This is a genomic window from Hymenobacter lapidiphilus (genome assembly GCF_013377885.1).
GTDB lineage: Bacteria > Bacteroidota > Bacteroidia > Cytophagales > Hymenobacteraceae > Hymenobacter > Hymenobacter lapidiphilus.
The window spans coordinates 1-57671 of the sequence record NZ_JABKAU010000022.1; the positions used below are offsets into that span (position 1 = coordinate 1).

General features: G+C 60.5%; 50 protein-coding genes (1 of these 50 running past the window's edge). 23 read left to right on the forward strand and 27 right to left on the reverse strand.

All coding sequences use genetic code 11. The features are described from left to right. Window positions 1-328: 328 nt before the first annotated feature. Complete coding sequence (locus HW554_RS12375; RefSeq protein WP_176908908.1) at window positions 329-1054, forward strand: carboxypeptidase-like regulatory domain-containing protein; 726 nt, start codon at window positions 329-331, stop codon at window positions 1052-1054. Window positions 1055-1287: 233 nt separating this feature from the next. On the opposite strand, the gene HW554_RS12380 is transcribed toward HW554_RS12375, so the two are convergent. After that, entirely contained in the window at window positions 1288-2766 is a 1479-nt protein-coding gene (locus tag HW554_RS12380; protein ID WP_176908909.1) for an APC family permease, read from the reverse strand. A 245-nt stretch (window positions 2767-3011) separates the two neighbouring features. Between HW554_RS12380 and HW554_RS12385 the strand changes: the two genes are divergently transcribed. Next, entirely contained in the window at window positions 3012-5777 is a 2766-nt protein-coding gene (locus HW554_RS12385; RefSeq protein ID WP_176908910.1) for a YncE family protein, read from the forward strand. A gap of 101 nt (window positions 5778-5878) precedes the next feature. Here the strand turns inward: HW554_RS12385 and corA are convergent, their stop codons facing one another. Beyond that, entirely contained in the window at window positions 5879-7120 is a 1242-nt protein-coding gene (gene corA / locus HW554_RS12390) for a magnesium/cobalt transporter CorA (protein ID WP_176908911.1), read from the reverse strand. Window positions 7121-7251: 131 nt separating this feature from the next. Between corA and HW554_RS12395 the strand changes: the two genes are divergently transcribed. The 3 genes from HW554_RS12395 (at window position 7252) to HW554_RS12405 (ending at window position 10545) form a co-directional block, all read left to right on the forward strand. Further along, the gene (locus HW554_RS12395; RefSeq protein ID WP_176908912.1) at window positions 7252-8271 is read left to right on the forward strand and encodes a GNAT family N-acetyltransferase; all 1020 of its coding nucleotides are present in this window, start codon (window positions 7252-7254) and stop codon (window positions 8269-8271) included. Beyond that, window positions 8271-9536 (forward strand): MATE family efflux transporter, encoded by a 1266-nt coding sequence (locus HW554_RS12400; protein ID WP_176908913.1) that lies wholly within the window; start codon window positions 8271-8273, stop codon window positions 9534-9536. Before HW554_RS12395 ends, HW554_RS12400 begins: the two co-directional genes overlap by 1 nt. A gap of 112 nt (window positions 9537-9648) precedes the next feature. Further along, window positions 9649-10545: a glycosyltransferase family 2 protein gene (locus HW554_RS12405; RefSeq protein WP_176908914.1), complete on the forward strand. Its 897-nt coding sequence runs from the start codon at window positions 9649-9651 to the stop codon at window positions 10543-10545. Window positions 10546-10607: 62 nt separating this feature from the next. Here the strand turns inward: HW554_RS12405 and HW554_RS12410 are convergent, their stop codons facing one another. Further along, window positions 10608-12278, reverse strand: coding sequence for an ArnT family glycosyltransferase (locus tag HW554_RS12410; protein ID WP_176908915.1), 1671 nt, complete (start codon window positions 12276-12278; stop codon window positions 10608-10610). A 75-nt stretch (window positions 12279-12353) separates the two neighbouring features. On the opposite strand from HW554_RS12410, the gene HW554_RS12415 reads away from it, so the two are divergent. Both HW554_RS12415 and HW554_RS12420 read left to right on the forward strand, forming a co-directional pair. Beyond that, window positions 12354-14009: a hypothetical protein gene (locus tag HW554_RS12415; protein WP_176908916.1), complete on the forward strand. Its 1656-nt coding sequence runs from the start codon at window positions 12354-12356 to the stop codon at window positions 14007-14009. 95 nt (window positions 14010-14104) lie between these two features. After that, window positions 14105-15085, forward strand: coding sequence for an acyl-ACP desaturase (locus HW554_RS12420; protein ID WP_176908917.1), 981 nt, complete (start codon window positions 14105-14107; stop codon window positions 15083-15085). Window positions 15086-15179: 94 nt separating this feature from the next. Here HW554_RS12420 and HW554_RS12425 read toward each other — a convergent pair whose 3' ends face one another. Further along, on the reverse strand, window positions 15180-15800 hold the full coding sequence (locus HW554_RS12425) for a hypothetical protein (protein WP_176908918.1): 621 nt from the start codon (window positions 15798-15800) through the stop codon (window positions 15180-15182). A gap of 185 nt (window positions 15801-15985) precedes the next feature. After that, the gene (locus HW554_RS12430; RefSeq protein ID WP_176908919.1) at window positions 15986-16267 is read right to left on the reverse strand and encodes a DUF427 domain-containing protein; all 282 of its coding nucleotides are present in this window, start codon (window positions 16265-16267) and stop codon (window positions 15986-15988) included. Window positions 16268-16392: 125 nt separating this feature from the next. Here HW554_RS12430 and HW554_RS12435 point away from each other — a divergent pair, with 125 nt between their 5' ends. From HW554_RS12435 to HW554_RS12445, 3 genes are all read left to right on the forward strand, one after another. Next, entirely contained in the window at window positions 16393-17382 is a 990-nt protein-coding gene (locus HW554_RS12435; protein ID WP_176908920.1) for a GNAT family N-acetyltransferase, read from the forward strand. 180 nt (window positions 17383-17562) lie between these two features. Then, window positions 17563-18672 (forward strand): vWA domain-containing protein, encoded by a 1110-nt coding sequence (locus HW554_RS12440; RefSeq protein WP_116939421.1) that lies wholly within the window; start codon window positions 17563-17565, stop codon window positions 18670-18672. Between the two features lie 129 nt (window positions 18673-18801). Then, complete coding sequence (locus HW554_RS12445; protein ID WP_176908921.1) at window positions 18802-20364, forward strand: sigma 54-interacting transcriptional regulator; 1563 nt, start codon at window positions 18802-18804, stop codon at window positions 20362-20364. A gap of 243 nt (window positions 20365-20607) precedes the next feature. Here the strand turns inward: HW554_RS12445 and HW554_RS12450 are convergent, their stop codons facing one another. Then, on the reverse strand, window positions 20608-20871 hold the full coding sequence (locus tag HW554_RS12450; RefSeq protein WP_176899186.1) for a hypothetical protein: 264 nt from the start codon (window positions 20869-20871) through the stop codon (window positions 20608-20610). A gap of 165 nt (window positions 20872-21036) precedes the next feature. Next, the gene (locus tag HW554_RS12455; RefSeq protein ID WP_176908922.1) at window positions 21037-21498 is read right to left on the reverse strand and encodes a peptidylprolyl isomerase; all 462 of its coding nucleotides are present in this window, start codon (window positions 21496-21498) and stop codon (window positions 21037-21039) included. Between the two features lie 204 nt (window positions 21499-21702). Here HW554_RS12455 and HW554_RS12460 point away from each other — a divergent pair, with 204 nt between their 5' ends. Continuing rightward, on the forward strand, window positions 21703-22350 hold the full coding sequence (locus tag HW554_RS12460) for a fasciclin domain-containing protein (RefSeq protein ID WP_176908923.1): 648 nt from the start codon (window positions 21703-21705) through the stop codon (window positions 22348-22350). A gap of 427 nt (window positions 22351-22777) precedes the next feature. Here HW554_RS12460 and HW554_RS12465 read toward each other — a convergent pair whose 3' ends face one another. Then, complete coding sequence (locus tag HW554_RS12465) at window positions 22778-24166, reverse strand: UDP-N-acetylmuramate--L-alanine ligase (RefSeq protein WP_176908924.1); 1389 nt, start codon at window positions 24164-24166, stop codon at window positions 22778-22780. A gap of 344 nt (window positions 24167-24510) precedes the next feature. Between HW554_RS12465 and dnaB the strand changes: the two genes are divergently transcribed. The 3 genes from dnaB (at window position 24511) to gyrB (ending at window position 30947) form a co-directional block, all read left to right on the forward strand. Next, a complete protein-coding gene (dnaB, locus tag HW554_RS12470; RefSeq protein WP_246285209.1) occupies window positions 24511-27153 on the forward strand; it encodes a replicative DNA helicase in 2643 nt (880 codons plus the stop codon). A 287-nt stretch (window positions 27154-27440) separates the two neighbouring features. Next, complete coding sequence (locus HW554_RS12475; protein WP_176908925.1) at window positions 27441-28796, forward strand: T9SS type A sorting domain-containing protein; 1356 nt, start codon at window positions 27441-27443, stop codon at window positions 28794-28796. A gap of 162 nt (window positions 28797-28958) precedes the next feature. Continuing rightward, a complete protein-coding gene (gene gyrB, locus HW554_RS12480; RefSeq protein ID WP_176908926.1) occupies window positions 28959-30947 on the forward strand; it encodes a DNA topoisomerase (ATP-hydrolyzing) subunit B in 1989 nt (662 codons plus the stop codon). 196 nt (window positions 30948-31143) lie between these two features. On the opposite strand, the gene rsgA is transcribed toward gyrB, so the two are convergent. The 6 genes from rsgA to HW554_RS12510 all read right to left on the reverse strand — a co-directional run bounded on the left by rsgA (window position 31144) and on the right by HW554_RS12510 (window position 37319). Then, entirely contained in the window at window positions 31144-32070 is a 927-nt protein-coding gene (rsgA, locus tag HW554_RS12485) for a ribosome small subunit-dependent GTPase A (RefSeq protein WP_176908927.1), read from the reverse strand. 189 nt (window positions 32071-32259) lie between these two features. After that, window positions 32260-33510 (reverse strand): 3-deoxy-D-manno-octulosonic acid transferase, encoded by a 1251-nt coding sequence (locus tag HW554_RS12490; protein ID WP_176908928.1) that lies wholly within the window; start codon window positions 33508-33510, stop codon window positions 32260-32262. Window positions 33511-33737: 227 nt separating this feature from the next. After that, window positions 33738-34376: a peroxiredoxin gene (locus HW554_RS12495; protein ID WP_176899196.1), complete on the reverse strand. Its 639-nt coding sequence runs from the start codon at window positions 34374-34376 to the stop codon at window positions 33738-33740. A gap of 135 nt (window positions 34377-34511) precedes the next feature. Continuing rightward, a complete protein-coding gene (locus HW554_RS12500) occupies window positions 34512-34994 on the reverse strand; it encodes a Fur family transcriptional regulator (RefSeq protein WP_176908929.1) in 483 nt (160 codons plus the stop codon). Between the two features lie 112 nt (window positions 34995-35106). Further along, window positions 35107-35886: an enoyl-CoA hydratase-related protein gene (locus HW554_RS12505; protein ID WP_176908930.1), complete on the reverse strand. Its 780-nt coding sequence runs from the start codon at window positions 35884-35886 to the stop codon at window positions 35107-35109. A 161-nt stretch (window positions 35887-36047) separates the two neighbouring features. Beyond that, window positions 36048-37319, reverse strand: a complete 1272-nt coding sequence (locus HW554_RS12510) for an aspartate kinase (RefSeq protein WP_176908931.1) — start codon at window positions 37317-37319, stop codon at window positions 36048-36050. A 148-nt stretch (window positions 37320-37467) separates the two neighbouring features. Between HW554_RS12510 and fbp the strand changes: the two genes are divergently transcribed. Next, entirely contained in the window at window positions 37468-38490 is a 1023-nt protein-coding gene (gene fbp / locus HW554_RS12515; RefSeq protein WP_176908932.1) for a class 1 fructose-bisphosphatase, read from the forward strand. A 70-nt stretch (window positions 38491-38560) separates the two neighbouring features. Here fbp and HW554_RS12520 read toward each other — a convergent pair whose 3' ends face one another. The 3 genes from HW554_RS12520 to yihA form a co-directional block, all read right to left on the reverse strand. Further along, window positions 38561-39193, reverse strand: coding sequence for a DUF5606 family protein (locus HW554_RS12520; protein ID WP_176908933.1), 633 nt, complete (start codon window positions 39191-39193; stop codon window positions 38561-38563). A gap of 66 nt (window positions 39194-39259) precedes the next feature. Next, window positions 39260-39658 carry an energy transducer TonB gene (locus HW554_RS12525; RefSeq protein ID WP_176908934.1) on the reverse strand — a complete coding sequence of 133 codons (399 nt, stop codon included), beginning with the start codon at window positions 39656-39658 and terminating at the stop codon, window positions 39260-39262. Between the two features lie 83 nt (window positions 39659-39741). After that, the gene (gene yihA / locus HW554_RS12530; protein ID WP_176908935.1) at window positions 39742-40362 is read right to left on the reverse strand and encodes a ribosome biogenesis GTP-binding protein YihA/YsxC; all 621 of its coding nucleotides are present in this window, start codon (window positions 40360-40362) and stop codon (window positions 39742-39744) included. Window positions 40363-40847: 485 nt separating this feature from the next. Between yihA and HW554_RS12535 the strand changes: the two genes are divergently transcribed. The 4 genes from HW554_RS12535 (at window position 40848) to HW554_RS12550 (ending at window position 45647) form a co-directional block, all read left to right on the forward strand. Continuing rightward, entirely contained in the window at window positions 40848-43079 is a 2232-nt protein-coding gene (locus HW554_RS12535; protein WP_246285210.1) for an OmpA family protein, read from the forward strand. A gap of 132 nt (window positions 43080-43211) precedes the next feature. After that, window positions 43212-43940: a bifunctional demethylmenaquinone methyltransferase/2-methoxy-6-polyprenyl-1,4-benzoquinol methylase UbiE gene (gene ubiE / locus HW554_RS12540; protein WP_176908936.1), complete on the forward strand. Its 729-nt coding sequence runs from the start codon at window positions 43212-43214 to the stop codon at window positions 43938-43940. Further along, a complete protein-coding gene (porT, locus tag HW554_RS12545; RefSeq protein ID WP_176908937.1) occupies window positions 43889-44716 on the forward strand; it encodes a type IX secretion/gliding motility protein PorT/SprT in 828 nt (275 codons plus the stop codon). The genes ubiE and porT overlap by 52 nt, the downstream gene beginning before the upstream one ends. A 184-nt stretch (window positions 44717-44900) precedes the next feature. Next, entirely contained in the window at window positions 44901-45647 is a 747-nt protein-coding gene (locus HW554_RS12550) for an SDR family NAD(P)-dependent oxidoreductase (RefSeq protein WP_176908938.1), read from the forward strand. 236 nt (window positions 45648-45883) lie between these two features. On the opposite strand, the gene HW554_RS12555 is transcribed toward HW554_RS12550, so the two are convergent. Both HW554_RS12555 and cdd read right to left on the reverse strand, forming a co-directional pair. Then, window positions 45884-46528, reverse strand: coding sequence for an alpha/beta hydrolase (locus tag HW554_RS12555; RefSeq protein WP_176908939.1), 645 nt, complete (start codon window positions 46526-46528; stop codon window positions 45884-45886). A gap of 141 nt (window positions 46529-46669) precedes the next feature. After that, the gene (gene cdd / locus HW554_RS12560) at window positions 46670-47164 is read right to left on the reverse strand and encodes a cytidine deaminase (RefSeq protein WP_176908940.1); all 495 of its coding nucleotides are present in this window, start codon (window positions 47162-47164) and stop codon (window positions 46670-46672) included. Window positions 47165-47326: 162 nt separating this feature from the next. On the opposite strand from cdd, the gene HW554_RS12565 reads away from it, so the two are divergent. Genes HW554_RS12565 through HW554_RS12575 form a run of 3 tightly spaced genes read left to right on the forward strand, consistent with a single transcriptional unit; the run spans window position 47327 to window position 50443 of the window. After that, the gene (locus tag HW554_RS12565; RefSeq protein WP_176908941.1) at window positions 47327-48691 is read left to right on the forward strand and encodes a saccharopine dehydrogenase family protein; all 1365 of its coding nucleotides are present in this window, start codon (window positions 47327-47329) and stop codon (window positions 48689-48691) included. 44 nt (window positions 48692-48735) lie between these two features. Then, complete coding sequence (locus tag HW554_RS12570) at window positions 48736-49683, forward strand: hypothetical protein (protein ID WP_176908942.1); 948 nt, start codon at window positions 48736-48738, stop codon at window positions 49681-49683. 58 nt (window positions 49684-49741) lie between these two features. Further along, window positions 49742-50443 (forward strand): ATP-binding cassette domain-containing protein, encoded by a 702-nt coding sequence (locus tag HW554_RS12575; RefSeq protein WP_176908943.1) that lies wholly within the window; start codon window positions 49742-49744, stop codon window positions 50441-50443. Between the two features lie 47 nt (window positions 50444-50490). On the opposite strand, the gene HW554_RS12580 is transcribed toward HW554_RS12575, so the two are convergent. The 7 genes from HW554_RS12580 to HW554_RS12610 form a co-directional block, all read right to left on the reverse strand. Next, a complete protein-coding gene (locus HW554_RS12580; protein ID WP_246285211.1) occupies window positions 50491-51213 on the reverse strand; it encodes a tRNA1(Val) (adenine(37)-N6)-methyltransferase in 723 nt (240 codons plus the stop codon). A gap of 166 nt (window positions 51214-51379) precedes the next feature. Further along, window positions 51380-51835, reverse strand: a complete 456-nt coding sequence (gene rnhA, locus HW554_RS12585; protein ID WP_176908944.1) for a ribonuclease HI — start codon at window positions 51833-51835, stop codon at window positions 51380-51382. Window positions 51836-52077: 242 nt separating this feature from the next. Beyond that, window positions 52078-53868 carry a chloride channel protein gene (locus HW554_RS12590; protein ID WP_176908945.1) on the reverse strand — a complete coding sequence of 597 codons (1791 nt, stop codon included), beginning with the start codon at window positions 53866-53868 and terminating at the stop codon, window positions 52078-52080. Between the two features lie 90 nt (window positions 53869-53958). Beyond that, window positions 53959-54783, reverse strand: coding sequence for a mechanosensitive ion channel family protein (locus tag HW554_RS12595; protein WP_176908946.1), 825 nt, complete (start codon window positions 54781-54783; stop codon window positions 53959-53961). 126 nt (window positions 54784-54909) lie between these two features. Further along, window positions 54910-55341 (reverse strand): hypothetical protein, encoded by a 432-nt coding sequence (locus tag HW554_RS12600; protein WP_176908947.1) that lies wholly within the window; start codon window positions 55339-55341, stop codon window positions 54910-54912. Continuing rightward, entirely contained in the window at window positions 55314-55634 is a 321-nt protein-coding gene (locus HW554_RS12605; RefSeq protein WP_176908948.1) for a hypothetical protein, read from the reverse strand. The genes HW554_RS12600 and HW554_RS12605 overlap by 28 nt, the downstream gene beginning before the upstream one ends. Before the next feature lie 116 nt (window positions 55635-55750). After that, entirely contained in the window at window positions 55751-56185 is a 435-nt protein-coding gene (locus HW554_RS12610; RefSeq protein ID WP_176908949.1) for a nucleoside deaminase, read from the reverse strand. 219 nt (window positions 56186-56404) lie between these two features. Between HW554_RS12610 and HW554_RS12615 the strand changes: the two genes are divergently transcribed. Continuing rightward, a complete protein-coding gene (locus HW554_RS12615) occupies window positions 56405-57157 on the forward strand; it encodes an energy transducer TonB (protein WP_176908950.1) in 753 nt (250 codons plus the stop codon). 182 nt (window positions 57158-57339) lie between these two features. On the opposite strand, the gene HW554_RS12620 is transcribed toward HW554_RS12615, so the two are convergent. Beyond that, window positions 57340-57671, reverse strand: partial view of a trypsin-like peptidase domain-containing protein gene (locus HW554_RS12620; RefSeq protein ID WP_176908951.1) — the final stretch only. The gene runs 1177 nt beyond the window's last position; the window shows 332 of its 1509 coding nt (coding positions 1178-1509); its start codon lies beyond the right edge, outside the window; its stop codon occupies window positions 57340-57342.

The following is a 57671-nucleotide window of genomic DNA, read 5'->3' on the forward strand; positions in this document are numbered from 1 at the left end:
AGCATAGCGCGAACCGCCAAAGCAGCGGCCTCGCAGGACGGCCGGCTACTCCTGATTATATCCTCGGATTCGGTTAGGTAAAGCCGGGCTCCTGCGGGGCCATTGCTTTTTTTGCCGTCGGGCTTACCTAAGGTCAATTGTGAATATTAGGTGGTAGACTCTTCTTTTCGGATAAAATTGCTTTTTAAACCGCAAAAAGGATTGAAAAAGACAGCGGTAATCCTATATCTTTAGGATCTGATAGTATAGGATTAAGATAATGCAGTAGCCATTGTTTTAATTCGTCAACTCATCCGACTTTCTTTTTTGCTTTTACTAAGCCGCGCCTATGGACTCTTCTACTCCCACCACTCCCGAAATCAAGCCTGAAAACGAGGATTTCTCGCCTGATATGACGCATGACGAGGAAGAACTCTCGTCGGGCAACAGCCGGCTGGCCCTGATTGCCGGCGGCATTGTGGCTGCCGTACTGGCGGGCTACCTGCTGCTGCCGGCTACTATAACCAACCCTGGAGGTACTCCCGAGCTGCCCACCCCAACTATGATGCTGGGAGAAGCTTCTATAACGGGTACGCGTACCCCCGACGAAACGGCCCCGGCCGATGTGGCTACCGACGCTGCGCCTGCTGAGACACCCAAGTCCGCCGCCGCGGCCCGCACTGCGGCCACTGCCCGCAATGCGGTAGCGGCCCCGGCCGCTGCCTCCAAGGTCGACGAGCCGGAAGAGGTGGCGCTGGCACCGGTTGTACCCGCCACTCCCATCGCTGTGGCCGAGCCTGCCGAACTGGCTCCAACCAGCCTGAAGCTGAACGGCCGGGTGCTCGACGAAAACGGCCGTCCGTTGGCCGGTGCCACCATTCTGCTTAAAGGCTCGAAGGTGGCTACCAGCACCGATGCCAACGGCAACTACGCGCTCGAAGTACCTGCTGGAACCGACAATACGCTGCTTTACGGCTACGGCGGCTACGAGGACCAGCTGCTCCGCTCGCGCAACACCAAAACCCAAAACGTTACGCTCGTGCCACGCGAAGACGTTAAGCGCCGCCGCCGGTAGAGGTAAGTCGTCCTGCCAGACAGCAAAAAAGCCTCTGATATCAGGGGCTTTTTTGCTGTCTGGCAGGACGACATTAATAGCGCGAAGCTCCAGCTTCGCGTGTTGTCGTTAACGGCCGCACCTTGCGTAATCGTTCAACGGCACCAGAAGCTGGAGCTTCGTACTACAGGTTTACGACCTGCTGTTGCGTCAGTTCTGTCTGAACAGCTTCAGCTGCCGCGTAACGGCTGGTATTAGCTATCCAGCTTCTTAAACCGGCTGCGGAACAGGTAGTACACTGGTACGCCGAGGGCCACCAGCAGCAGGCCACGCTGGGCGAATTTGGAGTTTTCGGGGTCGGTGAGCAGGATAAAGCAGAACGTGGAGGCCAGCACGATGTAGAGCAGCGGCACCACCGGGTAGCCCCAGGCGCGATAGGGGCGGGGCGCATCGGGGCGGGTGCGGCGCAGCACGAAAATGCCGATAATGGTGATGACGTAGAACAGAATCACCGAGAACATCACGTAGTTGAGCAGCTCGCCATACGAGCCCGACAAGCACAGCAGGCAGGCCCAGGCGCACTGGCCCCAGAGGGCTACACCTGGTACACCAGCCTTGTTCAGGCGGGCCATGCCCCGGAAAAACAGGCCGTCCTGGGCCATGGCGTAATAGGCCCGCCCGCCCGACAGCAGAATGCTGTTGTTGGCGCTGAACGTGCTGATCATAATCAGGACGGCCATTACGTAGGCGCCTGCCGGGCCCATAATGCTTTCGGCGGCGGCTGTGCCCACGCGGTCGTCGGTGGCGTACTGGATGCCGCGGCCCAGCACATCGGTGGCGGTTGGGTCGCCCTGCAGGGGCAGCACCAGCAGGTACACCACATTTATCAGCAGGTACAGGCCCGTTACGATGCCCGTGCCCAGGGCCATGCTTAGTACAATGGTGCGCTCGGGCTTCACGATTTCGTCGCCCGCGAAACCAATGTTGTTCCAGGCGTCGGAGCTGAACAACGAGCCCGTCATGGCCAGGCCAATGGCCGTAACTAGGGCGGCTACCGTGAGGGGCGTGCCCTGGCCGGCGGCATCGAAGCTCACGGCCTGCCACACGTTCTGGAAGTTCTGGCTCAGGGCTTCCTGCTTGATGCCCAGAAACAGACCCGACAGAATAAGCAGGCCCAGGGCTACGAGCTTGGTGCTGCCAAACACGTTGGAAATCCACTTGCCGGCCCGTACCCCGCGCGAGTTGATGTAGGTGAGAAATACCAGCATGGCAATGGCCACCAGCTGCACCATGCTGAATTTGAACGAGCCTCCTAACAGCGGCACATTCTGTATTTCGAACAGCACATTAGCTTCCGAAATTTGGGGAAACAGTACGCCGGCAAACCGGGCAAAAGCCACAGCTACGGCCGCAATTACGCCGGTCTGAATCACGAGAAACAGCGACCAGCCGTACAAAAAGGCCACCAGCTTGTTGTAGGCCTCGCGCAGGTACACGTACTGCCCGCCCACTTTGGGGAACATCGACGACAGCTCGCCATAGCTCACGGCGCCGGCCAGCGTAATCACGCCCGTCAGCAGCCACACTACCAGCAGCCAGCCCGTCGAGCCTACTTTGCGGCTGATATCGGAGGAAACGATGAAAATGCCGGAGCCAATCATGCTGCCGGAAACAATCATAACGGCATCAAACAGCGTAATGGCCCGCTGGAAATGGCCTTCTTTTTCGGACATCTGGTAAAGAAAAGAGGGAATGGGGCCGGAAGATAGCGGATGGGTGGTAAATGAGGAAATTCATCTGTTATCCTGAGCAGCGCGAAGTACTACATAAGGACTTTATGCCCCCCGAACAGGTTGTTCTGGCCCAGCAAGGTCCTTCATTGCGCCCAGGATGACAGCTGGTTTGAGAACCTGCCGCCCGCTCCGGCCCGATTGCCTATTTTTGCCCATCTAGCCCTTCCCGTTCCCGCTTTCCCCGCATGTCCAACCGCGTACTTGTCTGGCTTACCCTGCTGCTGCTGCTCACGGCGCTGGGCTCCTACGTGTACTACCGGCGCACCGTGGCCAGCACGCCCGTCGACCCCTGGGCCCTGGTGCCCGACGATGCCGTGCTGGTGGCCATGACGCGCGACCACCCCACGCTGGTGCGCCATCTCAAGGAAACCCGGGTCTGGGATAACCTGACGGCCGTGCGCTACTTTCAGCAGGTTGAGGAAAACCTGGTGCTGGTAGACAGCCTGGCCGGGGGGCGCGATGTGCTGCTCAACTTCCTGGGCCGCAAGCGGGTGCTTACTTCGGTACACGTAACCGCGCCCCGGCAGTTCGGGCTGCTGTTTCAGATTCCTATCGGCAGCGTGCGCGAATACCGGCAGGTGCGCGGGCTGCTGGAAGACCTGGGCCGCGCCCCCGATTTCAAGGTAACTACTCGTGAATACGAGGGTCAGGTACTCACCGACGTGCGCCGTCGCGTAGTTGCGGAAGGTGAAGAGGGTGGCGGCATAACGCTGCTTAATTATCGCAACCACCTCGTGTTCAGCAGTAATCCGCAGCTCGTGGAAGCCGTGGCCCGCCGCCTGGCCCGGCCCGACGCCCCCAGCGTAGCCGCCGAGTTTCAGAGCACTGATTACTTCCGGCTGCGCGATGTGGATGCCACGCTGCTGCTCAACCAGCGGCGGCTGCCGCAGCTGCTGGGCGTACTGTTTCGCTCCGAGCTGACGCCCGAAATGGCGGCCGTGGCCAGCCTGGCCCGCAACGAGCTGACCGAAATGCGGCTGGCCGGCAACAAGGTGGTTTTCCGGGGCTTCGCCAACCCCGAAATGGCTCAGGGCAGCCTGCACCAGCGCCTGCTGGGCCAGCCCGCCCAGCGCCTGCACATGGCTGAGGTGCTGCCGTTGCGGGCGGCGCTGGTTATCCATCTGGGCCTGGGGCCGGTAACGGCCCTGCGCGGCACCCGCGCCCGCGCGGCCCCCGACTCGCTGGGCTCGGGCGTGCCGCCGCTGCTCGACAGCCTGCGCGGGCAGTTGAGCCGCGAGGTGGCACTGTGCTACCTGAGCACCAACTCGGCGCGGGTTAGGCCGGGCAAGCTGGCACTGGCCTATACTGCCAATCCGGCCCGCGTAACCACGCTGCTGGGCCAGCTGCGGCGGGCGGTGGGGGCCCGCCCTTCGTTTGGTAAAGTGGGCAGCTACCAGCTGTACCAGGCTGGTGTGGCCGAACTGCCCCAGCAGCTGTTAGGCGACCTGTTCACGGGGTTTGGGGCGCGGCCGTTGGTGGCACAGGTGGGCAACTACGTGGTATTTGCCGACGATGAGCCCGCCCTGCGCCAGTACCTGGCCGATATGGGCGCGGGCGAAACCTGGAGCCGCTCGCCTACGCAGGTGGCCTTTTTGCAGGAAACCCAGCCGCTGGCCCGCCTGCGCGTGCTGATTGACACGCGCAACTGCTGGAACCTGCTGCTGCGGGGCCTGCAGGAACAGCGCCGCGCCGGGCTACTGCGCAATGAAACCCTGTTTAAGCGCTTTCCGCAGGTGTCGCTGCAATGGGTGCCGGCCGATAATGAGCAGGAGGAAGGCGCGCAGTACTTCACGCAGTTTCTGCTGCGCCACCCGGCCGAAGGTCCCGCCGAGGCCCGCCCCCAGAACTCCGACGGCACGGGCAGCGTCCTCGATTTTAAGGTGCCGCTGCGTAGCTCGCCCGAGGCCGTAGTAGTAGCCGGGGCGCAGCTGCCGGGCGTGTTAGTGCAAGATACGGCCCACGTGCTGCACTACATAACGCCCGAAAACGTGGTGGCCTGGTCCGACTCGCTGCCCGGGCCGCTGGTGGGCCCCACCGTGCGGCTGCCGGGGGCCACGGGCTTCCTGCTGGCCACGCCCCGGCAGCTGTTCCAGTTCAACAACAGCGGCCAGCCCCAGCCTAACTTCCCCCTCAACCTCCCCGATACGGTTCGTGCCACCGCGCTAAGCGTGTCGCCGACTATGCGCGAGGGTGCCGGGCGCCGGCTGCTGGTGGCCGGCAGCGGCAGCAACCTGTTTTTGTACGATACCCGGGGGCTCTCCTACGTCGGCTGGCAGCCCAAGCAGCTCGACTTTAGGCTGGCTGCCCCGCCGCAGTACCTGGTAGTAGATGGGCGTGATGTGGTGCTCGTGCTGCTCGAAAATGGCTATGTGTATGCCTTCGACCAGGCCGGCGGGGCCTACCCGGGCTTCCCGCTAAGCGTAGGCGCCCGGCTGGCCAGCGCCGCTTTCGTGGAAACTGGCCCCACCCTGCGCCGCACGCGCCTGACGGTGGTAAACCAGCACGGCGAGCGGGTGAGCTTCAATTTGAGCGGCGACGTGGTGGCCCGTCGCCGGGTGGCCACCTGGAGTCGCACCTCGCGCTTCCGCCTGATTGCCGACCAGCAGCAGGCGGGCTACGTGGTAAGCCGCGAAGATGGCGGCCGGCTCACGCTCTTCGATCCGGAGGGTAAGTCCCTGCTCAGCCAGTCGTTCCTGACTACGGCCCCGCGGTCGGTGCAGTATTTCAACTTCGGCCCCGGCCGTCAGGCCTACGTGCTCACCGAAACCGGCCCCGGCAAAGCCTACCTCTACGACGCCCGGTTCCGCCTCATCGGCGGCAAGCCCTTCGACAGCACCACGCCCCGCGTCGACCTCACCTACAACCCCGCCACCAGCACGTTCCATCTTTTCCGCGTGAACGGCAACGAGCTGCGCAGAACCGATATTAAGGTGAGTACAGAGAAGAGATGAAGTGAGAGGAAAGGCGTACACAACCAGAACGTCATGCTTCGGCTGCGCGGACACCAGATGAAGCATGACGTTCTGGTTGTTTCTGGTTCGCGTTCCTTTTCTCACTTATTTGTCAACCAACCTTTTCGGTAGAAATAAACGAGCTGGAAGATGACGATGATGGCCAGCAAGGCCAGCAGGATTGGGTAGCCCCAGGGGCTGTAGAGCTCGGGCATATTGAGCGGGTTGATGCTGCCATCAGGGGACTCGCGCTGGAAATTCATACCGTATAGGCCCACTACAAAGCTCAGTGGAATGAAAATGCTGCTGATGATGGTCAGTACCTTCATCACCTCGTTGGCCCGGTTGCTCTGGTCCGACATATACAGGTCGATGAGGCTGCTGACGGTTTCACGGTAGCTGTCGGCCAAGTCCAGGGCCTGAATGGCGTGGTCGTAGCAGTCTTTGAAGAATACCTTGATTTCTTCGGGCACCTCGTCGTCGGGCATGCGCAGCAGCTCGGCAATCTTCTCGCGCTCGGGATACACCAGGCGGCGAAAGCGCACGATGTCCTTTTTCACGTGCAGGATGCGGGCGAGCACTCGGCGGTCGGCGCGGCCCTGAAAAATACGTTCCTCCAGCGTTTCGAGGTAGTCGCCGATGGCCGCCATAGTGGGGTAGTAGTGGTCGAGCACCACATCGGTGAGGGCGTAGGCCAGGTACAGCGGCGGGCGGCGGCGCAGGCTGCTACGGCCCGTGCGCAGCCGCACGCGCACCGGCTCCAGGCAGTCGTCGTAGTCGTCTTGGAACGTGAGCACGTAGTTGGCCCCGGTGAAAATGGAGAGCTGGTCGTCTTCGATGGTGAGCAGGCGGGTAAACTCAGTCATGCGCGACACCAGAAACAGGCCGTCGTCGGTTTCCTCCACCTTGGCCCGCTGGTAGTCGCTGAGCACGTCCTCCATCTGCAGCGGATGAATGTTGAAATCCTGCTGCAGCCGCTCTATCAGGGCCAGATCATTGTAGCCGCGCACATCGAGCCAGTGCTTTTTATCCGGATGCTGCCCGAAAAAAGCGTACAGCTCGTCGTAGCTGGCGTATTCCTGCTCATGAAAAAAATCCTCGTCGTACGTGGTCAGCAGCAGGCGCGGGGGCATTGCGTCGGGCCGGATGGTGAGCGTGCCGGGACGCTGGCCGATGCGCTCCTCGCGCAATCGGCGGGCTGTTTCCAGCTCCACTATATCGGCCGCCGACATTTCCTGGTCGTCATCGTTATCATCATCATCATACGCATGGGCAGAGGGCGTGGCAAAAAGCGGCTTGGCGGGCAGGGGCGCGGTAGGCCGGGCAGTGGGCGGCGGGGTCATAGGGGAGCAGAAGTGCGGAACGGGAACAGTTTACGGGAATTTGCCGGAAAAGTGGGTGCGGCATTGGTCGCTGTCCGGCAGGTGCCCGGCGCAAATCGTTGTACTTTCGCCTCCTGATTCCGGTTTTGCCCTTGCCTTCGCCCTCCCTTCTTTCTGCTGCGGCCGCCCAGCTACTGCCACTGCCTGCCCTGGCCGGCGCGGGCTACACGCTGCGGCGGCTGCCGGGCCTCGCGCCTGCGCCGGTGCGGCCGCCAGCCTATGTGCCCTGGCTGTACCTGCGGCCCGCTCATCAGGCCCTGCAGCAGTGGACCGAAGGCGAGGTGCTGCACTTCTTTCTGGAAAACGATACCCACACGGTGGCCCAGCTGGCGGTGTACCTGAGCGCCGATGGCCGCGCCGCCCGCAGCCCCGGCCGGGCACCGTTTGGGGCCGTGCAAACTGCCCCCGACCTGCCCGAACCAGTGCTGCAGGCCTTTCTGGAAGCCGTGGAAACCAGCCTGCGTGCGCAGGGCGTGCGCCGGCTTACGCTACGTCCCCACGCCTTTGCCTACGAGCCCGCCGCCAGCGCCCGCCTCGCCACCGTGCTCGGCCGGCTGGGCTACCAGATCGGCCCCATCGAGATGAACAGCTACCTGCCCCTGAGCCGCGACTTTGAGGCCTGTCTGCATCCTTCGGAGCGGCGGCGGCTGCGCAAGTGCGAACGGCACGGACTACACTTCGAGCAGGAGCCGCCGCTGCTGCTGCCGCTGGCCTACGAGCTGATTGCCCGTAGCCGCCAGGAAAAAGGCAAGCCGCTGAACATGAGCCCGGAGCAGCTGCAGGCCCTATTTCGGGCACTGCCGGGGAAAGTGCTGCTGTTCTCGGTACGCGACGCGGCCGGCGAGTGGGCGGCCGTATCGGTGGTAATTGAAGTGCGCCCCGACGTGCTGTATCATTTTCTGCCCGCCAGCCCGCTGGCCTATAACCATCTCAGCCCCATGGTGATGCTCAATTCGGGCCTGCATGCCTTCGGCCGGGCCAGCAACATGCGCCTGCTCGATCTGGGTATTTCGGCCCTGCCCACCGGCGTCGATGAGTCGCTACTGCGCTTCAAGCGCCACCTCGGGGCGGTGTCGGGCATCAAGCTAACGTTTAGTAAGGAGCTGGGCTGATGAACGAACCCCGCCGCATACTTATCGGGCGCTTTGTGCGTGGGGCGGCGGGCTCGGGGGTGGCCGTGGTGGCCCGCACGGCGGGGGCGCTGGTGCTCAACAAGCTGCTGGCCGTATACGGCGGGCCGGGTGGCCTCACGCTGCTGGCCCATTTCCAGAACCTGATGGCCCTGTTCACCACGCTGCCCAACGATGGCACGCACGTGGGGGCGGTAAAATATCTGGCTCCGCTGCGACCCGGCTCGGGCCGCTACCGCGCCTGGCTGGGAGGCGCACTGCTGCTGAATATGCTGGCCGGCGCGCTAGCCCTGCTGGCATTGGTGCTGCTGCCTGGCCCGCTGGTAGGCGTGCTACAGTTGCTGCCGGGCCAAACCCTGCTGCTCGGCCTGGGGCTGCTGCTGCTGATTGGCTACGCCCTAGTGGTGGCCGTGCTACTGGCTGCCGGCCGCATCCGCACGTATGTGTGGCTGACGGTGGGGCTGAGCGCCGCCGGGCCGCTGGCCGTGGCGGCAGTGCTGCTGCGCGGTGGCCTGGTGCCCCAAGCGCTGCTGGCTTATCTGCTGGCCCAGGGTCTGTTGCTGTTTCCAGCTGCCTGGGTTGCTACCCGGGCGGGGCTGCTGCCCTGGCCACGCGGCCGCATCAGCCGGGGAGCTTTGCGGGGGCTGGGTAAATTTTTATTGATGGCCCTGAGCACGCTGCTATTTACCAAGGCCGTCAGCTTTGTGCTGCGCGAGGTGCTGGTGCAGCAGTTTGGGCTGGCGGCCACCGACTTGTGGCAGGCGGTGGCCAAGCTCTCCGACAATTACGGCATGGTGGTATCGTCGGTGCTGGGCACCGTGTACTACCCGCGGCTGGCTGCGCTGGGCGGCTCGCCCGCTGCGCAGGGTCGCTTCGTGCGGTTGGTGCTGCTGGTGCTGGCTCCGGCGCTGGCCCTAGGGTTGGGGCTGTTGTGGCTGCTGCGCGACTGGCTGCTGCCGCTGCTGTTCGAGCCGCGCTTTGCCGCCGCTGGCTACCTGCTCGGCCCCCAACTACTGGCCGACTGGCTGAAATTCCTGACTTGGACACTGCTGTTTCTGCTCACGGCCCGCGCCCAGGTGGGCCGCTACGTGGCGTTTCAGGCCGTTTCAACGGCTTTTTATGCCCTGTTGCTGGTGGTGCTGCTGCCCCGATTAGGGCTGCTGGCCGCCCCCTTGGCCCTGGCCACCGACTATGTCTTGCTGCTGCTCTGGAGCCTGTGGTATTTCCGGCGGGAGGTATTTTCTTAGAGCTTAGTTGATAGTGCTTCGTGCTTAGGCCGTTCACTATTTGGTAGTAAATGACTCAATCAGCAAGCCCAATCAACCAAGCACGAAGCTCCACCAACTAAGCTCTAAACAGATGCCCCTTGTTACCATTATTGCGCTGTGCTACAACCACGCCCGGTTTCTGGAGGCGGCGCTGGATTCCATTCTGGCCCAGACATATCCGCACCTGGAAGTTGTGCTGGTGGACGACGCCAGCACTGATGGCAGCGCCGATATTCTGCGGCGCTACGCCGCCCAAAACCCTGGCTGGCAACTGCTGCTGCTGCCCGAAAACCAGAACAACTGCCGCGCCTTCAACCGTGGGCTGGCGCTGAGTAAGGGCGAGTTCGTAATTGACTTTGCTACTGATGACGTGCTGCTACCCGAGCGGATAACCCGGCAGGTGGCGGCTTTCGAACAGGCCGGCCCGCGCTGCGGCGTGGTGTACACCGATGCCGAGCTGCTCGACGAGTCGGGCCGCTTCGTGCGCCACTACTACCGCCGCGACGCCCACGGCCGCCTGCACCCGCGCCCCGCCTCGGGCTTCGTATTTGCCGATGTGTTGGAACGCTACTTCATCAGTACGCCCACCATGCTCATGCGCCGCGCCACGCTCGACACGTTGGGCGGCTACGACGAAAGCCTGAGCTACGAAGACTTCGATTTCTGGGTGCGCGCCAGCCGCGACTGGGAGTTTCAGTTCCTGGACATAATCAGTACCCAGAAACATCTGCATCCGCGCTCCAAATCGGCCAAAAGCTACCGCCGCCACGACCCGCACCTGGCCTCTACCATCGTGGTGTGCCGCAAGGCCCTGGCCCTATGCCGGACACCCGAAGAGCGGGCCGCGTTGGTCGTGCGCGTGCGCTGGGAGCTGCGCCAGGCCCTGCGCCACCGCAGCCGCCCCGAAGCCCGCGCACTTTACCAGTTGCTGGGCGAGTTAGGGGCTGTCGGGGCTGTTGACTGGGGCCTGTTTAAGGTGCTGGGGTAACAGGGTCGGTTACTGAGAGAACGTCATTCAGAGCGGAGCGAAGAATGACGTTCTCTTGCAAATCACTTCCTCACCTCATATAGCTCCACCAGCCCGTCCTGCGCTACCAGGTGGCGGTTGGGGTACCAGCTGAGCACCGAGTCGGGTGAGTAGCGGATGAGTTTGCGCGTGAGCTCATCGTTGGCCATGGTGGCGCGGTTGAGCAGCAGCCAGGCCGGCTGCGCAGGGCTGATACGGATAGAGTCGCGGGCGAAATAGCGGCGGAAGCGCAGGCCTTCGGGCACCCGGAAGCCGTAGCTGAAAGCGTAATTATCGAACAGGAAATCATCGACCAACACCGTGCCCTGTACCGCCGGACCGGCTAACTGCTGCAGCACCCGCACCTGCGCTGTGTGGGCCGAAACCGGCGGCTTGCGCATGAAATACGTTGGTCGCACGGCCAGCGCCAGCGCCAGTACAGCTACCACCACGGCCGCCAATGCGGGCCGGCCGGGCCGTAGGGCCGCGGGCCAGCGGGGCAGCCAAGGGCTCAGCCCCACGGCCAGCAGCGCCAACCCCGGCAACAGGTACACTATGGCCACGGCCGTGCGCAGCCAGGCAGTAAGCAGCAGCAGCAAGATGCCCACCACCAGGGCCCGCAAACCAGCCCGGCGCACCAGTCGCTGCAGCCCGAAGCCGGCTGCCAGGGCCAGCGGCGGCAACAGTGGTGTAGTCATGCGCGGGAGCAGCGTAATGGGGTTGTAGCTGCTGAGAGAGGTGCTGCCGAGCCAGTAGAAAGCCAGCGTGCTGGCCGCCAGCGCCAGCCAGAACCGCCGGTCGGACGCTTCACTGGTGGCCTCGCCCGGGGCCGGGGTGCCGGCTGGCCGGCCCAATGCGGCGGCGGCCAGTGTAAGCATCAGTCCCAGCCCGATACCCACGAAAAAGCCCAGCGGCTGCCACGTAATGCGGCCCAGCAGCGCCGCCCGGTTGCCGGCCAGGTAGTTGCCCTCACTCAGAAACCGGTTGGTTTGCTCGATGAGGTGCACCCGGTACAGCGCATCATCGGTTACAACGTAGTAAAACGCGCCGTAGGCGGCCAGCAGCAGCGCACCCGCGGCTAAAGCAACAATCCAGAACCGGCCATGCTGCCGGCGCATGGCATCGAGAGCCAGCACGCCCACATAAAAAGGCAGGTAGTAGGCAATGGTTTCCTTGCTGAGCAGGGCCGCAAAGCTGAGCAGCGCAAACCCCAGGCCCCACCACCCGGCCCGGCGGCCCGGCTCGCGGCCCCGCAGCAGCGCCGCAGCCCCAGCCAGGCACCAGAACATGAGGATGTTGTCGGGGTAGAGGTAGTTGGTTAGGTTGAGCGTGAAGTAATGCAGGCCCAGCAGCAGCATGGCCGCCGCGGCTACTACCGGCTCGCGCCGGCCGTACAGCACATAAATCAGCCCCGCGCACCCCAGCGTGGCCAGCAGCGGCCAAAGGGTGGCGCTGATGATATTGACCCCAAACAGCGCGAAGAAAACCGCCACCGGCCCAAAAATCAGCCACCGCTCGTGCAGTGGGTCATGTAGCAGCTCCTGCGGGTCGGGCCCCAGCTCCAGGGTGCCGTGCAGCAGCTGGTAGGCATGCTGGGCGTAGTAATAATCGTCTACGCCGTAAATCCCTTCGTGGGTCAGCAGGAAATAGGCCCCGGTAAATAGCCCGACGAAAAGCAGCGTCCAGCGGGGCAACGAGTCAGGCAGTCGGTTCACTGCCGCAAGGTAGGAGTGATTGGGAGAAAGGCCGCGTCCGCCACGTATTAGCCATTGTACCGCTACCTTGCGCCCATGCGTCGTCGGCTCTGGATTCTGTTGCTGCCTCTGGGGTTGCTGCTGCTCAGTGGCGGGCTGTTGGGCACGTACTTCGAAACCAACGACGACCTGGCTATTCTGGGAATGGTGTGCGGCGCAACAACGGCTGTTCCGCAAACCAATCTGTACCTCTACTTTCACGGGTACGCAGCGCTTTGGACCAAGCTCTATGCTGCTTGGCCGCTGGTGCCTTGGTATGGCCTTACGCTTTACGGGCTGCTTTATGTAGCTACCGTGCTGGTAGGGGCGGTACTGGAGCCACTGCTGCGGCCGCATTTGCGACCCTGGCCACGGGCCTTGGTGCTGGGGTTGCTATTCGGGCTGGCCTGGCTGGAGCACGGGTTTTGGTTCAATTACACCCGCGTGCCGCTGCTGCTGGCTGGGGCTACCCTGCTCTACACGGCCACCCGCTATCCGGTGCGAGGCTGGCGGGCCATGGTGCCGGGCCTGCTGCTGGTGGGGGCCGCCGCCGGCATCCGGCCCGGTGGGGCGCTGCTGGGCCTGGTGGCGGCAGCTCCGGCGGCCTGGTGGCTGGTAGGCCGGCCGGCGCTGGGCGTGCTGGCCGGCCAGTTCCTGCTGGTGGGGGCGCTGGCCCTGGTGGTGGGCCAGAATGAAAAGGCCGCCACCTACCGCCGTTTCGATACGCGGGTAGCCTCTTTCAACGATTACCGCCTAACCACCGCACCGCCCGCCACCCGCGTGCCCAACCCCACCGACCGCCTCGCCCTGGCTGCCGCCCGCAACTGGATGTACTCCGACTCCACACTTACCGGCGAAGCCTTTTTCGAGCGGCTGGTGCAGGCCCGGCCCGCCGAGTTTCTGCGCCACACGGCCCCGGCCAAGCTTGGCCGCACCCTGAGCGGGCTGGCGCGCGACTACTTTCCGGTGCTGCTATTACTGGGGCTTTTGGGGCTGTTAGTGGGCCGCCGCCGGCCGGTGGGTCAGCGGTTGTTCTGGCTTGTGCAGGCCGGCTTTGTGGGGCTGCTGTTGGGGCTGGGCACGCTTCTGAAGCTGCCGCCCCGCGCCGCCCTGCCACTCCTGGATTTTTGGCTGCTGGCCAATCTGGTGTTTGTAGTGCGCCGGGGCCTGCTGCCGCGCCGGCCGCTGGTGGGTGGCACAGGCCACTACCTGGCAGGGCTGGCGCTGCTGCTGGCGACCGGCGCCTACGCTTACAAAACCACTCATCGGCGCTACATACTGAAACAGGAGCGGGCTGTCAACGAGTGGCAGCAGCGTAGGCTGCTGGCTTCGGCCGGCAAAAGCACCGTGCTGGTTACCGATGGCCTGGTTGCTACATATAAGTCGAACTCGCCCTTCGCGCCGGTGCCCTGGCCGGCGAAGCCGAAGCAGGTGCTCCTGCTCACTGGCTGGCCCAGCTATAGCCCCGCGCAGCCGCAGCTGCTGGCGGCCCTTACCGGCACCCGGGCCTTTGGCCCGGCTGTGGCCCGGCTTGCCACGCGGGCCGATGTAGCCTGGCTACTGACGCCCGGCGGGGCCCGGCTGGTGAATGCCCGGCTGGCTGTCAGCGGGTCGGACTGCCGGTTGAGACCGGTTGCCAACCGGTTGCCGGTGCCAGCAGTAAGGCGCTATAAACCAAGCTGTATGGGTCTAAACCCCGCAGTGAGGCCATAATTTTGTATAGCCCGTAAGGAAGGTATTTAACAGCTGGGGTGTAGTAAGTATATATCTTTAGCTTTTTACCGTACTCTCTCACTCTCCCATTCGCCATGATTACTGCCTCCGTTACCACCCGTAGTGAAGTACTCCAGAGTATGGAGGGTTTCCTGAAAGAAAATATGGGCACGTTTCTCAAGAGCGTGGAAACCAGCTGGCAGCCCGCCGACTTTCTGCCCGATTCGCGTCAGGATACCTTCTTCGACGAGGTGAAGCTGTTGCGCGAGCGGGCCCAGGGGCTCAGCTACGACCTGTTGGCCGTACTCATCGGTGACACCATTACCGAAGAGGCCCTTCCCAACTACGAAGCTTGGTTTCATCAGCTCGATGACCTCAACCGCGACCCCAACAACGGCTGGGCCCAGTGGATTCGTGGCTGGACGTCGGAGGAAAACCGCCACGGCGACCTGCTCAACCGCTACCTCTACCTCACGGGCCGCGTAAATATGCGCGAGTTCGAAATCAGCACCCATTACCTCATCAACGACGGTTTCGACCTGGGTACTGCCCACGACCCTTACCGCGCCTTCGTGTACACGTCGTACCAGGAAATGGCCACCAACATCTCGCACCGCCGGGTAGGCCAGCTGGCCCGCACCGCCGGCGACGACCAGCTTTCTAGGCTCTGCGGCATGATTGCGGGCGACGAAAACCGCCACGCCCGCGTGTACAAAACCTTCGTCGAGAAGATTTTTGAAGTCGACCCATCCGAAATGATGCTGGCCTTCGAGGATATGATGCGCAAGAAGATTGTGATGCCGGCTCACTACATGCGCGAGTTGGGCGTAGAGATGGGCAAAACCTTCGGCCACTTCACTGATGCCGCCCAGCGCTTGGGTGTGTACACCAGCCACGACTACACCGAAATTCTCGATACGCTTATCCAGGAGTGGAAAATCGAAGCCATGACCGGCTTAAATCCAGCCGCTGAAAAAGCCCGCGACTATGTAGTGGCACTGCCCAACCGCCTGCGTCGCGTGGCCGACCGTATGCCCATCCCGCGCCTGGAGTACAAGTTCAAGTGGATTGAGTAGCCACCGTAACTTATAAGGTGCAACAACATAAAAAGCCCCCGCCGTAACCACGGCGGGGGCTCTTTCTGTATTTCTAAGCTCTAAGCTCTAAGCTCTAGCGGTCCATCGACTGGCCCATTACCAGCTTACCAGTGCCATCGAGGGTATACTCTACGGTACGGCTACCGGTTGAGGCAGAGCCATCGGCGGGCGTGATAGGGAAAGTGCGCATGAGCTTATTACCGTTGATCTGGTAGGTATCCTGGCCCATGTAGCCCGAACCAGGCTCGCCAGCAGGCGTGCCGGGCATCGAGATAGGAGCGTAGCCCCGCTCAGTGAACTCGAAGCCGTAGAGGCCGCCGTTTGCTTTCTTGTTATCGGTCATCACGTACAGCTCGGGCTTGCCGTTGCCGTTCATATCGGCCGCCATTACACTCGTAACTGCCCCCATCACCGACGTGCGGATAGGATCGGTAGTGAGCGAAGAGCCACGGTAGGAGCGGATGCTGATGACGCGTGAAGCCTCCGAACCGAAAGTTTTCACCTGGAAGCGGTACTCCCCCTGCGTTACATCCTGGCTGAAGGTAACGTCGCCTTCATCGATGGCAGGCGTGGAGGGCAGGGGGCTCGACGACGACTCGGTAGTGGCTACCTGGCGCGTAGAATCGCAGGCCGACAGGGCAGAAGAGGCAACGCCAGATGCCAGCAGCAAATAGGAAAGAGAAGAAATACGCATGAGTAAAAAATTAGGGAAGATGCAAGTATGGCCCCGGCATTTGCCGGAACGGAGGGCTATCCGGGAGAGGATTTTGACCGTTTAAACGCAATGTACAAAGATTGAGTTGTATTTTTCTGATTGTTTGGTAGTCTGGCAACCCGTATATTCTGCTCCGACAGTCGTCCGGGCAGTTCGGCATCGGTTTAGGCCTCCACCCGCACGCCCTTCCAGAAGGCTACGTGCCCCCGGATATGGTTGGCTGCTTCCTTGGGCTCCGGATAGAACCAGGAAGCATCTTTGTTCAGCTCACCGTTCACCCGCAAAGAGTAGTAGCTGGCCCGACCTTTCCAGGGGCAGCTGGTATGGGCAATACTGTCTTCGAAATACTCCTGCTTAATGGAGTCGATGGGGAAATAGTGGTTGTTTTCCACTACTACCGTGTCATTGCTCTCAGCAATGACGGTATTGTTCCAGATGGCTTTCATATGGTAAAAGTTGAGGGACAGAAGCGTGAAACTACGACCTGCGGAAGCTGAGCCGCAGTGTCGATATTGCTAAACGTGCATCTTTGCCGGATGTTTAGCTGCTGCTGAAACCCGTTCTTCCTGCTATGTTCCGCTACGTCGGCCCCGAGAGTCTTAACCGTGCCCAGTGGGATGCGCTGATTACCGATGCCCCCAACGGCCTGATCTACGCCCTGTCGTGGTACCTCGATATCGTGGCGCCGGGCTGGGCAGCGCTGGTAAAGCTCGATACGCAGGGCCGCTACGTGGCCGGCCTGCCGCTGCCGGTACAGCGCCGCTTTGGTTTCCGCTACCTGAAACAGCCGCTGTTCGCGCAGCAGCTTGGCTTGTTTAGCCGGGAGGCCCCCACGCCCGCCGACTGGGCCGAAATCGGCACCCTGCTGCACCGCGAGTTCCGCTTCATCACCCGCTACTCCTTTAACACCGACAATACGCCGCTGCTCGCCGCCGCCTTGCCTGGTTTCGAAACGGCTACGTTTCACACCTATTACCTACCCCTGCACCCCGCGCACGGCCAACTGGTGGCCGGTTACAAGCCCAACCGGCGCTGGCGGCTCAATCAGGCCCGCCGCCGTGGTCTGCACCTCGAACCCAGCACCGACCTCGATCAGCTGGTGCGGATATTTGATGAAAACACGGCCCCTCTTATATATGGTGTCATCGGCGAGGAATACGAATACCGACTGCTGCGGGCCCTTCATACCCAGGCCAGCCAGAAAGGATTAGCCCAGATGTGGCAGGCCCGCACCACAGCTGGCGAAGTAGTAGCCATGCTGATGCTTTTTGAATTCAATGGCCGTCTCACCTATATTTTCAACGCCTCCACCGAAGCGGGCAAGGCAGCAGGGGCAATTTCGCTGCTCCTCGACGAGGTTTTCCGCCGGTATGCCGGCCGGCCGCTATGCTTCGACTTTGAGGCGCCCGAAGTAAGTTCAATTGCGCATTTCTACGGTAGCTTCGGCTCGGTGGAAACCCCGTTTCTGAGCATTAGTCTCAACCGGCTGCCCTGGCCCGTGCGCCAGCTGAAAGTGGCCCGCACAGCGCTGGTGCGCGCCTGGCAGCGGGGGCGGAGGTAGGTAGGGAGGGAGTCAGTTGTTGGTTGTCAGTTGTCAGGAAGAACGTCATTCAGAGCGCAGCGAAGAATGACGTTCTTCCTGACAACTGACAACTGACCTTTTCAAGAAACATTCCGCCCGCGGGCCGTGTTGGGCCTAGTGCGGCTAAGTTCTGCCGCCACCTCTCCCTACTACTTTTCTATGTCCGCAGGCTTCCGATTCCGGGATTACGTGCCCGAAGAAACGACCGATAAGGGCTTCGATTCCCTGTTCAAAATATTCATGCAGCTCGTTACCATCACCAGCGGTGACGTGGGCGAGGCGCTTTCCTGGCTCAACGAGCTCGACAAGCAGTACGGCCTGACCGACGACGGCTACGGCATGGGCAACTTCATCGAAGACCTCAAAAAGAAGGGCTACATCGATGAAAATGCCCAGGAGCCCGGTTCGTTTGAGATTACGGCCAAAAGCGAGCAAAAAATCCGTAAGTCGGCGCTGGAGGAAATCTTCGGCAAGCTCAAGAAATCGGGCACTGGCAACCACCGTACGCCCCACACTGGCCAAGGCGACGAGCAGAGCACCGACATGCGCGAATTCCGGTTCGGCGACTCGCTCGACCAGATTTCCATGACCGAGAGCATCCGTAACGCCCAGCTCAACCATGGCATTGGCAGCGGCGACGATTTTATGCTGACCGAGGGCGACCTGGAAGTGCGCGAAAACGAGCACAAAACCCAGACCAGCACGGTGCTCATGATCGACATTTCGCACTCGATGATTCTGTATGGCGAGGACCGCATCACGCCCGCCAAAAAGGTGGCCATGGCCCTGGCCGAGCTGGTGAAGCAGAAGTACCCGAAGGATTTCCTCGACGTCATCGTGTTCGGCAACGATGCCTGGCAGATTGAGGTGAAGGAGCTGCCCTATTTGCAGGTTGGTCCCTACCACACTAACACGGTGGCCGGTCTGGAGCTGGCCCTCGACCTGCTGCGCAAGCGAAAAACGTCGAACAAGCAGATTTTCATGATTACCGACGGCAAGCCCACCTGCCTGAAAGAAGCTGGCGGCTACTACAAAAACTCGTTCGGCCTCGACCGTAAAGTCATCAACAAAACCCTGAACCTGGCCGCTGCCGCCCGCCGCCTCAAAGTGCCCATCACCACCTTCATGATTGCCGACGACCCGTATTTGAAGCGCTTCGTGGAGGAGTTCACCGAAGTCAACCAGGGCAAGGCGTATTACTCCAGCCTCAAGGGCCTAGGCCACCTGATTTTCGAAGACTACAAGAAAAACCGCCGCAAAAGCCTGTAACCGCACTGTCATCCTGAGCAGAGCGAAGGACCTTATCACGTCATAACGATTCGTTCGAACGTAATAAGGTCCTTCGCTCTGCTCAGGATGACAAAACGCAAACTCGCACATCCCACTACTTCCCTATATATGCCCGCTTACGATTCGCTTTCCGCTGACCAACTCCAGAAGATAACCACCCTCGGGGCCCTCAAAAAATCCGGCTATCAGCCCCGCTCTGTGAAGACAGAGCTGCGCGACAACCTCATCAAGAAGCTGCAAAGCGGCGAAGACGTGTTTCCCGGCATCTTCGGCTACGAAGAAACGGTGATTCCAGAGCTGCAGCGCGCTATTCTGGCCGGCCACCACATCAACCTGCTGGGCTTGCGCGGCCAGGCCAAAACCCGCATTGCCCGCTTGCTCATCGGCCTGCTCGATGAGTATGTGCCGATGGTGGAAGGCTCCGAGCTCAACGACGACCCGCTGCAGCCGTTGAGCGTGTTCGCCAAAAACCTGCTAGCCGAGCACGGCGACAACACCCCCGTGGCGTGGCTGCCCCGCGCCGACCGCTACACCGAGAAGCTGGCCACGCCCGACGTATCGGTGGCCGACCTTATCGGCGACGCCGACCCTATCAAGGCGGCCACCCTCAAGCTGCCGTATTCCGATGAGCGCGTAATTCACTTCGGGCTGATTCCGCGGGCGCACCGCGGCATCTTTGTCATCAACGAGCTGCCCGATTTGCAGGCCCGCATTCAGGTGTCGCTATTCAATATTCTGCAGGAAGGTGACATTCAGATTCGGGGTTTCAAGGTGCGGCTGCCGCTGGATCTGCAGTTCGTGTTCACGGCCAACCCCGAGGACTACACCAACCGCGGCTCCATCGTTACGCCCCTCAAGGACCGCATCGACGCCCAGATCATCACCCACTACCCGAAATCCATCGAAATCGGTAAGCGCATCACCCAGCAGGAAGCCCGCATCAAGCCGGCGCAGCGGGGTATGGTAACGCTCAACGACATCGTATCAGACCTGGTGGAGCAGGTGGCCATTGAGGCCCGTGGCTCCGAGTTCGTGGATGCCAAGAGTGGCGTGTCGGCCCGCCTCACCATCTCGGCTTTCGAGCAGGTGGTGGCCGGAGCCGAGCGCCGGGCGCTGGTAAACGGCGAAAAGAACACCTACGTACGCGTGAGCGACTTTATTACCGCTGTGCCGGCCGTTACGGGCAAGGTAGAGCTGGTGTACGAGGGCGAGCAGGAGGGAGCCGGTATCGTGGCCGAGAAGCTCATGGGCAAAGCCATTCGCACGCTGTTTCTCAACTACTTCCCCGACCCCGACAAGGCCAAGAAGCTCAAAGGCCGCCCCTCGCCCTACAAAACGGTGCAGGAGTGGTTCGGCGCCGGCCACACCGTCGACCTGCTCCACGACCTGAGCACGAAGGACTACCGCACCGCCCTCGACCAGGTGCCCGGCCTGCGCGACATCGTAACCGAGCTGCACCCCAACGAGGACGCCGAAGCCACTTATTTCCTGATGGAGTTCCTGCTCCACGGCCTGAGCGAGTACAGCCTGATTTCGCGCAACCGCCTCACCGCTGGTGCCCAGTTCAAGGACCTGCTCTCGTCGATGTTCACCATGCCCTCCTTCGGCGAAGATGACGACGAAGACGACGAGGACGAAGAGGAAAAGCCCCAGCGCGGCCGCCGCCGCTAACCGCTGCCGAGGTAATTGACAAACGCCCCACGCACTAATTGGTACGTGGGGCGTTTGTCGGTTATAGCGACGTCTCCTCGTTGAACGACTTAGCCGCGACGCTGGGAGGGCTTGTATCATTGGCTAACCAGCCATGTGAGGCATTCAACGGGGAGCCGTGAAGATGCGTATCTGAATTCCCAAGCGAAAGAAGGCCCGCCGGAGTAATCCAGCGGGCCTTCTTGTGTTCAGCAAACGCTGCAACTACAGCTTACGGGCCTTGAGCTCCTGCTCGGCGCTTTTGAGTTGATACTCCAGCGACTTTAGCTTGGCCTTTTCGGTTTCTACCAGCCGGTCCTGGTCGCTGATTTGGTTGCGCAGGTCGCTGATGCGCTGGGCCTGGGCCGCAATAACCGGGTTGCTCGAATCCATGTCGGACTTGAAGGCCGCGCATCCCGAGGTGCCCAGCAACAGGGCCGCACCCAAAACGAAAGACGGAAACAGGCGAGTATTAAACGAATTCTTCATGTGGCAAAGGATAGGGTAAGCGGCTGAAAACACAGCCGTACCCTGTTTTACGGGCCTTTTACTGTGGAGTTGTAGCCGGGCACTGCCCGGAGCGACTATTGACGACAAAAAAGCCTCCGTCGGCCGAAGCTGACGGAGGCTTTTTGCAGCGGTTGGGCGGCTGGCTTAGGCCTGCTCGCTCACCACAACCTTCTGGATTTCGTCATCGGCTTTTATCTGCTCGATGATGTCGAGGCCCTCCACTACTTTACCGAACACCGTGTGGTTGCGGTCGAGGTGGGCGGTGTTGTCGCGCGAGTGGACGATGAAGAACTGCGAGCCACCGGTGTTGCGGCCGGCGTGGGCCATGCTCAGGGCGCCGCGCTCGTGGTACTGGTGCTCACCGTTCAGCTCGCAGTCGATTTTGTAGCCAGGGCCGCCGGTTCCGGGCGTGCCTTTGGCGCCGTCGCGCGAGTTGGGGCAGCCGCCCTGAATCACGAAGTTGGGAATTACGCGGTGAAACTTGAGGCCGTCGTAGAAGCCTTTTTCGGCTAGGTCGGTGAAGTTCTTAACGGTTTTCGGTGCGTCCTGCTCGTAGAACTCAACCTTCATAATGCCCTTGCTGGTGTGGATTTCGGCAGTTTTCATGGAGTTGGCGATGGAAATGGGAAATGGAAATACTAAATGGAAATCTTACCCGCCTTACGCCCCCGGTCGGGGCGGGTTGCGGCGGTAGGCAAAGGTAGGAATTTAGCCGCCGGCCAAACATCCGGTTTCGCTGTTAGTTCGTAATCTTGCAAACGCCATCGGAAGGTGGCGGCAGTTCCTCTCTTTCCCTTTTTACCTCTTTTCATGCACAAGCTTCTGCGTTCTTCTACCCTGGCCCTGCTGGCCGCCGGCTCCCTCAGCTTTGGTCTGGCCAGCTGCGGCGACACTACCACGACCGAAACCACTACCGCTACGACCGACACGACCACCACTACCGTCGATTCGACGACGATGATGGCCGATGACGCGCGTATGGGCAAGCCCGAGGGCGTAATGGTAGATGGCGTAGCCATGCTGCCCAGCAATACCATCGTGCAGAATGCCGTAATGGCCACCAGCGTAAGCACCCTTGTGAAAGCCGTGCAGGCCGCTGGCCTCGATGGCACGCTTAGCGGCCCCGGTCCGTTCACCGTATTCGCCCCCACCAACGCCGCCTTCGATAAGTTGCCCAACGGTGCCTTGGCTGGCCTGCTGAAGCCCGAAAGCAAAGACAAGCTGGCGGCTGTACTCACCTACCACGTCATCCCCGGCCGTCTCGTAGCCCAGGATCTGAAGGATGGCCAGGAGCTGACCACCGTGAACGGTGAGAAGCTGAAGGTAATGGTGAAAGACGGCGTAGTAATGATTGGCAACGGCACAGACGCCCCCGCCACCGTACAGGTAGCCGACGTTATTTCGAGCAACGGTGTAACCCACGTTATCGACGGCGTTATCCTGCCCTTGGCTAAGTAATCAAAAGGCATTCCGCTTATCCCGGACGCTACCAAAAGCGCCGGCCACTTGTGTGGCCGGCGCTTTTTTGTTGGCAGGAACTGGAATCTGTGAGCATGTGTAGGAAGTGCCCGGAATTTGTTAGCCCGTCATGTTGAGCGGAGGCGAAGCATCTCTACTGCAATAGCATATGATTACTACTGCGGTAGAGGTGCTTCGCCTCCGCTCAGCATGACGGGTTTTTGATTTTCTGAATAGCTTCTGTACATGCGCTACTTGCCCGATGTAGGGGCGGGGCTTGTCCCCGGCCGCCGTCAGGACAGCACCGTGCCGATAGAACGAGGCCCGGCAATGCCTCGTTCTAACGGCACGGTGTAGGGGCGGGGACAAGCCCCTACACCGTGCCGTTAGATCTACGCCGCAACTTGGGTAAGCTAAAAACCCGTCCCTACAACACCACCTGTTCGGCCAACGCGGCCAGATCCAGCCCGTCGAAGGTGCCCGACGACATCATCAGCAGGTTGGCATCCTGCCAGTTCTGGGCGTGCAGGTACTTTGCCAGCTCTGCGCTGTCGGTGAACACGCGCAGGTCGGGACGCTGGAACGCAGCTTGTACCGCCTCGGGCGGCAGGGCCGGCAGGCGCTTGTGGGCTAGCACCTGCGGGTTGAAATACACCACGGCCACATCGGGCGCATCGAAGGTGTGAGCGTACTGGGGCAGAAACTCGGGGTTGAGCGAGCTGAACGTGTGCAGCTCCAGGCAGGCCACTAGCCGCCGCTTCGGGAACTGCTTCTTGAAGGCCGTGGCCGTGGCCTTGAGCTTGCTTGGGGCGTGAGCAAAATCCTTATACACCACCGAGCCTCCGCCCTCGCGTACCAGCTCAAGCCGCCGTGCCGCGCCCTTAAACGAGCCCAGCGCCTCATAAAACTCCTTGCCCTTGATGCCCAGCTGCTTGCACACTTCCTTGGCCGCCGAAATATTGCGCAAGTTGTGCTCCCCGAATATCTTCACCGGCACCTGCTCATCCTTTTTCGTCACCAGAAACGTCTGGCCGTCGCGCACCACGTTTTCGTGGGGCCCGTAGCCGATGTACTTCACATCGGGGTTGGTGGGCACGGTTACCAGCTGGGTCTGCTCGTCGTCTCGGTCATAAATCAGGACCCCGGCCTTGGGCGTCATCTCCGCGAAAATCCTGAACTGCTCGCGGTAAATTTCCTCAGTCGGAAACACGTTGATGTGGTCCCAGCTGATGCCCGAAATAACGCCGATGTGGTGCTGATACAGGTGAAACTTAGGCCGCCGGTCAATGGGGGAGGCCAGGTACTCGTCGCCTTCAATAAGGATGATGGGGGCGTCGTCGGTGAGCTGCACCATCAGCTCGAAGCCCTCCAATTGGGCTCCTACCGCATAGTCGAACTTGCGGCCGTGGTAGCGCAGCACGTGCAGAATAAGCGAGGTAATGCTGGTTTTGCCATGCGAGCCGCCAATTACGATGCGCTGCTTGTCCTTTGAGGCCTCATAGATGAACTCCGGGAACGAGTACACCCGCAGGCCCAGCTCCTGGGCCCGCAGCAGCTCGGGGTTGTCGGGCCGGGCGTGCATGCCCACAATCACGGCGTCGAGGTCGACCGTGATTTTTTCTGGAAACCAACCCTCGGCTTCGGGCAGCAGCCCGGCCGCCGCCAGCCGGCTCTTGGCGGGCTCAAAAATTTCGTCGTCGGAACCCGTTACGTGGGCCCCGCGCTGGTGGAGCGCCAGCGCCAGGTTGTGCATAATGCTGCCGCCGGTGGCAATCAGGTGCAGACGGTGGAGCGAAGAAGGAGCAGCAGAAGCCATAGGTATAGAAAAGTAGGGCCCAAAGGTAGTAGTTTGGGTTTGTTGAGGGTTGTTTGGCAAACGGATTGAGATGCTGTTATCCTGAGCGCAGCGAAGGACCTCATCCAGTAGGAACGAATTGCCCATACCGGATAAGGTCCTTCACTGCGCTCAGGATGACAGCATCTGGATTCAACCCCAGTTCCCCCTAAAAGAAACCTTTGTGGTTGCTTCCGGATTGTAAGGCCCAGCCGTTAGCTTTGTAGCCCTTTGGCCGAACAGCCGCGCCGCGCCGCGAAACCGGCTGCGAAAATACCCGTCGCGAAACTCGTTCGGTGTGCTTACCTTGTAGTGTATTTTTTTAGATGAACGACCGGATGGATGACCGCCTCAAGCAAGCAGGTTCGAGGGCTAAAGCGGCCTGGAACAGCCGCCCAGCGCACTTGCCGCAGGGCGGGCCGGCTGGTAAGCTGCCGCCCCAGGCGCTGGAGCTAGAGGCCGCCGTGCTGGGCGCGCTCATGCTCGAAAAGGATGCCCTGACCACCGTCATCGACATCCTCAAGCCCCAAAGCTTCTATAAAGACGGCCACCAGCGCATCTTCAAGGCTATTCTCAACCTGTTCGACAAGTCGGAGCCGATTGACATACTCACCGTCACGCACGAGCTGCGCGAGATGGGCGAGCTGGAGTCGGCTGGCGGCACGCATTACGTGGCCCAGCTCACGTTCAAGGTCAACTCGGCGGCCAACATCGAGTACCACTCCCGCATCATCACCGAAAACGCCATCAAGCGGGAGCTCATCAACATTGCCAGCACCATCCAGCGCGACGCCTTCGAGGATACCACCGACGTGTTCAACCTGCTCGACTCCACCGAGCAGGCCCTGTTCGAAGTGTCGGAGTCAAACATCCGCAAAAACTTCGACGACATGCGCAGCCTGATGGGTAAAGCCATCAAGGAGCTCGAAGAAAAGAAGGATCAAAAGGACGGCCTCACCGGCGTGCCCTCCGGCTTCTCGGCCCTGGATAGAGTAACCAGCGGCTGGCAAAACTCTGACCTGGTGATAATTGCCGCTCGGCCGGGCATGGGCAAGTGTTTGGGTAAGGGCACCAAGGTGCTCATGTTCGACGGCACGCTGCGCAACGTGGAAGACGTGCGCGAGGGTGAGCTGCTGATGGGCGACGATTCCACCCCGCGCCGGGTGCTTAATATTGCCCGGGGCCGCGAAAATATGTACTGGGTGCGCCAGAACAAAGGTGAGGCCTACCGCGTCAACGAAAGCCACATCCTCTCGCTTAAGCGCAGCCGCAACGAAGGCCCGCACCGCCACGGCGACGTGCTCAACATCGAAGTGCGCGACTGGCTGCAGAAAAGCCCCAAGTTTCGCTCAAACTACAAGGGCTACAAGGTGCCCGTGGAATATGCGGCGCAGCACATACCTCTGGATCCGTATTTCTTGGGCCTGTGGCTGGGCGACGGATCCTCGGACAGTTGCCGCATCACGGGTCAGGACCCGGAGATAATAGGCTACCTGCACGAGTACGCCGCCAGCCCAGACATGCAGGTAACGGTAGGTGTAGTAACGGACCGCTGCAACAGCTACGGCACAACCCGCGGCCGGCAGGGCGGCAGTATGGCCCAGTATTCGGTACAGGATGAGCTGCGCCAAATGGGCGTACTCGGCGACAAGCACATTCCGCAGCAGTACTTAAGCAACAGCCGCGAAAACCGCCTGCTCCTGCTGGCTGGCCTCATCGACTCCGATGGCCACCTCGATCCAGTGAGCAACGGCTACGAAATCACCCAGAAAAACCATCGCCTGGCCCGGCAGATCAAGTTTCTGGCCGACTCGCTGGGCTTCCGCACCTCGCTCAAGAAGAAGCGGGCTGCTATCAGCGCCATCGGCTACGAAAGTGAGGTGTCCCGTATCCGTATCTACGGCGACATCAACTGCGTGCCGGTGCGCGTGGCCCGCAAAAAGGCCCAGCCCTGGGCTTCGGTGGTCGATTGGCGCATGACCGGTATTTCGGTCGAGTTCGATAAGGAAGACGATTACTACGGCTTCAGCATCGACGGCAACCGGCTGTTTCTGCTGGCCGACTGCACCGTGACCCACAACACGGCCTTCGTGGTGTCGGCCATGCGCAACGCGGCCGTTGAGTTCAAGAAGCCGGTGGCCATCTTCTCGCTCGAAATGTCGTCGCTGCAGCTCGTGAATCGTCTGATTTCGGCGGAGGCAGAGCTGGATTCAGAGAAAATCAAGAAGGGCAATTTGGCCGACCACGAGTGGGCCCAGCTCAACCACAAGATTTCCAACCTCTCGTCGGCCCCGATTTACATCGACGACACGCCCGGCCTCAGTATCCGGGAGCTACGCACCAAGTGCCGCCGCCTGAAAGCACACCACGATATTTCGATGATTATCATCGACTATCTGCAGCTGATGACCGGTAATACCGACGGCAAGGGCGCCGGCAACCGAGAGCAGGAAATTGCCAGTATCTCGCGGGCGCTCAAGGGCATTGCCAAGGAGTTGAACGTGCCCGTACTGGCCCTTTCGCAGCTTTCGCGCTCGGTAGAAACCCGCGGCGGCGACAAGAAGCCCCAGCTTAGTGACCTGCGCGAATCGGGGTCCATTGAGCAGGACGCCGACATGGTAATCTTCCTCTACCGCCCCGAGTACTACAAAATCACGGAAGACGAGATGGGCAACCCCACCCAGGGCACGGGCGAGGTTATTATTGCCAAGCACCGGAACGGCTCCCTGGAAACCGTGCAGCTCAAGTTCATCGGTAAGTTCACCAAGTTCGCCGACCTCGACGGCGGCGGGGGCTTCGATGATGGCTTCAACCCCAGCTCCTTTCCTACCAGCACCTTCGACGACGACCAGTCCGGCGGCTTTGCGCCCAACACCATCCGGCTGGGCTCGCGCATCAACAACGACTCGCCGCCGCCGGCTCAGCCCTTCCCGCGTAGCAACTTCGACGACGGCCCACCGCCGTTTTAAAAGCCGGCCAAAACTGCTCCGGTGCTTCCGGAATTCTTAGCCCACTTCCTGCTAAAATGCCACACGCCCGCTGCTACAGCGGGCGTGTGGCATTTTAGCAGGAAGTGGGCCGGCGCAGAGCAAGGCCAGACGGTGGCAGAAGTGGCAGGTAATCAGCAGCTGATTTCATGCAAATACAACTATATTGAAGCCCGGTGTGGCAAAGCCTGCTTCCCTGGTAGGCGGCTTCATCCGGGAAGTGCTCCGTCTGAAAGCGTCACTTTATTCCACCTTTTTTTTCTTTCCATATGAAAATAGTTGTACAACTCGTTGCTGGTTTATTGCTGACTACTGCTACTGCGCAGGCCCAGTGGGTAACCCAGCCCTTCAACTTCACGCAGCCGCAGGCTACTGCTGCCTACACCGATGCCGTTGATGCGAATACGGCCTGGGCTATGTCGAGCGCGTTGCTGGCACCCGGCTCGGCCAACGTGCGCACCAACCAGGTCGCCCTTACTACCAATGGTGGCCAAAACTGGACGGTACGGCAGGTAACGGGCATCGGCAGTTCCGAAACGCTTACCAGCATATCGGCCGTCAGTGCCACTACCGCGTGGGTTTCCACCTTCCGCACATCTACCGGCGGCGGTCGGGTATTTAAAACCACCGATGGAGGCGTTACCTGGGTAGTGCAGTCTACGGCTGCCATGTTCAGCGAGGCCGACAGCTACCCTAACTCGGTGTACTTCTTCAATGCCACCAATGGCATGGTGATGGGCGACGTGGACGGACGCAATGGCGGAGGGCTGGAAATCTACTATACTTCCAACGGCGGTACCACCTGGACCCGCTCGGCCAACGTACCTACCGGCACCGATGGCGAATTTGGCACCTTCTTCCCCGTTGCGGCGGTCGGTAACTCCATCTGGTTTCCCAACAACGAAGGCGACATCTTCCGCTCGAAAGACCGGGGCGTTACCTGGCAGGTGGCCAAGCAGGTAGGCGACTCCGATGACCCGGTGGGCAGCATTGCTTTTCGTGATGAACTGAATGGACTGGCAATGGTGCCCTCGTTCGACGATACACAGCACGGGCTCTTCAGCAGTGCCGACGGTGGCGCTACCTGGATGCGCCTTGCCTATACCGGCCCGCTGCACGGCTTTGGCCTGACTCGGGTACCGGGCAACGGCAACTACCTGTCGGTGGGCCTCGACCTGGGCAACGGCGACCAGGGCTCGTCGTACAGCCAGGACAACGGCAAAACCTGGATCAGGCTGGAAAGTACGATTGACCACCTGTTTGTGGATGCTGCCAGCCCAACTGCTGTCTGGAGCGGGAATATTTCGGCCACGGGAACGGGGGCAAACAAGCTGACCAGCGCGGTACTGAGCAACCGGGGCGCTACCCTGGTGCTTGGCGCCAGCCTCAGCCCTAACCCGAGCGCCAACGGGCAGTTCCGGGTGCAGTGGCCCGCTGCGGCCCATACCGGGGCGGCTACGCTCACGGTATTCGATGTGCTGGGCCGCCAGGTGCAGCGCCGCACCCTCGACGTCACGCGCGGAACCGAGACAACCCTCGATCTGAGCGGCGAGAAATCCGGTGTGTATCAGGTACGGCTGGAGTCGGGTAGCGGCGTAAGTCAGCTGCGGGCGCAGGTCCGGTAACACCGCTGCTGATCCAAGAGAAAAGCCTGGCTCCCGGCCTCGGAAGCCAGGCTTTTTTGGGCCCTATGCTACCACACGAAACCGGCCCGTAGGCTGGCAAAAACCGGATTTTTTCGGTATCTTTGCCTACTTACGCACTTCGCGCTGAACCCCCTCTGACACATGAGCGAAATCACTGAAAAAGTAGCCCCCGCCGAGTACTCGGCCAATAGCATTCAGGTACTCGAAGGGCTAGAAGCCGTGCGCAAACGCCCGTCGATGTACATCGGCGACACCGGCATTAGGGGCCTGCACCATTTGGTGTGGGAAGTGGTCGATAACTCTATCGACGAAGCCCTGGCCGGTCACTGCGACACGATTCACGTTACCATCAACGAAAACAATTCTGTTACCGTCCGCGACAACGGCCGCGGCATTCCCGTCGATTTTCACGAGAAAGAAGGCCGCTCGGCCCTCGAAGTGGTGATGACGGTGCTGCACGCCGGTGGCAAGTTTGACAAGGACTCCTACAAGGTATCGGGCGGTCTGCACGGCGTGGGCGTGAGCTGCGTGAACGCGCTCAGCCAGGACCTGAAAGTAACCGTGCGCCGCAACGGCAAAATGTATCAGCAGGAGTACAAAATTGGTATTCCGCAGTACCCGGTAAAGGAAATCGGCACCACCGACGAGCACGGCACCCAGGTGGAGTTTCTGCCCGACGACAGCATCTTCACGGAGAGCGTGTACAAGTACGCCACCATTGCTGGCCGCCTGCGCGAGCTGTCTTACCTGAACAGCGGCATCCGCATCACGCTTACTGACCGCCGCGAGCCCGGCGAAAACGAGGGCGAGTTCCGGGGCGAGGAGTTCTACTCGACGGGCGGCTTGGCCGAGTTCGTCCAGTACCTCGACGGCACTGAGCGCCACGCCCTGATGCCGGCCCCCATTCACGTGATCAACGAGAAGGGCAGCACGCCGGTGGAAGTGGCCCTGCAGTACAACGACTCGTACCAGGAGAACATCTTCTCCTACGTCAACAACATTAACACCCACGAGGGTGGCACCCACGTGGCCGGCTTCCGTTCGGCCCTCACGCGCACGCTCAAGGCCTACGCCGACAAGTCGGGTAAGCTGGAGAAGGCGAAGGTGGAAATCTCGGGTGAGGACTTCCGCGAGGGCCTCACGGCCGTTATTTCGGTGAAGGTGCAGGAGCCTCAGTTTGAGGGCCAGACCAAAGCCAAGCTGGGCAACAACGAAGTAAACGGTGCTGTGAACACGGCGGTAGGCGAAATTCTGGCGCAGTACCTGGAGGAGAACCCCAAAGAAGCCGGCATTATCGTGGAGAAAGTAATTCTGGCCGCCAAGGCCCGGATTGCCGCCAAAAAGGCCCGCGAAATGGTGCAGCGCAAATCGGTGCTCGGCTCCACGTCGCTGCCCGGCAAGCTGGCCGACTGCTCCGAGTCGGACCCTGAAATCTGCGAGATCTATCTGGTAGAGGGCGACTCGGCCGGTGGTACTGCCAAGCAGGGCCGCAACCGCGCCTTCCAGGCCATTCTGCCGCTGCGGGGTAAAATCCTCAACGTAGAGAAGGCCCAGGAGCACCGTATTCTGGAAAACGAGGAAATCCGGAACATGATTACGGCCCTGGGCGTGAGCTTCGGGGTGGCCGCCGATCCGGAGAACGGAATTGAGGCTGATTCTAAGGCGCTCAACATCAAAAAGCTGCGCTACCACAAGGTCATCATCATGACCGACGCCGACATCGACGGCTCGCACATCCGGACGCTGATTCTGACCTTCTTCTTCCGCTACATGCGCGAATTAGTGGATAAGGGCTACATCTACATCGCCCTGCCGCCGCTCTACCTCGTGAAGAAGGGCAAGGAGGAGCGCTACTGCTGGACCGAGGAAGAGCGCATAGCCGCCCAGGAAGAGCTGGGCCGGGGCAAGCCCGAAACCGTAAACGTGCAGCGCTACAAGGGCCTGGGCGAAATGAACGCCGAGCAGCTCTGGAGCACCACTATGCAGCCCTCCACCCGCTCGCTCAAGCAGGTAAACGTAGACTCCGCCGCCGAGGCCGACCACCTGTTCTCGATGCTGATGGGCGACGAGGTAGCCCCCCGCCGCGAGTTCATCGAGAAGAACGCTAAGTACGCCAAGCTCGACGTTTAATTGTTGGGTTGAGAGCTGTTAGCTTTCATTCTGGAACCACATACACAAAGCGCCAATCCGTAATGGGTTGGCGCTTTGTGTATGTGTATTGTGCGAAAGAAAGAGTAGGGTGCGGGGCTTGTTTCCGCCCGCCGTTGAACGAGTCTGGTAGAACCGTTCAACGGCGAGCAGGGACAAGCCCCGCACCTTACTCTTTCTATTTTCTATTGTCCTCGGCTTGCTGCATGCTTACATAGCTGTCGTAGCGGGGGAGGGCGATGCGGCCCTGGTCTACGGCTTCGCGCACGGCGCAGCCGGGCTCGTGCAGGTGCTGGCAGTTGTGGTAGCGGCACTGGTTCAATAGGGCGCGCATTTCGGGAAAATAGTGGGCCAGCTCGCCGGCTTTCATATCCACAAGGCCCAGCTCCTTGATGCCGGGCGTATCGATGAGGTAGGTGCCGGGGCGTACTTCGAGCATTTCGGCGTAGGTGGTGGTGTGCACGCCTTTATCAGAGAACTGGCTGATTTCAGCCGTTTTCAGGTCGAGGTCGGGCACCAAGGCGTTGATGAGCGTGCTTTTGCCCACGCCCGAGTGGCCCGAAAGCAGCGACACCTTCCCATCGAGCAGCGCATCAACGTCTTCTAGTCCCTCGCCGGTGTGGGCTGAGCAGCGCAGGCCGGGGTAGCCCAGGCGCTCATACAGCTGCTGAATCTGGCCCTGATAGTCGTTGAGGTCCTCGTCGTAGAGGTCGGTTTTGTTGAAAATCAGCGTGGTGGAAATGTGGTACGCCTCGGCCGTCACCAGAAACCGGTCGATGAAGCCAAATGAGGTGGCCGGCGAGGCCAGTGTTACCACCAGCAGGGCCTGGTCGAGGTTGGCGGCCACGATGTGGGCGTGCTCGGTTTTGTGCACCGAACGGCGGATGATGTAGTTGCGGCGCGGTGCAATGTGATGGATGACGCCCGCACCCTCGGTTTGTTCTTCTACGGTAAACTCCACCTCGTCGCCCACGGCCAGCGGGTTGCTCACCTTCAGGCCCTGGTTTTTGAACTTGCCCCGCAGCCGGCAGTGGTGGAACAGCCCGGTGCTGATTTCGCGCACCACGTACCAAGAGCCCGTCGATCTGACAATGATTCCGGTCATGCCCAGAGTGTTGTTGAAGTGGTCATATAGAGAACTTTAAGGGAGCCGGGGGTAGTGATGTAAAGTAAGCGGCTGACGGCGAAAGCCATGTGACGGAACCGGGCAACAAAGATGGGGGTGGTTGTACTGCTGACGCTCACGGGCTTACTGTACGCATCGGGTGTGCTGTTGTGCCCGGAGCCACCACCTTTATCTCACTCGCTCAGTCTGCATCCAACCCATAATTTTACGGGTGGCACCGCTGTGGTCGTGTACATAATCGAGGCTTTGGTCCTGCACCTGCAGGCGGGCTTCTTCGCGATAGTACAGCAGCCCAAACGCTTTAAGCAGCTCATCAGAGGAGCTTACGGGGAAAGCGCAGCCCAGTTCCACGAGGTCCTGGGCCTCCTGAAACTTGTGGTAGGTGGGGCCAAACAGCAGCGGCAGGCCGAACGCGGCGGCTTCGAGCGTGTTGTGCAGGCCCTTGCCGAACGCCCCGCCTACGTAGGCGAAATGGCCAAAGCGGTACAGCGAGCTTAGTAGCCCCACGTTGTCGATAAGCAGCAGCCGGGCATCGGCTACGGTAGCCGCTTTAGCCTGCGAGTAGCGCACTACCTGGCCGGGCAGCGCGGCTTCCACCCGGCGCAGGTTGGCCTCATTGACTTCGTGGGGAGCCACGATAAAGCGCAACTCCTGTTGATACTGCAGCAACAGCGGCGTAAGCACAGCTATATCTTCGGCCCAGCTGCTGCCCACAATCAACACCGGGCACCAGTCGTCGGTGAAGGCCTCGACCAAGGGCAGGTGGCGGGGAGGGGCTGAGGCGGTGCGTACTACGGTATCGAAGCGGGTGTCGCCGGCCACGCTCACGCCCTGCAGGCCGGCACTGCGCAATAGTTCAGCCGAGGCCTGGTTCTGGGTGAATATGTGCGTGAAGAAACCCAGAATACGGCGAAAAAAGCCACCCCAGGGCTGAAAAAACACCTGTTCGGACCGGAAGATGGCCGACACGCAGATGGTCGGAATTGCTCTGCGCTGCAGTTCGCGCAGGAAGTAGTACCAGAACTCGTATTTCACGAACACGACCAGTCGGGGCTGCACTGCATCCAGAAAAGCCCGGGCATTGGCGGCCGTATCGAGCGGCAGGTAAAACACGTAATCGGCCCCGGGCCAGTTGTGGCGTACTTCGTAGCCCGAGGGCGAAAAGAAGGTGAGCACCAGCTTATGGTCGGGGTATTCGGCCCGGTAGGCTTCCATAAGCGGGCGGCCCTGCTCGAACTCGCCCAGCGAAGCGCAATGGAACCATGCCAGCGGGGCCGTTTCCTGGCGCAGCTGCCCCTGTATGCGGCCCAGCAGCCCACGGCGCCCGGCCGTCCAGGCGGCGGCCTTGGGCACAAAATGGCTCAACAGCCGCAGCAGCAGCGCATACAAACGCAGACCAAAAGAATATAACAGACGCAAGACGAAGCGAAAGGAAGCGAGAGCAAAACGGCCGGCACGAAGCCGCCCGCCACAAAAGTACGCCCTTCGCCTCATTATAAAGCAAAAAGCCCCCACCCAACCGGATGAAGGCTTTCTTGAAGGGGGGGAATCTTGTCATCCTGAGCGAAGCGAAGGACCTCTGCAGAAGCTAACTCAGATTATAGCTTCTGCAAAGGTTCACTTCGCTCAGGATGACAAGGGTTAACTTAGTGAGCGGCCTGCTTGCCGAGGTAGTTGGCTACGCCTTCGCGGGTGGCCTGCATTCCCTCTTTGCCTTCCTCCCAGTTGGCGGGGCAAACTTCGCCCTTCTCCTCGAAGTATTGCAGAGCGTCCACCATGCGCATGGCTTCGTCGATGCTACGGCCCAGCGGGCCGTCGTTTACTACCTGGTGGCGTACAATTCCGTCCTTGTCAATCAGGAACAGGCCGCGGTAGGCCATGGGCGAGCCGATGAATGTCATCTCGCCAGCTTCGTTGTAGTCGTAGTGGCCGCCCAGCACGTCGTAGTTGGAGGCAATGGTTTTGGTCGCGTCGGCGACTAGCGGGTAGGTTACGCCCTCGATGCCGCCGTTGTCGCGGGGCGTTTGCAACCAAGCGAAGTGCGAGAAGTGCGTATCGGTCGAGCAGCCTACAATGGCTACGCCTTTGGCCTCAAAGTCGGCCAGACGCTCCTCGAAAGCAATGATTTCGGTGGGGCAAACGAAAGTGAAGTCGGCGGGGTAGAAGTAGAAAATGACGTGCTTCTTGCCCAAATACCGGTCAAGGGAGAAATCCTCCTCGAATTCGCCATCGATAACGGCGGTGGCTTTGAAAGAAGGAGCGCGTTTACCAACAAGAACTGCCATGTGCTTTAGAACTTAGAATTGAATGTGAGGTATTAGAGAAGCGTACCGGAAGGCCCGTAAGCTAACCATCGCCCGTAACCGGGGAGCAGAATCAGCCAGAAAATCAATGAGTAGTGCCGGCGTATGTCTGCCGCCTTACGCCTGCTGAGCCGACTCGGCAGTGGGCAGATCGACCACGCGGCTGCCGGTTACATGCAAGGAGAAGGAGTGGGGCTGAAAGCCGGGCAATCCTTTATCGGCAAAAAAGCCCCGAATAAGCTCATCTAGCTTCGGGTCGCAGTAATCGATTATTTCCTGCGTATCGGCACAAACCAGGTGGTGATGCTCGGTGCAATCAGCGTCGTAGCGTCGGCGCGAGCCCTCGGCCGAGGCCACCCGGCGCGTAAGGCCAGCCACCACAAACGAGTCGAGCGTCTTGTACACCGTCCCCAACGACACCGACGACAGCTGCCCGGTTACCCGCTGATGCACCTGCTCGGCAGTAGGGTGGCCCGGCAACACCAGCAAGCTCTCCAGAATCAGGAGGCGCTGGCGAGTGGCCCGCAGGCCGGCATCGGCCAGCTGCTGTTGCAGCTGCTCGGGTGTAGGAACAGGATGGTGGGAATGAGGCGTGTGCACAGGTAAGAATGATTCTCCGCAAAGATAGGGCTATAAGCGTTACGAAAGAAAAAATGTTTCATTTGGAGCACTTTGGGGTGATAATGTTCCCGCCTCAAGTCATCACCCCAACCTACCGCCCTTTGAATTCGGCCGGGCGTTTCTCCACGAAGGCAGCCATACCTTCCTTCTGGTCTTCTGAGGCGAAGGTCATGTAGAAGTTCTTGCGCTCGAAGTGCAGGCCCTCATCGAGGTGGGTTTCGAAGGAGCGATTTACTGATTCCTTGGCCAGCCGGGCCGCTATCGGCGACATTTTGGCGATGCTCGCAGCCAGCCGGAAAGCTTCTTCCAGGTACTGGCCCACCGGTACTACCCGGTTTACGAGGCCGTGGCGGGCGGCCTCATCGGCTCCCATCGGCTCGCCTGTAAGCACCATTTCCATGGCCCTAGCCTTGCCGATGGCGCGGGTGAGGCGCTGGGTACCACCCGCGCCCGGCATGGTGCCGATGCGGATTTCGGGCTGCCCGAACTTGGCCGTTTCCGAGGCCACAATCATGTCGCAGGTCATGCACAACTCGCAGCCGCCGCCCAGCGCAAAGCCCGACACGGCCGCAATGAGTGGTTTGGTGGTGCGTCGGATCTGGTCCCAGGTGCTGAACTGGTCAATCAGCAGCATGTCAATTGCCGTGCGGCCGGCCATCTGCTTGATGTCGGCGCCGGCGGCAAAGGCCCGCTCGTTGCCCGTGAGCACGATTACGCGCACCTCGGGGTCCTTATCGAGTTCTTTCAGCGCGGCGGCTACTTCCTGCATGAGCTGCAGGTTGAGGGCATTGAGTTCCTTGGGTCGGTTGAGTTGGATAAGGGCCACCTGGGGCCGCGCCTGGGGCGTTACGAGAATGAATTCGGGAGTCATAGGGGGCAGAGAAAAGGTGAGTGGGAGGAACAAAGATACTGTCATCCTGAGCGAAGCGAAGGACCTATACAGATGCTAATGCCTGGTGTTAGCATCTGTATAGGTCCTTCGCTTCGCTCAGGATGACAGGTGGCTTTCCTGGTGGTTTATTCCCAAGTTCCTCAGGCCTCACCCCGGCACACGAACTGAAACGTCTGGCGGGTGCGCTGCTCCAGCAGCAGCTCGCGGCCGGCCGTGAGGCGCTGCAGGCTAGGCGCATCGTAGTTTTTGATGGTGTACAGCTCCAGGCCGGTGTTGTAATGGATGGTGAACTGGTCGCGCAGCCGCGCCAGCAGCTGTTCGAGGCGGGTGGGCAGAAAGTCGGTACAGACCGAGAAGCTGATGGCCGAGTTCTGCATAAGCCGGATTTTGAGCCGCACCTGCGCCAGCACGCCGAAAATCACCTCCAGGTTTTCCTCCGAAATAAAATCCAGCTCTTTCGACTCGAAGGAAATCAGACACTGGTCGGCTTTACGGATGAAGGCCGGCACCAACAGTCCGTGGCGGCAGTCGTGGATGCGGGTGCCCTCGGCCGTGGGGTCCAGAAACGACTTCACCAGCAGCGGAATGCCGTGTACCGCCAGCGGCTTGATGGTTTTGGGGTGAATAACCGAGGCTCCGTAGTAAGCCATTTCAATGGTTTCCTGGTAGCTGATTTCGGGGTAGCGCACCGTGTCGGCAAAGATTTTCGGGTCGGCATTGAGCAAACCCGCCACATCTTTCCAGATGGTGACCGACCCGGCCCCCAGGCAGTAGGCCAGAATGGCGGCCGTAAAATCGGACCCCTCGCGGCCCAGCGTGGTGGTAAGGCCGCTGGCCGTGCCGCCCACAAAGCCCTGCGTAACTACCGGCAGACCCTGGGCTAGCTCGGCCATTGGCAGCGCGCCCCGCAGGGCCGCCTCGGTGGCGGCCCAGTCGAGGCGGCCCTCGCGCCAGGTTTCATCGGTGCGGATAAGGGGGCGGCAATCGAGCCAGCGCGCCCCTAAGTACGCGGCCACAATGCGGGTGGAAAGTAGCTCGCCGCAACTCACTACCTGGTCGTAATGGCGGTCGAAGTCGGCGGCGGCTACCCTAGTGGCGGCGGCCAAGTGCGCTTCGAGCGTAGTAAACAGCTCCCGTAGCAGCTCGTCGGCGGGTAGTTGCAGCTCGGTGGCCACGCCCATATGGAAATCGCGCAGCACGGCCAGTTGGGTGGCATAGGGCTGGCCCGCGTGCGCCAGCTGCAACAGGGCTTCCAGGGCGTTGGTGGTTTTGCCCATGGCCGATACCACGATTACCAGCGGGCCCGGCCGGCCATGTTCGGCCACAATATGGCCCAGGTTGCGCAGGGCGGTGGCATCCTTCACCGAGGCCCCGCCAAATTTGTAAACTTTCAGCTGACTCAACTCGTGCATGGCCCAAATGTAGGGCCGGCGCGCGGCTTCGCCCTGGTCGCGTCTGCAAACGATACCGCGAAAACCGGAGCGAAGATTCGCTTTGGCCGGCCCGAATTGGTTACTTTTGAGCTTTCCCCCCTCGAATCTAATCTTCCCACATCTTCTAATGGACAATCACGACAAGCTCGCGCTGCCCGTCGGCACCACCCTCGACCGCTTCATCATGCGCAAGCAGGAGGATTTCCCCTACGCTACCGGCGAGCTGAGCCAGTTGCTGCGCGATATTGCGTTGGCGGCCAAAATCGTCAACCGCGAAATCAACCGCTCGGGCCTTATCGATATTGCCGGCGCCTACGGCAACCGCAACGTGCAGGGCGAAGACCAGCAGAAGCTCGACGTTATTGCCAACATCCGCTTCATCCGGGCCCTGCGCAACGGGGGCGAGGTCTGCACCATCATCTCGGAAGAGGATGAGGACATGATCCAGACCGGCAACGTGCAGGGCAAGTACGTAGTGGCCATCGATCCGCTCGACGGCTCTAGCAACATCGATGTAAACGTAAGCATCGGCACCATTTTCAGCATTTACCGTCGCGTATCGCCGACCGGCAGCGAGGGTACGGCCCAAGACTGCCTGCAGACCGGCACCCATCAGGCCGCGGCCGGCTATGTTATTTACGGCTCCAGCACCATGCTGGTGTACACCACCGGCAACGGCGTGAACGGCTTCACCTACGAACCCAGCCTGGGCGAGTTCTTCCTGTCGCACCCCAACATCCAGACGCCCACCACAGGCAAAGTGTACTCGGTAAACGAGGGCTTGTCAGAGTATTTCTCTGAAGGCATGAAAAACTATGTATCCTATTGCAAGGAGGAAGGGTATTCGGCGCGCTACATTGGCTCGCTGGTAGCCGATTTCCACCGCAACCTGCTTAAGGGCGGTATCTATATGTACCCGGGCACGAGCAAGGTGCCCAACGGTAAGCTGCGGCTTATGTATGAGTGCAACCCGCTGGCCTTCATCGTGGAGCAGGCTGGCGGCAAATCGAGCGATGGCCGCCGCCGCACCCTGGAGCTGGAACCCACCGAAACGCACGTCCGTTGCCCGGTGTTCATCGGCTCAACCGAAATGGTGGACAAAGCCGAGGAGTTCTTGGCCGCCGAGGTGCTACAAGGCGAGGTGAAATAGACGAAGCATAGCCCATAAAAAAGCGCTGGCGACCCAATGGGTCGCCAGCGCTTTTTTATGGGTGCCGGACTTACTCGGCCTTTTTCTTAGGAGCAGCTTTCTTGGCGGGTTTGGCCACGGCAGCCTCGGGGTTGCCAGGAGCCGTGTCGGCTTCGGGAGCAGCAATAATGCCTGCCGTGCTCATGGCCTCACCGGCAGCAGGCTCGGCCAGTTTTTTGGCAGCGGCTTTCTTCTTGGGCTTCGGAGCTTCATCCGTAGCGGAAACCTGTGGCGCCGCTTCTTCCGAGGATTCATCCTCAGTGGCCGGAGCCTGATACTCAAGGCGCTGGCTGACGATATTATACCACTGCACCAGCTTCTTGATGTCGGACAGGTACACCCGCTCGCGGTCGTAATCCGGAATGATGCCTTCCATGAACGATACCAATTCTTGGTCGTTCGACTTGTTGCTCAGGCCCAGGTCGGCACCGTGCTGCTGATGAATCCGGTCGAATACCTCCGTCAGGGGCACCGTCTGGTCGTAGTCCTGGGTATAGATGGAAATCTCTTGGAGCAGCGACACCTTGTTCTGGGCGGCGGCTACCGAGCGGCTGCCCTTGTCGTTGAGGGCTTCGATGATAACGCCGGCGCGGGTGGGGCGCACGAGGCGGTACAGACCGGGCATTCCGCTGATAGCGGCAATTTCCTTCAGGTCGTAGGGCATAGCAAAAAAAGCAGTGGTTGAAGAGGCGAAGGTACGCAACGCCCGCGAACAGGGCTCGGCGGCTGGCTACAGCTTGAACGTGATGGGCAGACTGGTGAGTACGGCGTAGTCGGGCTTATTGAACTTGAGCAGCCGCACCAGCCGCAGCGCCTCATCACCGCAGCCGCCGCCAATCTGCTTTACCAGCTTAATGCCCGAAAGCGTGCCATCGGTGTTGAGCGTGAAGCTGACAATGCACTGGCCCTGAATGCGGTTGCGGCGGGCCATTACCGGGTACTTGAGCTCCTGGTTGATAAAGGCATACATAGCCTCCTGGCCGCCTTCGTAGTACTCGGCTACCGGAATGGTTTTGCCCGACGGAGCCGCTTCGGTAGCGGGGGCGGGGCTGGCCGTCTGGGCCAGGGCCGGAGCGGCCGACAGGGCTAACAGGCCGCCAAGGCCAAGGAGAAAAAATGCGTTATTCATCTTCAAATGAGACTTGATGGAGTTGAAAAAGAAAGCGTTGCCGCGAATCCGGCTGGTCGGCATGCTGCAAGAACGAGGCCAGCTTAGGCGTCGGCCCCGGCCTGAGCCGCCAGTTGCTGGTTGGTGTCGGCAATAAAGCCCAGCAGTTCTTCGCGGCCCATCTTGTCCTCGGCCGAGGTAACAAAGTATTGGGGCAGCTCGTCCCAGGTTTCCTGCATTTTTTCCAGGTACTGCACCACATTCTGGCTCGTACGCGACGACGACTGCTTGTCGGCCTTGGTAAACACCATTACAAAAGGCACTCCTTCCGTTCCGAGCTGCTCCATAAATTCCAGGTCGGCAGCCTGTGGCGCGTGGCGTGAGTCGAGCAGCACCATCACGCAGGTCAGGTTAGGCCGGTGGCGCAGATAGAAGTTGATCATGCGGGCCCACTTGGCCCGGGCGTCCTTGCTGATACGGGCATAGCCGTAGCCCGGCAAATCGACCAGATACCACGCCTCATTGATCAGGAAGTGGTTGATAAGCTGGGTTTTGCCGGGCTGCGACGAGGTTTTGGCCAACCCTTTCTGGTTGGTAAGCATATTGATGAGCGACGACTTGCCCACGTTCGAGCGGCCGATAAAGGCGTACTCGGGCATCGTAGGAGCGGGGCAGTCTTCGGCCCGCGAATTGCTTGTTAAAAATCTGGCGTCCTGAATAAGCATCTGGGGCAATTAATTGGAAAGTGCAAAGGTAAATATTCCGGACGGGCCGGAAAGGACCATCATTTTTTGAAGAAAAACCTTGTAGTTTATAAGGCTGGTCTATATTTGCACATTCGTCCGCTTCTGAAACCGGGGTAAAAGTTCCCCGTTAGAAGCGGTATACGAGTCTGAATTGCCCGATTCCGGTGGAATAGGATAGCACCAAGGCTGTATAATAAAATATCTATCTTTGCCCGCCAAACAGGCTGCCTGTTGGTTGGCGGAATAAGATAAAGCGACAAAAGGCGGTTTCCAGCGCCTGGGTTTCGCTTTTTTTGCCCGTTTTGCCAACTCTGCAGTTAAATTTCAGTAATAGGAGGCAACCCCTAAATTACCTCTGCGTAATTGGCGGTCGATACTCTCTCCCCTTGCAACCCCCTCGTTTCCCTAACCCCTCCTCAATGGACAACTTAGTCAGAAGGTTATTAAAAGCCTCGTGTGCTGTCATGCTCACGACTGCAATGGCCCAGCCTGCCCTGGCTCAAAGCACCCGTCAGCAACTAAAAACGGCCAATAAGTTTTTCGGCCAGGAAAACTATCGTGCTTCGCTTCCTTATTATGAGCAGGTGCTGGCCAAAGACCCAAACAACGCCCAGGCGCTGTTCCGGGCGGGTATTGCCTACATGTCCTTTGATAAGGAGAAAGCCAGTGACTATATCTATAAGGCGCAGCGTTTGAAGAAGAACGTAGCTAAGGACGTAGAGTACTGGCTCGGCCGGGTCGACCACCTGAACTACAACTTCGACGAGGCCATCTCGCACTTCCAGGCCTACAACGCGACGCTTAAAACCAAGGACACCCGCAAGCGCGAGCTGGCGCAGCTGATTCAGCATAGCAAGAATGCCAAGGTGCAGTTCAACAGCCCCAAGGACATTTTTGTAAAGAATCTGGGCCCGACTATCAACACGCAGTGGTCGGAGCATAGCCCCGTAATCTCGGCCGATGATAAAGTGCTGCTCTTCACCTCGCGCTCTGACAACATGAGCGCTGCTCCGGTAGTGAATGCCGATGGCAAATCGACGGACAGCAAGAAGCTGGCCGCCGATGGACAGTACTACGAGAACATTTATGAAGCCCGCCGCATCGATGATGACAACTGGGACAAGCCTCGCTCGCTGAGCGGCGTACTCAACGGCAAAGGCCACGATGCCTCGATTCAGGTATTCGACAACGACACCAAACTGCTCATGTACCGCAATGATGAGAATGGCGACATTCTGTACGCGGAGAAAAGCGGTAGCGACTGGACCGAGCCGAAGAAGCTGAACAAGAATATCAACACACCGTCCTTCGAGTCGGATGCTTATATCACGCCCGACGGCCTGACGATTTACTTCTCGACGGCCAAGTACTCGGAAGACGGTACCCTCGATATCTACTTCTCGACGCGCGTACCCGGCGGCGACTGGGGTCCGGCCAAGACGATTGGTAACGCCATCAACACGCCTTACGACGACGATAGCCCGTACCTGAGCCGCGATGGCAAGACGATGTACTTCTCTTCGCGGGGCCACAACACCATGGGTGGTTACGACATCTTCAAGTCGGATTACGACTCTATCGGCCGCAAGTGGGGCCGGCCCGAGAACATGGGCTACCCCATCAACACACCCGACGATGATACGTACTACCGTCTGAGCCCTGAGGGTTCGTATGCCTACCTATCGTCGTACCGCATTGGCGGTTATGGTGAGAAGGACATCTACACCATCAACTACATTAAGAACGCTATTATCCGGGGCCGCGTACTGGCCATGCAGGACAGCAGTGCCATCCCGGGTGCCGAGTTGGTGTTCAGCGGAACCCAGGCCGACAAAACGGCTCTGAGCTACCGCGACATCAGCAAGCCGCTAACCGGCGAGTACCAAGTGAACGTGCTTTCGGGCCGGACGTACCAAGTGGCCGTAAGTAAGGATGGCAAGAACATCGAAACCCAGGAGTTTGCCGTTCCGATTTCGACCAACGACTCGACCGTGGTTGAGAAGGACTTCTACGTCAACTACATCGATACGACGGCGGCCAACATGGCCAACATCAACCCGATTTACTTCGACACCGACAAATACACGCTGCGGCCTGAGTCGATTGTGGAGCTGAACAAGGTGAGCGCGCTGCTGGCCGCCAACCCCGGCATCAACATCTCGATTGAAGGCAACACCGACTCGCGCAACACTGACGAGTACAACATTGTACTGGGCCAGAACCGTGCGAACGTAGCCTACAACTACCTCAAGAAGGCCGGCATTGCCGAAACCCGCATGGTAACCGTGAGCTACGGCGAGCGTCGTCCGGTAGCCCCCAACGATTCGCCGGAGAATATGCAGCTTAACCGCCGCACCGACTTCCGCGTGATTGTGAAGGAAGGTGAAGGCATGCCGAACATGAACCGTCCTGCTCCGACTCCGGCTCCGGCTCCTTCGGGCAGCATAGGTACCGGCGACAACATGGGCATGGGCACTACACCAACCGTACCGCTGCAGCCCGGCAAAAGCAAGGTGAAGCTGGAAGACGGCACCAAGGTGAAAACCAAGGTAGACGAGGACAGCGACAAGGTGAAGGTGAAAACCAAGGGCCCTGACGATGAAAAGAGCAAGACCGTAACCAAGGACGGGACCATTGATGCCAAGGCTAAAGACGCCGAAGGCAACAAGGTTAAAGTAAAGACCGACAACGACTAACCGACGGCTTTACGAATGAAACGGGCGGGCCGGGCATATAGCCCGGTCCGCTTTTTTTTAACATAATGGGGTAAAAGCCGTTGTAATGAGGCAATTTTGCCCGCCCTTCTGCCGTTTCTTGCTCCAAGAGCCATGTCTGTAGTACCTTATAAAGATGACGCCGCCGACAAAAAGTCGCAGGTTGCCCAGATGTTCAATAGCATTGCCGGCAAATACGACTTCCTCAACCACTTTCTGAGTGCGGGCACCGATATTTATTGGCGCCGTAAGGCCGTCGATGAGTTGAAGCAGCTGCGGCCGGCCCGCATTCTCGATATTGCCACCGGCACGGCCGATTTCGCCATTGAAACCCTGCGCGCCGCCACTCCCGATGCCCAGATAACGGGCGTGGATATTTCGGAGGGCATGCTGGATGTTGGCCGCCGCAAGCTGGCGTCGAAGGGCTTGGGGCACCGCATCCGGCTGGAACTGGGCGACTCGGAGAACCTGCCCTATGAGGACAACTCGTTTGATGCGGTAACGGCCTCGTTTGGGGTACGCAACTTCGCCAACCTGGAGCGCGGTCTGACCGAAATGCGCCGGGTGCTACGGCCGGGCGGCAAGCTGGTGGTACTGGAGTTTTCCAAGCCCACGGCTTTCCCCATGAAGCAGGCTTACAACTTTTACTTCAAGAACATTCTGCCGGTTTTCGGCAAGCTTATCTCCAAAGACCGCGCCGCCTACACTTACCTGCCCGAGTCGGTGCAGGCCTTCCCGGACGGCCCGGATTTTCTGGCGATTCTGCGCAAAGTCGGTTTCAACTCTCCTGTATGGCAACCCCTTACCTTCGGCATCAGCTCCATCTACACGGCGCAAAAGTAGTGCGCTACACGCTGCTGGCGGCGGCTGTGCTGGCCCTGCCACTAAGTGTAGCGGCCCAAAAAACGAGCCGCAGCCGAGCCAGTATCGGCCGCAATGGCCAAGTAAAGTCGGTTACGACCGATAACCTGCTGGGCTATGACGACCGGCCGCTGCACCTGGGGCTGTACGTAGCCCCCAACTTCTCGCGCTACCTGATTGAGCAGGGCCCCGGGTATCCTGAGCAGGAGAAGGTGTCGGCTAACTCAATCATTAGTCCGGGCTTTTCGGTAGGCTTTCTGGGCGAACTGCGACTGGGCGAATACGGGGCCCTTACTTTCGCGCCCGGTGTAAGCTTCCTGACCCGCCGTATCGAGTTCAAGGACCAAGGCTACATGCAGGATGTCACGCGCTATCCCAATGACCCTAAGGAAATCGAGGATCAGGAAATTGGTAGCACGCAGGTTGATTTTCCGCTGCTGTTCAAACTTAAGTCGCAGCGGCGGCGCAACACACGCGTTTACCTGGTTGCGGGTGTAAAACCGAGCCTGAATATGGGTGGGCGTCGCAAAGACCCCGAGGTGAACCTGTTGCAGGCGGCTGATTCCGATTTCGCCATCGAGTACGGCATAGGCCTTGACCTGTTCTATCCGTTCTTCAAATTCTCGCCCGAGCTGCGCTTCTCCAACGGCCTGAAAAACCTCTATGTGCCTAGCACCAACGATGTGTACAGCCGCAGCTTACAGAGCATGAAGAGCAATACGGTTACGCTTTACCTCAACATCTGGTCGGGGCGGTAGGTAGCTGATACGAATAAGCACGCTGAGCTTGCCGAAGCATCTCTACCGCTTCGCCTGTACAGGTCAATGAAGCGGTTGAGATGCTTCGGCAAGCTCAGCGTGCTTATTTGTGTGACAAGCTTATACCTGAATTATACTTCTGGCTTTCAGATTCTTTCACTCCAGCCTCCAAGCTTCCTTCAGAATGAAAACGGCATTTATTACCGGCGCTTCGTCGGGTATTGGGCGGGCAACGGCAGTGGCGCTGGGCCGCGCCGGCTTTAAGCTGGTGCTGACGGGCCGGCGGATGGAACGGCTGCAGGAACTGGCTCGCGAGCTGGCCGATGTACCCACCCATCTGCTCACGTTTGACGTGCGCGACCGGGCCGCTGTGGACGCTGCTGTGGCTAGCCTGCCCGCCGAGTTTGCCGATGTCGACGTGCTTATCAATAATGCCGGCAATGCCCATGGTCTGGCCCCCATTCAGCAGGGCGACCCCGCCGACTGGGATGCTATGCTCGACGGCAACGTGAAGGGGCTGCTGTATGTGAGCCGGGCCGTACTACCGGCCATGACGCGCCGAAACACCGGCCACATCATCAACATCGGTTCCATTGCGGGCCACGAAACCTACGCCAACGGCAACGTGTACTGCGCTTCGAAAGCAGCCGTAGCGGCCCTGACCAAAGGCATGCGCCTCGACTTATTGCCCCACCATATTCGGGTGGCCGAAGTGAATCCGGGGGCCGTGGAAACCGAATTTTCGGAGGTGCGCTTCAAGGGCGACACCCAGCGGGCCGCCGGCGTGTACCAGGGCTATGAGGCCCTGCGGGCCGAAGACGTGGCCGACCTGCTGGCCTTTATGGTGACGCGCCCGGCCCACGTTAATATTGCGGAAGTCCTGATTTTGCCCGCTGCCCAGGGGGCTGCCACGGTTATCCAGAAGGAGTAGAACTGTGGCTGCAGCTTCGCTAACCTGCGTTGGGGAGGTCGGTGTAGGGGCGGGGCTTGTCCCCGCCCGCCGTCAGAATAATGCGTTGAACCGCTGTTCGCATGCCCCGTACGTGTCGTTCAACGGCGGGCGCGGACAAGCCCCGCCCCTACACCGACCTGCCCAACACAGGTTAGCGAAACGGCAGGAGGATGCTCTGATTGATTCTTGCTTCCTGTTGCGCCGAAAACACAGCTTTACTGTGCCAGTTGCAGCAGTGTCCCCCGATCCAGGGTGTGCGTACCGGCAAAGCGGATCAAGGTTGGCTCAACGCCCAGCCGGCGCAGGAACATCTGCTGTTTCTGCAAGTCCTCATCCTTGATGAACTCATCCTCGGTGCCGCATACCAGCGTTACGCCCAGGCCTTGTAGCAGGCGGGTGGCCACCGGAAAATCCATGTCGGGTGGGAAGGCGCCGGCCCAGAGGATGAGTCGTGCCGGCCGGAACGTGGCGCGGGCCAGCCAGCGGCTGACGGTGGCTGCTCCCTGCGAGAAGCCCAGCACCGTAACGGCCGCATCGGGCGCGGCCCAGGGTAAGATAGTAGCCGCCAGTTGATTAAGATAGACTACGTAATCCTCGATTTCGGTCAGCCGGCTCTCTTTGGTCATCCAGGTGGCACCTATCCGGCCGCTGGTGCCGTTGAGATAAAAGCGCGACAGACCCTCGGGCGCGACAACGACCAGGTGTGGATCGGCGGCCACCAAGGGGGCGAAGTGTCGCACAAAATAGGCCGCGAGCTGCCCGTAACCATGCGCCACAAACCACACCCGTCGCGTAGCCGCCGACAACTCGCCCAACTGCTGATAGCGGGCCGTGCGTGCAACCGTAAGCGAGTGTTCCATAAAACAATAAGGTAGCGAAACGAGGAGTTGGTGCCCGGATAACCTGATGACGTACCCGATACAGTCGCAACTGGGCTGCCGATAACGCCTTCAGGCCCCTCGTAAATAGTGCTTTGCCTGAAAAATCAGCCTACCAATGGTCTATTTCAACTTCGGCAGGTCCTCGGCGCTGAAACCGAAGGGAAGCAGGGAAGAGAGGGAGGGGAAGCGGTAGATACTGCCATCGGGACCGGGCAGCAGCAACGGAATGGGCTGCTCCTGGCGCTGCTCGTACTCGGCCATTACCTGCCGGCAGGCGCCGCAGGGGTTGGCCGGCCCAAATTCGCCACCAGCGGGGCGGGCAGCTACCGCCATGCCCACGATGCGGCGCTGAGGCTGCGAAACGGCCAGCCCGAATAGCGCCGTACGCTCGGCGCACAAGCCCGAGGGGTATGCAGCGTTTTCCTGGTTGGATCCCCCGAATACAGTACCGTCATCGAGCAGTAGCGCCGCGCCTACCTGGAAGTGGGAGTAAGGGGAGTGAGACGTGGCCGTGGCCGCCTGGGCCGCCTGCCAAGTGGCAGTTTCGGCGGGCGTCAGATCGGCTTCGGAGGCCAGTATGTCGGCCGTGATGGTCAGGGTAAGGGTGTGGGCCATGCGGGGCAAAGGAGCGGGTGCCGCAAGCGGGCCCGACAAAGTGAAAAGGGGCGACGAATGTACGGTTTTTTGCGAGAATGGCCGAAAAATGCGGTGGTGAGTGTTTACCAACTCACTCAGTGCCCGTTTCCCTATCTTGCCGCCCCACCCACTCAACCACCTATGCCGCGTATTCTGCTGCTGGGAGCCGGCCGTTCGGCTGCCTCGCTTATCAACTATCTGCTACACCACGCTCCCACCGAAGGTTGGAGGCTAACCATAGCCGACGTGCAACCGGCGCATCTGGCGCCAGTGCTGGCCGCGCACTCGGAATATGCCCAAGCCGTGCCATTTGATGTGCATGACGAAAACCTGCTGGAAGAGCTGGTTGCCGACGCCGACGTGGTGGTATCGATGCTGCCGGCGCTGTTCCATGCCCCGGTGGCGCGGGCCTGCGTGCGGCATGGGCGGCACTTGGCTACAGCGAGCTACGTAAACGACGAAATCCGGGCAATGGCGCCGGCGGCTGAAGCGGCGGGCGTTACGCTGCTCATGGAGTGCGGCCTCGACCCCGGCCTCGACCATATGTCGGCCATGCGCGTGCTGGCCGACATCCGGGAGCAGGGCGGCCGGGTTATCTCGTTCAAATCGTATTGTGGGGGGCTGCTGGCCCCCGAGGCCGAGGCGGGCAACCCCTGGCGCTACAAGTTTACCTGGAACCCGCGCAACGTGGTGCTGGCAGGGCAGGGCACGGCCAAGTACCTGGAGCAGGGCCGGCTGCGCTTTATTCCGTACCAGCAGCTTTTTACGCGCCTCGAAACAGTAGCTGTGCCCGGCTTCGGCGAGTTTGAGGGCTACGCCAACCGCGACTCGCTGAGCTACCGCGCCCCGTATGCGCTGGACCATGTGCACACCATGCTGCGCGGCACGTTGCGCCGGCCGGGCTACTGCGCTGCCTGGCAGCAGCTGGTGCGCCTGGGCCTCACCGACGACAACGTGCAGTTGGGCAACTCCGCCAGCCTTACTTGGGCCGAGCTGGTAGCCGCCTACCTGCCGCTGCCCACCACTGCCGGCCAGCGGCTACCTGCCCGCGTGGCAGCACACCTGGGCCTGCCACCCGATTCGGTGGAAATGCAACAGCTAAGCTGGCTGGGGCTGTTTGACGATGTGCCGGTGGGCCAGGCCGATGCCACTCCAGCCCAGCTGCTCGAAAAACGTCTGACCGAAAAGTGGGCGCTAGCACCCACCGACCACGATATGATTGTAATGCAGCATCAGTTCGAATACCAGCTGAACGGGCAGCACTATGGCCGTAATTCGTCGGTAGTGGTGCTGGGCGACGATGCCACCCACACGGCCATGGCCAAAACCGTGGGCCTGCCGCTGGGCATGGCCGTACGGCGGCTGGCCACCGGGCAGCTGCAGCAGCGGGGCGTCATCATCCCAACTTTGCCGGAACTCTACAACCCTATTCTGGACGAGCTGGCCGCTGATTATGGTATTGCTTTCGTGGAAGAGGAGCTTGGAGTATTGGCTGCGGCGCAATAAGCGGTTGGTGGGTGAGTTATAGCATCCGGACAAGCCTATTTGTTATGCAAAATTACCTGCGCCTCCGGGGCCGGCTGCTGGGTCGGCAGCTGCGCGAGCTAGGCTGGTGGCGGCTGCTGGTGCTGGGGAGCCTGCTGGGGCTGGCGGCGGCCCAATCACTTTTCACGGCCGCCGCTCATCCTACGCTGGTGTGGGCCGTGCCGTTGGTAGTGGTCCTGTTCGTGCTTAGCCTGCACCGCCGCCGTGCCGATTTGCCTTTTCTGCACATGGCCGCACCCGAGTTTCGGGGCTGGCTGGCCGCAGAATATGCGCTGTGCAGCCTGCCGGTGGCGCTGGCTTTGCTGGGATGGGGCCGCCCGGGGCCGGCAGCGCTGACGGTGGCAGGCGCAGCAGTGGTGGCACTGGTGCCGGCCGCGGCTGCCACCGCCAGCCGGGTACGGCGGCCAACGTGGTTTCGGAGCCTGGCCTTTGAGTGGGTGAGTGTGGGCCGCCGGCCAGTGTTGGGACTGGCGTGGCTGGTGCTACTAACGGCGGCCATCATCACCCGCGCCAACAGTACTGGGCCGGCGCTGGCCGTGCTGGTCTGGCTGCTGCTTACGCTGGAAACGTACGGGCCGGCCGAGCCCTGGAGTTGGCTGCTGCCCGCCCTGCGCACACCGGGAGCCTGGTTGCGGCAGCGGGTGGGGTGGGGGCTGCTGTATTTTGGCCTCACGGTGGCTCCGCTGGCAGCCGTACTGGCTGTGGGCCCGGCCGGAGCAGGTGGCACGGCGTTGGTGCTGGGCTGGTGCGCCACGGTTCTGACGATGGTAGTGCTAGCCAAATACGCCTTCTATCCGCACGCCACGCTGGGCCGCCTCACGCAGGCCGGAGCCATAGTGGTGGGCCTGTCGGTGCTGGGCAGTAACCCGGCCTACTTCGCCCTGCTACTGGCCTGCTTCCTGGGGCTGCTGCTGAAAAGCCCGAACCAGCTGGCGCAATACCGCCGCGAGTAGCCAATTCATTATCGAGCCCGGCAGACTGAGGAAAGAAATAGTTAACGCGACACGGAATATGTTGTCAATTGAAGGCTTAGGCAAAGATTTTGGGAATCACACGGTGCTGCACCACGTCGATTTGAATCTGCGGCCGGGCACACTGCACGGGCTGGTAGGATCCAACGGAGCGGGCAAAACCACGCTGCTGCACTGCCTCTATGGCCTGCACGCCGACTACCGTGGCGCGGTGCACGAAACCAGCGGGCAAAGCATCCGCGAGTGCACGGGCCTGCTGCCCTACGAGCCCTACTTTTACCCGCGCATCACCGGCCGCGAATACGTGGAATTCTGCCTGCAGGCCCGCGGCCAGCCGGTGCCCAGCCTCGCGGGCTGGAATGAGCTGCTGGAACTGCCCCTTAACCAATACGCCGAAGACTACTCGGCTGGTATGAAGAAGAAGTTGGCCCTGCTGGCGCTATTGGTGCAAAACTTCCGCTACCTCGTGCTCGACGAACCCTTCAACGGCCTCGACCTGAGCGCCAACCTGCTGCTCATGGAGGTGTTGCGCCGCCTGCGCCAGCAGGGCACCGGTATCCTGCTGACCTCGCACCTGCTGGGCTCCCTCACCGAACTGTGCGACGAAATAACGGTACTGGCCGAGGGCCGGGTCCTGCGTCATTATCCCGCCACCGACTTCGCCCGCCTGCCCACCGATTTGTTGGGCCAGCTGCATCAGCAGAAACTGGAAGCCCTAACGGCACTTTTGCCGCTTGCCTAAGCAAATCGGTCAGCGGTGGCAGCCCGCTTCGCAGTGCATGGCAGTTGCTACAGCGCCAGATAGAACGGCCCCAGCCGCTCCCGAAACCAGGAAGTATAGGTTTCGGAGTCCGGCTCGTGCAGCGGCAGGTCCTGCTTCTGTACCGATATAGGCTGCCGCCCGAATTCCACGATATGGCGCAGCGGCTTGCTGGTGGCGCGGTGGCGAAGTACCAGCCGGGTTGCCGGAAACAGGCCCATGGCAGCCGCCTCGCGCTCAAACTCCTGCATTTCGGGGGGCGGCAACAGCACCGTGAGGCGACCGGGGGGCGTCAGGAAGTCGGCGGCAAAGCGGGCCAGCTCAGCAAAACTCAGCGTATCGTTGGCGGCGTGGCGGGCGGTGGTGCGCCGGGCGTCAGGCGAGCGGAGGGCATGGCGAAAAAAGGGCGGGTTGCAGATGATGTGGTCGAAGGGTCGGGGGCAGGCGGCGGCCAGCTGGGCCAGCGGCTGCGCGTGCAGGTACAGCCGCGCTGCCCAGGGGCTGGCCGCGAAGTTGGCCACTGCCTGCGCCGCTGCTGCTTCGTCCAGCTCCACGGCTTCGATGGTGGCCGTAGGGTTGCGCTGGGCCGCCATCAGGGCCAGCAGGCCGGTGCCGGTGCCAATGTCGAGTATCCGCGCTGCACCTGCTACGGCTGCTACCGCGCCCAGCACGCAGGCATCGGTGCACACCTTCATGGCACAGGCTGCCTGCTCGATGCGGAACTGCTTGAACTGGAAGTAGGAGTTAGCCATTGTTTCAGTTGCCGGTTACCAGCTGTTGGGAAGAACGTCATTCAGAGCGCAGCGAAGAAGCTGGCGTGCTGACGTTGGGTTAGCATGGCAACGTCAGCACGCCAGCTTCTTCGCTACGCTCTGAATGACGTTCTCTGCCTAATCCCTAATCCCTAATCCCTAATCCTTAAACCAGCGCCTCGTAGCCGGCGTCAATCAGTAGGGGGCCGCGGGTGGCGCTGCGCACGGCCAGCTGGTCGCACCGCTCGTTTTCGGGGTGGCCGTTGTGGCCGCGCACCCAGCGGAACTGCACCGTGCGCTGCTTGTATATTTTGATGAAGCGCCGCCATAAGTCCTCGTTGGCTTTCTTGCCGAAATCGGCCTTATTGGCCCAACCGAACACCCACTTTTTCTCTACCGAGTCCACTACGTAGCGCGAATCGGTGACGACCATAACGGGCAGCTCGGGGCGGTTTACGGCTTCCAGGCCTACAATCACGGCCAGCAGCTCCATGCGGTTGTTGGTGGTCAGGCGGAAGCCCTCGCTGAGTTCCTTCTCGTGGGCGCCAAAGCGCAAAAGCGCGCCGTAGCCGCCCGGCCCGGGGTTGCCCCGCGAGGAGCCATCGGTGAACAGGTAAATCAAGGTGCTGAAATGTTAGCTTGTCGCTGTCAGCTCGCGTACGTAAAGCAACCGGGTACGAGCTGAGCAGCCAAAATGGGAGGGCGCAAGGTACAACCCACATGCGTTGGATGTGCAGCAGAAACGGAGCCTCGCTTCGATTTTCTACGGCCCTGACAGGAAGTGTGGCCGGCCCCGCATCGAGGATGTGCTGGTATTCGACCCACAGCTGTGAGCTGAATACGAACAAATAAAAGCCCAAAAACCTACTCTCCGCTGTCTTTTAATAGTTGGCGGCGGTAGTTGGCCAGGATGGTGGACTTGAGCAGAAAACCAAGATATCGGTCGTCGGCGTCGAGTACGGGCAGAGCCCAGGCATCGAGCTGCTCCATGCAGCGCAGCGTGTCGAGCAACGTATCGTCGGGGCGCACGATGGCCAGCGGCTCATCCATCAGGTCGCGTACGCGGGTGGTGGTGTAGTGGGCGTCGTCGAAGAGGGAATGGCGAACGGCATCGAGGCTGACGACACCCAGCAGCCGGCCCCCGTCATCGTAATCGACGACCGGAAACAGGTTGCGCGACGTGTTGCGGAAGGTATGCACCAGCTCGCCCAACGTGTCGTCGGGTCGTACCGGCTGAAAATCGGTTTGCAGCAGGCTTGTTACGTCGAGCAGCGCCAGCAGGCCCCGGTCGCGGTCATGGTTCATGTACACGCCCTTCTGCGCCAGCTTGCGGGTGTACACCGAGTACGGCTCGAAGTAGCGCGTAATCAGGTAGGAGCCCGAGGTAACGAGCATCAAAGGCACAAACAGGGCGTAGCCGCCGGTTATTTCGGCAATAAGGAAGATGGCCGTGAGCGGGGCGTGTACCACCCCGGCCAGGGTGCCGGCCATACCCAGCACAATAAAGTGTACCTCCGAAATCGGGTACAAACCGCTTAAGTTGATGAGGCGCGCGAAAATGAAGCCGCACAGCGCCCCGGCAAACAACGACGAGCCAAACATGCCACCATTGCCACCGGAACCGATGGTAATGGTGGTGGCCACCACTTTCAGCAGCATACTACCCGCGGCCACCAGCAGCACCAGCCAGGCGCTCTGGTCTTTAAAAACATCGAAGAGCGAGCCATTGACCAGCTGCTCGGAGTGGCCGCCCAGCAACTGCTGCACACTGTTGTAGCCTTCGCCGTAAAGTGGCGGAAACAGGAAAACCAGCCCCCCCAGCGCCAGTCCGCCGAATACTACCTTCCAGAAAATGCCGGGGTAGTAGCTGAACTGCCGGTCGGCCCAGAAATACACCCGAATCATATAGACCGAAAGCAGGGCCGTAAACAACGCCAGCATCAGGTACAGCGGCACGGCATCAACGGGCCAGCTGGTGGTGATGAGCACGAAGGGCTGGCCCGCGTACAGGGCTTTCGACACCACGGTGGCCGTGGCCGAGGAGATGAGCAGCGGCACGAAATACGCCGCCGACAACTCGGAAAGCAGCACCTCAACGGCGAACAGCACCCCCGCAATGGGCGAGTTGAAGATGGCCGCAATGCCGCCCGCCGCGCCGCAGGCCGTGAGCAGGCGCCGCTGCCGCCGCCCGATGCGCAGCACCCGCGAGGCGTTGGAGCCAATGGCGGCGCCGGTAACCGAAATGGGCGCCTCCAGACCCGCCGAACCGCCGAATGAAACCGTGAGGAACGACGACACGAGCTGCGAATACAGCTTGCTGCGCGGTACAATGCTGCCCTGGCGGGCCACATTATATATCACCGGCCCGATGCCCCGCCCCAGGTCGCCGCCCAGGAAATAGCGCGTGAACAGCACCGTGAGGGCAATGCCGATAATGGGGTACAGGGAGCTGCTGAATACCTGGTACTGCAGCGGCACCCAGGCATTTAGCAGCCCCTGCGTGTCGTGCACCAGGGTTTTAAGTACCACCGCCGCCAGCCCTGCCAGCACGCCGATCAGAATGCTCACCAGAATCAGGTAGGCCCGGTCGCTGATGTGGCGTACGCGCCACATGAGCAGCGGCAGCAACAGCCGATGAATGGAGTTCTGAGACATAGACAGCGAGGGCAGCAAAAAGGCCCGGCAGGCAGGAAACTGCAACCTAACGAAAAGCACGCTTGGTTCGTCTATTCTGCCCCAAGTATGTTAGCCCGCCAGCGCCGGCACGCTGAAGCCAGCCCCCACAAGCTCCTGCTTCACGTCCTGCATCAGGCGGCTTTTAAGTTGTAGCACGCCGCGGCGGTAGTCACCGGCGTCGCTCCAGAAATATACCCGCAAATCGGCGGTCGTGGCGGCTGCCTTCTCCAGGTTCACGTAGGGCGCTTTCAGGCCGGTTTGCACTTCGGGGACGCTTTGCAGGTAGCGTACGATAAGGGTCTTCACTACGTCGGGCATAACGGTTTCGCCCAGCTCCACGGTCAGCAGAAAGTCCATGCGCAACTCGCCGTCGCGGGTGTAGTTGGTGAGGGGCTCTTTAAGCACCATAGAGTTGGGTAGAAAAATATGCTTGCCGTCGAAAGTGTGGATGAGGGTAGTGCGCAGGTTCAGGGCCACCACGTGGCCCACCAGGTCCTTTATCTGCACGGTATCATCGATGCGGAATGGCCGGTTGAAGGCCAGAATAACGCCGGCCAGAAAGTTCTCGGCAATATCCTTGAAGGCGAAGCCCACAATGAAGGCCGACACGCCCGCCGCGCCCAGCAGACTGCCCACCACACCCGTAAAGCCCAGTACGTTGAGGGCCACCAGCAGTGCAATTAGGCTCAGCACCCACTTGCTTATCTGGGTCAGAAAATCGGCCAGCAGCGGGTCGGCGGAGCGACGGTGCAGGCGGTGGCTGAGCAGCGCACTGAGCCGGCCGGCAACGAAGAGGCCAACGGTCAGCAGCACCAAGGCAATCAGTAGCTTGGGCAATACAAACAGAAACTGCTCCCAGTAAGCAAGCAGTACGTGGTGGAAGTCGGTGGTCATTTTATAAGGAGCTGTGGAAGCCAGAAACGGGGTAAGCCGATAATGGCCGAAGGCAACACAAGGCCCCGTCGGCGAGGTGCCGGCGGGGCCTGAATACGAACTATACGGGCAAGCGGGCCGCCAAGGTTAGTCGGCTGGTTCAGCCGGCCGGTTCAGCCAGAGCCCAAATACCAGCCCGCCCAGCGCGTAGGCCAGCACGTCGCGCCAGTCGGCGGTGGCGCGGGCATCGAGGTGGGGCAGCAGCCACTCAAACCACAGGCTGAATACCAGCCAGGTGCTGAATATCCAGGATATAGGCAGCACAAAGGCCGGCCGGCGGAAGTAGTAGCGGCGCAACAGCCACAGCTCCAGCGTGAGCAGCAGCGGCAGGGCCAGGGCGTCGGCGAGGTGGGCGCGCAACAGGGCCGGCGGGCGGGGCCAGCCGGCTACCAGCGGGCTGCCGGTTTTGTACAGGATGAGCACCAGGTAGATGCCTACACCGGCCACGAACAGCGGGTGGCGTAGCCCGGCCGGGAGCCGGCGGCGGCCACTCATCCGGCCGCCACCGTTACCAGCCACACGAAGAAGGCCATGAGGGCTCCGAAAGCCAGTTGCCCGCCCCGGATGATGTACTTGAAAAACTTGATGACCGGGTTGTCATCGGGCTTGATTTCAATGAGCATCAGGCGGTCGGAGAGGGGCGCATCGGCCTGCTGCTGACGGTGCTCATCGGCGGCGGCGCGGTGCGGCTCCAGCTCCTGCCCGCAGTGCTGGCAGTGGTCGGTGGGGCGCTGCTGCCACTCGGTCCAGAGGCCGCAGTGCGGGCACTTTTTGGTGGCGGCGAAAGGAGTGATAGGGTCGGGCGTGGCCATGCTACGGTAGAATATGCTTGCTGTGCTAAATAGAGCCGGCAGGAGGGCCTGCCAGCTACTACTTACGCACGTTTTGGCGTTTCGTCACATCTCGCCCCGTTTTCCCGCCCCAATTTCTACAGCTCCATAATGTCCTCGTTCCAGAGCTCGGGCTCTTCCTCAATGAAGCTTTCCATCATCTTCACGCACTCGTCGAGGTCGAGGATTTCCACCTCCACGCCGTGGCTTTCGAGGAAGGCCTTCGATTCGCCGAAGGTGCGCGACTCGCCCACAATTACTTTCGGGATTTTAAACTGCACAATGGTGCCGGCGCACATAAAGCAGGGCATCAGGGTGGTGTAAAGCACCGTGTCGCGGTAGGTGCGCTGGCGGCCGGCGTTCATCAGGGCGTCCATTTCGCCGTGCTTGATGGCGTTGCCCTCCTGCACGCGCTTATTGCGCCCGCGGCTCACGAGCTTGCCGTCGCGCACGAGCACCGAGCCAATCGGAATACCGCCTTCCTGGCGGCCCTGGCGCGCCTCATCAATGGCAGCCTGCATGAATTCGTCCATTTTTTAAAGAAGCTAGAAGTTGGAAGCTAGGAGTTAGAAGGCGAAAGGTAGAGCTGGAATCATGAAAGAATGACGACGTTCCCCACCAAGCAGGGTGTTTTCAGCGGTGCCGCGCTGCGGTTGGGGGGCGCCATCTGGCTGGCCGGCTGGCCGTGAACCCGAAAAATTTCACTTATTTTTCGGGTGCCATTATCCGCCCAACACCTGTAATTATCCGCTATGCGCCAGTCCCTTTTCCTGTTGCTACTTGTACTACTGGCCGGCCCGCAATTGGTTTTCGGGCAGAAGAAAGAGCGAAAATCCAGTAATACGGACTCTGCACCGGCCGTTACATACGAAAAAGGCACTCTGACCGACGGCCGGCACACCGGCATCTGGGAGTACTACGACCAGCAAGGCGAACTAACGCTGCGCATGAACTACGATTCGAGCCGTATTGCCTACAGCCGCCCCGATACGGCCCGTTACCTCCTGTATCTGAACAACGACTGGCAACTGGTGCGCCCCAGCCGCGCCCCGCAGTACATGGGTAGCCGCGCCAAGCGCACGGCCGATATTGGTAAAAGCATTCGGTACCCGGTAGCCGCACTGCAACAGGGTCAGCAGGGCGAAGTAGTCATTTCTTACGTCGTGAATGAGCAGGGCAAAACCCAGGATTACCAAGTGGTAACCACGCCTTCCAAAGAATGCACGGAAGCTGTGTGGGCGGTGCTCAAACAGCAGCCCGACCGTTGGATTCCGGCCGTCTATCAAGGCCAGCCGACGCGGGCCCAGTTCCTGCTACGGGTGAACTTTGCCATGGTAAACCAGCAAGAAGCCGCCGCCTATCAGGCCCGCGTGCAGCAGCAGGATCAGCGGCCCCAGGCTCCTTACATCGACCAGGTACGCGTAACGGCCTACGGCGTGGAGCGTACTGCTCAGACCCTGCCTGCCCCAAGCCGTCCGGGTCAGCGCGCGCAAATGCCCCGGTAGGCGCAGCATTGGCACTTAGCGAGGTCGTCAGTTGTGCGGATGGGTTGATTCGCAGTCTATGGCCACTAGTTAGGAGGCCAAGGCAAGCGCCGCCCATCATCAGCACGGGCAACAACCACGGGCTTGCGTTCGAGTTTAGCCATTAGTGGGTGAATCGGCTCGTGTTTTCCTTGCCCGTTAGCTTACGCTCCGAGCGAAAAGTTAAACACTACCCGCGACCCATCCGGGGCAATAGCCAGCATCTGGATCATGCCATTTTGGGCCGAGAGTAAGGCACGGTCAATGTCCTGCGGATTCTTAATGGATTTGCCGTTGATGAAGGCGATGATGGTTCCGCTGGGAATGCCAACCTGATCGAAGAAGCCACCCTGCCGGACATCGGTTACCAACACCCCAGCCTGCAGATTTAACTGTTGTTTCAGCGAACCAGGCAAGGGCGAGAAGCTAGCACCAAGCTTATTATAGATCTTATCCAGGTTGGTATTGCCTTTGGCCGTCGCCAGGGCTTCCTCTC

Coding starts and splice junctions, on each gene's coding strand:
- HW554_RS12575 (WP_176908943.1), top strand. CDS start 49,742: ATGTTGTCAATTGAAGGCTTAGGCAAAGATTTTGGGAATCACACGGTG.
- HW554_RS12430 (WP_176908919.1), bottom strand. CDS start 16,267: ATGAAAGCCATCTGGAACAATACCGTCATTGCTGAGAGCAATGACACG.
- HW554_RS12420 (WP_176908917.1), top strand. CDS start 14,105: ATGATTACTGCCTCCGTTACCACCCGTAGTGAAGTACTCCAGAGTATG.
- HW554_RS12535 (WP_246285210.1), top strand. CDS start 40,848: ATGCTCACGACTGCAATGGCCCAGCCTGCCCTGGCTCAAAGCACCCGT.
- ubiE (WP_176908936.1), top strand. CDS start 43,212: ATGTCTGTAGTACCTTATAAAGATGACGCCGCCGACAAAAAGTCGCAG.
- fbp (WP_176908932.1), top strand. CDS start 37,468: ATGGACAATCACGACAAGCTCGCGCTGCCCGTCGGCACCACCCTCGAC.
- yihA (WP_176908935.1), bottom strand. CDS start 40,362: ATGCTTATTCAGGACGCCAGATTTTTAACAAGCAATTCGCGGGCCGAA.
- HW554_RS12455 (WP_176908922.1), bottom strand. CDS start 21,498: ATGAAAACTGCCGAAATCCACACCAGCAAGGGCATTATGAAGGTTGAG.
- HW554_RS12405 (WP_176908914.1), top strand. CDS start 9,649: ATGCCCCTTGTTACCATTATTGCGCTGTGCTACAACCACGCCCGGTTT.
- HW554_RS12550 (WP_176908938.1), top strand. CDS start 44,901: ATGAAAACGGCATTTATTACCGGCGCTTCGTCGGGTATTGGGCGGGCA.
- HW554_RS12565 (WP_176908941.1), top strand. CDS start 47,327: ATGCCGCGTATTCTGCTGCTGGGAGCCGGCCGTTCGGCTGCCTCGCTT.
- HW554_RS12520 (WP_176908933.1), bottom strand. CDS start 39,193: ATGCCCTACGACCTGAAGGAAATTGCCGCTATCAGCGGAATGCCCGGT.
- HW554_RS12475 (WP_176908925.1), top strand. CDS start 27,441: ATGAAAATAGTTGTACAACTCGTTGCTGGTTTATTGCTGACTACTGCT.
- dnaB (WP_246285209.1), top strand. CDS start 24,511: ATGAACGACCGGATGGATGACCGCCTCAAGCAAGCAGGTTCGAGGGCT.
- HW554_RS12375 (WP_176908908.1), top strand. CDS start 329: ATGGACTCTTCTACTCCCACCACTCCCGAAATCAAGCCTGAAAACGAG.
- HW554_RS12580 (WP_246285211.1), bottom strand. CDS start 51,213: ATGGCTAACTCCTACTTCCAGTTCAAGCAGTTCCGCATCGAGCAGGCA.
- HW554_RS12510 (WP_176908931.1), bottom strand. CDS start 37,319: ATGCACGAGTTGAGTCAGCTGAAAGTTTACAAATTTGGCGGGGCCTCG.
- HW554_RS12465 (WP_176908924.1), bottom strand. CDS start 24,166: ATGGCTTCTGCTGCTCCTTCTTCGCTCCACCGTCTGCACCTGATTGCC.
- HW554_RS12435 (WP_176908920.1), top strand. CDS start 16,393: ATGTTCCGCTACGTCGGCCCCGAGAGTCTTAACCGTGCCCAGTGGGAT.
- HW554_RS12505 (WP_176908930.1), bottom strand. CDS start 35,886: ATGACTCCCGAATTCATTCTCGTAACGCCCCAGGCGCGGCCCCAGGTG.
- HW554_RS12555 (WP_176908939.1), bottom strand. CDS start 46,528: ATGGAACACTCGCTTACGGTTGCACGCACGGCCCGCTATCAGCAGTTG.
- gyrB (WP_176908926.1), top strand. CDS start 28,959: ATGAGCGAAATCACTGAAAAAGTAGCCCCCGCCGAGTACTCGGCCAAT.
- HW554_RS12605 (WP_176908948.1), bottom strand. CDS start 55,634: ATGGCCACGCCCGACCCTATCACTCCTTTCGCCGCCACCAAAAAGTGC.
- HW554_RS12445 (WP_176908921.1), top strand. CDS start 18,802: ATGCCCGCTTACGATTCGCTTTCCGCTGACCAACTCCAGAAGATAACC.
- HW554_RS12450 (WP_176899186.1), bottom strand. CDS start 20,871: ATGAAGAATTCGTTTAATACTCGCCTGTTTCCGTCTTTCGTTTTGGGT.
- cdd (WP_176908940.1), bottom strand. CDS start 47,164: ATGGCCCACACCCTTACCCTGACCATCACGGCCGACATACTGGCCTCC.
- HW554_RS12610 (WP_176908949.1), bottom strand. CDS start 56,185: ATGGACGAATTCATGCAGGCTGCCATTGATGAGGCGCGCCAGGGCCGC.
- HW554_RS12595 (WP_176908946.1), bottom strand. CDS start 54,783: ATGACCACCGACTTCCACCACGTACTGCTTGCTTACTGGGAGCAGTTT.
- HW554_RS12590 (WP_176908945.1), bottom strand. CDS start 53,868: ATGTCTCAGAACTCCATTCATCGGCTGTTGCTGCCGCTGCTCATGTGG.
- HW554_RS12425 (WP_176908918.1), bottom strand. CDS start 15,800: ATGCGTATTTCTTCTCTTTCCTATTTGCTGCTGGCATCTGGCGTTGCC.
- HW554_RS12460 (WP_176908923.1), top strand. CDS start 21,703: ATGCACAAGCTTCTGCGTTCTTCTACCCTGGCCCTGCTGGCCGCCGGC.
- rsgA (WP_176908927.1), bottom strand. CDS start 32,070: ATGACCGGAATCATTGTCAGATCGACGGGCTCTTGGTACGTGGTGCGC.
- HW554_RS12440 (WP_116939421.1), top strand. CDS start 17,563: ATGTCCGCAGGCTTCCGATTCCGGGATTACGTGCCCGAAGAAACGACC.
- HW554_RS12415 (WP_176908916.1), top strand. CDS start 12,354: ATGCGTCGTCGGCTCTGGATTCTGTTGCTGCCTCTGGGGTTGCTGCTG.
- HW554_RS12380 (WP_176908909.1), bottom strand. CDS start 2,766: ATGTCCGAAAAAGAAGGCCATTTCCAGCGGGCCATTACGCTGTTTGAT.
- corA (WP_176908911.1), bottom strand. CDS start 7,120: ATGACCCCGCCGCCCACTGCCCGGCCTACCGCGCCCCTGCCCGCCAAG.
- HW554_RS12495 (WP_176899196.1), bottom strand. CDS start 34,376: ATGGCAGTTCTTGTTGGTAAACGCGCTCCTTCTTTCAAAGCCACCGCC.
- porT (WP_176908937.1), top strand. CDS start 43,889: ATGGCAACCCCTTACCTTCGGCATCAGCTCCATCTACACGGCGCAAAA.
- HW554_RS12400 (WP_176908913.1), top strand. CDS start 8,271: ATGAACGAACCCCGCCGCATACTTATCGGGCGCTTTGTGCGTGGGGCG.
- HW554_RS12615 (WP_176908950.1), top strand. CDS start 56,405: ATGCGCCAGTCCCTTTTCCTGTTGCTACTTGTACTACTGGCCGGCCCG.
- HW554_RS12525 (WP_176908934.1), bottom strand. CDS start 39,658: ATGAATAACGCATTTTTTCTCCTTGGCCTTGGCGGCCTGTTAGCCCTG.
- HW554_RS12570 (WP_176908942.1), top strand. CDS start 48,736: ATGCAAAATTACCTGCGCCTCCGGGGCCGGCTGCTGGGTCGGCAGCTG.
- HW554_RS12385 (WP_176908910.1), top strand. CDS start 3,012: ATGTCCAACCGCGTACTTGTCTGGCTTACCCTGCTGCTGCTGCTCACG.